Here is a 54432-nt window from a genome sequence, read left to right as displayed (position 1 = left end):
CGCAGAGCAGCAGCGGCCGGCGCTCGGCCAGGCCGGCCGCGACCCACGACAGCCCGTGGACGATGGACACCAGAGCGCGCGGCTCGTCGCCGAGATCGGTCCCGTCGAACAGCGGCCGCGCGAGCTTCGCGGCGCCCGCCAGCAGCCGCCGTCGCTCCCGCGCGGACGCCTCGCGCAGCGTCGCGCCGAACAGCTGCACGGCGACGCCGAAGGGCACGTCCGCGGCGCCCGCCTCGCCCCGCGCGCGCAGCACGAGCATCCCCGCCTCCGCGCCGCGATCGGCGGCCACGTCGACCAGCCGCGACTTCCCGATCCCCGCCGGCCCGGCGATGACGACCAGTCCGCCGTGGCCTCGGCGGACGCCGTCGACGAGCGTCGCGAGCGCGGCCGTCTCGGCGTCGCGCTCGCGCAAGGTGGGGGCGGCAAGATGGGCCTCGATCCGGGGCATCGGGCCCGCCGGAGGCTAGACCGATGGCCGGTCACCGCGCTCCGCGGACGACGCCCGCGAGACGGGAGGAGTAGGTTCCGCGCCCTCGTGACCGACGTCCCCGTTCGCTACGACGTCGCCGGCACCGGCGTCGCGACGATCGCGCTCGACGATCCCGACACGCGCAACTCGCTGTCGGATGCCATGCTCGACGGCCTGATCGACGCGTTCAGGCGCGCACGCGACGACGACGCGGTCCGTTGCGTCGTGCTGACCTCGACGCACGACAAGGTCTTCTCGAGCGGCGGCAACCTCGGCGGCTTCGCGGCCGAGGTCCCGATCGTCCACAAGTTCCAGGGCATCGAGCGCTTCCCGCAGCTCTTCGAGCTGATCGGCCTGCTCGGCAAGCCGACGATCTGCGCGGCGAACGGCCACGTGCTCGCGGGCGCGCTCGGCGTCGCGCTCGCGTGCGACCTCATCGTCGCCAAGGAGGGCGTCACGTTCGGGACGCCCGAGATCAACGTCGGCGTCTTCCCGTTCATGATCATGGCGCTCATCTACCGCAACGTCGGGCGCAAGAAGACGAACGAGCTGCTGCTGCTCGGCGACCGCATCTACGCCCACGAGGCCGAGCGGATCGGCATCGTCAACCGCGTCGTGCCGGCCGGCGAGTTCGACGCCGCGGTCGCCGACTGGGCCGAGCGGCTGGCGAAGAAGTCGCCGGTGCTGATGAAGATGGGCAAGGACGCGATGTTCCGTCAGCAGGACATGGCGTTCGACCAGGCGCTCGACTTCCTGCGCGGCCAGCTCGCGCTCGCGTTCAGCACCGAGGACATCCAGGAGGGCGTCAAGGCGTTCTTCGAGAAGCGGGAGCCGCAGTGGACCGGAAGGTGAGCGTCGTGGGGATGCTCTGCCGCACGTCCGACCGGACGCCGGGCGGAGCGCGTGGAGTGGAGGCGCTGGCGCCGCTGCTGGCCGAGCAGGCGGGCGTCGAGGCGCGCTTCATCGGCTCCCCCGGCGAGCCGCGGACGCAGCCGTGGTCGGAGGACCTCGAGGTCTCGCGCGGCTGCCTGCTCGAGGCGGGCGGGCAGGTCGACGACGCGCTCGTCGAGGGGCGCTTCCCGGTGCTCGTCGCGGGCGACTGCTCGATCTCGCTGACGACGCTCCCCACCGTCGCCCGCCACAACCCCGAGTCCTACGTGCTCTGGCTCGACGCGCACGGCGACTTCAACACGCCCGACACGACGGAGAGCGGGTTCCTCGGCGGCATGTGCCTGGCCGGCGCCTGCGGGCGCTGGGATGCCGGGCTCGCGGAGACGAAGGTCGATCCCACGCAGGTGCTCATGTGCGGCGCGCGCGACCTCGACGGGCAGGAGCAGGTGCTGCTCGAGACCGCGGGGATCCGCAACGTGCGCCCGAGCCAGCTCGCCGACATGCTCGACGGCGAGGACGTCTTCGTGCACCTCGACCTCGACGTGCTCGACCCGTCGATCCTGCCCGCGCAGTTCCCCGCCGAGGGCGGGCTGTCGGACGCCGGGCTGCGCACGCTGCTGCGCGAGGTGGCCGACGTGACGAAGCTGCTCGGCGTCGAGATCACCGCGTTCGAGGCGCCGGAGGACGAGGCCGAGCGGCGGACGCTCGCCGAGACGATCGCCACGATCGTCGATCCGCTGCTGACGAGCGCGGTCGGCGCGTGAGCCTGCTCCGGCCGCTCGTCGACGACCTCCACACGCGCCGCGAGAAGGCGAAGCTCGGCGGCGGACCCGAGAAGATCGAGCGCCAGCACGCCGACGGCAAGCTCACCGCGCGCGAGCGGATCGCGCTGCTCGTCGACGAGGGCACGTTCGTCGAGCTCGGCATCCACGCGCAGCCGCACTTCTCGCAGGCGGCGATGGCCGGCCGCGAGGCGCCCGCCGACGGCGTCATCACCGGCTACGGCCGCGTCGACGGGCGGTTGGCCGCCGTCGCCGCGTACGACTTCACGGTCATGGCCGGCTCGATGGGCATGACGGGCGAGCTGAAGGTCGCGCGGCTGCGCGAGCTCGCGCTGACGAAGCGGCTGCCCATGATCTGGCTGCTCGACTCCGCGGGCGCGCGGATCCAGGAGGCGGTCGGGTCGCTCTTCGCCGGGTCGGGCCACCTCTTCCGCGAGGAGGTCATCGCGTCGGGCGTCATCCCGCAGGTCGCCGCGCTCATGGGGCCGTGCGCCGCGGGCACCGCCTACATCCCGGGCCTCGCCGACTTCGTGCCGATGGTCAAGGGGCGCGGGTCGATGGCGCTCGCCGGGCCGCACCTCGTGCGCGCCGCGATCGGCGAGGACGTCACGCAGGAGGAGCTCGGCGGCTCGCGCGTCCACACGCGCAAGTCGGGCGTCGGCGACCTCGAGGTGCCCGACGACGAGGCGTGCATCGCCTCGATCAAGGAGTACCTGTCGTTCATGCCGCAGCACAACCGCGAGGCGCCGCCGCGCCTCGAGACGGCCGACCCGGTCGACCGCATGGACGACGAGCTGCTCGACGTGCTGCCGGAGTCGAACCGCAAGCCGTACGACATGCACGACGTCATCGGCCGCATCGTCGACGACGGCCGGTTCTTCGAGCTCAAGCCGAACTGGGCCAAGACCGTCATCACCGGCCTCGCGCGCTTCGGCGGCCGGCCCGCGGGGATCGTCGCGTCGCAGCCCAAGCAGCTCGGCGGGATCCTCGACAACGACTCCGCCGACAAGGCCGCGCGCTTCGTGAACCTCTGCAACGCGTTCGGCATCCCGCTCGTCTTCCTCATGGACGTGCCGGGGTTCATGGTCGGCACGAAGGTCGAGGCCGGCGGGATCATCCGCCACGGCGCGAAGATGCTGCACGCCGTCGCCAACGCGACCGTGCCGAAGGTGACGGTCGTGCTGCGCAAGGCGTACGGCGCGGGCTACTACGTCATGAACGGGCGCGCGTACGAGCCCGATCTCATCGTCGCCTGGCCGAGCGCGGAGATCAGCGTGATGGGCGCCGAGGGCGCGGTCGAGATCGTCTTCCGCAAGCAGGTCGAGGAGGCCGACGACCCGGCCGCCAAGCGCGCCGAGCTGATCGCGAACTACAAGCAGATCATCGACGTCTACCGCGCCGCGGCGAACGCGATGATCGACGACGTCATCGATCCGCGCGAGACGCGCCCGACGATCTGCCGCGCGCTCGAGATGGCCGAGGGCAAGACCGTCGAGCGCCCGTGGAAGCGCAACGCGGTCGTGCCCGTCTGACAAGCGCACCGGCTTCCGGTAGCGTCGGCCCATGCGGGTGGCGCTCGTCGCAGCCGTGGTGGTCCTGGCGTTCGCACCGCCCGCGTTCGCCGCGCCCGGGTACGGCGAGTGGACCGACCCGGTCCGCGACGGCGGCTACAACGCGCCCGACGTCACGGGCGTCGTCGGGAGCTGGGACGGGGACTGGCTGGCGTTCGGCGTCCAGGTGACGCAGAGCGTGCTCTACAGCGGCGACCGGATCGGCGTGCAGATCGACGCCAACCGCGATGGCGTCGCCGATTACATGCTGCAGATGGAGTGCTGCCAGATCGGGTGGTGGCTGGGCTCCTGGACCGGCAACGGGTGGTACATCTACGGCCCGCAGTCGACGTACCGCACGTCGTTCGCCAACGGCCAGCTGCAGGCCTACGTCCATCGCGGCGAGGTCGGCTGGCCATCGGACGTCCTGTGGTTCCGCGTGGTGACGCTGTTCGTCTCGAGCGGCGGCTCGGACGTCGCGCCGAACAGCGGCTGGTTCGTCCTTCCCGGCTCGACGGCGGTCGGCGGCGTGTCCGGCGGCCCGGCGGAGGAGCCGGCTCCGGCGCCCACCCCGGCTCCGACGCCGAGTCCGGCGACGTCGCCCGGGCCCGCGACGACCTCGACGCCCGCGGCGCCGCAGCTGGACGCCGCGCTCGCGCGCAAGGCGATCCGGTCGATGGTGCGCCGCCGCGCGGGGCGCAGCGCGCGGATCGTGATCATGAAGTGCTCCACACCGGCGCGCTGCCGGATCGTGATCTGGCGCGGCTCGATCCGGTGGTCCGGCGTGGCGAAGGTCCGGGTGCTCGACTCCGGCGCGCACCGCGCGTCGTTCACCGGCACGCGCGAGCGGCCCGCCTGCGGAGGTGGGTGCCGCAAGAAGGTCCGGTGGTGAGGGGGACCTAGCCGGCCGCCGAGGCCGGGACCTCCGCCGCGAGCGGCGCGCGCCCCGCGATCATGTCGGCCGCCTTCTCGGCGATCATGATCGTCGGCGCGTTCGTGTTCCCGCGCGAGATCGTCGGCATGATCGACGCGTCGGCGACGCGCAGGCCCTCGACGCCGCGGACGCGCAGCTCGGGGTCGACGACCGCCAGCTCGTCGACGCCCATCTTGCAGGTGCCGACGGGGTGGTAGTGCGTCTGCACCCGCGCGCGCAGGTACGCAGCGATGTCCTCGTCGGAGTCGGACGCGGGGGCGATCATGGCGTCGCCGACGCACGCCGCGAGCGGCTCGGTGGCGGCGATCTGCATCGCCAGCCGCGTGCCGGCGACCTGCGCCGCCATGTCCTCGGGCTCGGCGAGGTAGTTGTGCACGACGAGCGGCTTGGCGGTGGGGTCGGGCGAGACGAGCGCGACGTACCCGCGGCTGACCGGCTTCTGCAAGGAGGCGGCGACGGTGATGCCGGGGCGGTCGGCGGGGACGAGCCCCTCGTCGAGCATCGCGACCGGCAGGCCGTAGAGCTGCATGTCGGGCGCGGGCAGGCCGTCGCGCGTGCGCGTGAAGCCGCCGGCGTCGATGCCGGCGCACGCGATCGGGCCGTCGCCCTCGGTCATGAACCGCGCGAGGTTCTCGTCGTTGAACGCTCCGAACCAGGTCAGGTCCGTCGGCGACTCGTGGACGACGCCGCTGATCGGGTGGTCGTGGAGGTTCAGGCCGACCCCGGGAACCTCGGAGACGGGCTCGATCTGCAGCAGCTCGAGCTCCGCCGCCCGGCCGATGCCGGACAGCATCAGCAGCTGCGGCGACGCGTACGCGCCGGCCGCGAGGATGACCTCGCGCTCGGCGCGGAACTCGAGCAGCTCGCCCATCCGGGTGCCGGCGACGCCGCGCGCGCGGCCGTTCTCGACGATGACCTTGAGCACGGTCACCCACGGCTCGACGACGAGATTGGGGCGGTCGGCGACCGGATGGAGGAACGCGACGGCGGCGCTGCAGCGGCGGCCCTCGGCGGTCGTCGTGAACTGCAGCCAGCCGACGCCGTCCTGCTCGGCGCCGTTGAAGTCGTCGTTCGACGGCAGGCCGAGATCCATCGCGGCGTACAGCCAGCGCTGGTGCAGCTCGTTGTCGGAGCGCGTGTCCGAGACGTGCAGCGGGCCGCCGGCGCCGTGGAACGCGTCGGCGCCGCGCTCGTTGTCCTCCGAGCGCTTGAAGTAGGGCAGGACGCCGTCGTAGCCCCAGCCGGCGCAGCCGAGGTCGCGCCACTCGTCGTAGTCGGCCCGATTGCCGCGGATGTAGGCGAGCGCGTTCAGCGAGGAGGAGCCCCCGAGCATCTTGCCGCGCGGCAGGTAGATGCGGCGGTTGTTGCAGGCGGGCTCGTAGCCGCTCGAGAGGTCCCAGTCGCGCTCGGTGCGCAGCTGCGCGGGCCAGGCGCCGGGCATGTGCACGAAGTCGCTCGTGTCGGGGCCGCCGGCTTCGATCAGGAGGACCCTCACGTCCGGGTCCTCGCTCAGCCGGTTCGCGAGCACGCAGCCCGCCGAACCCGCACCCACGATCACGTAGTCGAACACCCGTGCCTCCTCAAGATCGCTCCGGTCAGCGATCCTCTCGGCGGCCCCGGAGAACGTCAAGTGCGGACGCGCACGAGCCTGATCGTGTACTTGACGTCGTAGGAGCTCGAGCCGTCGACGGCGCTGTCGCGGTCGGAGCCGTGGCCGCGGCCGTGGAGCACGAGCTTCCGGGCGTTGAGCAGGCGGGCCGCGGAGATCTTCGCGGTGCCCGCCTCCTCGGGGGTCATGGACGGGAAGCCGGTCTGGCCGAAGAGGAGCGGGCAGTCCTTGAACGGCGAGCGGCTTCCGGCGACGGGGAGCGCCTCGAAGTTGGGCGCGACGCCCTTGCGGCCGGGGCTCATGCCGAGCTCGAACCGCAGCGTCTTCGCTCCGCAGCCGGTGGGATCGGGCTCGCCCGCGCAGCTCGTCGTCTCGTCGCCGCTCGCGAGAGAGCTGGCGCGCTCGATCGACGCGGTCGCGACGATCGGCTTGCGCGTGTCGACGAGCGCAATCGCGGGATAGCTGTGGCCGAGCCGCTGGACGAAGATCGTCGCGGCGCGCGTCGTCCGGAACGTCGCCGTCTCCGTCGCCCCGCCCGTGACCGCGCGGCCGTCGTCGCACGTCTGCGTGATCGTGCTGCGGCTCGTGAACGTCCCCTCGATCGACGCCCGGTACTTCGGGACGTTCGCCGAGGCGAGCGCGGGGGTCAGCGCGGCGGCGACGCTCGCGAGGGCGATGAGGCGAGGGGCGGTCATGACGAGAACCCTCGCGCCCCCGCACCTCAAGCACATCGGGGAAGTCCCCCGCCTTGCCCCCGCTCGCCGCCCCGCCCCTCTCCGCGCGAAGGCGCGCGGTGGGGTGGTCAGGGGACGACGACGGTGCGGCCGCGGACCTTGCCTTGGAGGATCGCGTCGAGGGTCTCGTCGAGGTCGTCGAGGGCGATCTCGTTGGCGAGGACGTCGAGGTCCTTCGGGCGCATGTCGCCGGCGAGGCGGTCCCAGACGGCGCGGCGGCGTTCCATCGGGGTCTGGACGGTGTCGACGCCGAGCAGCTCGACGCCGCGGAGGATGAACGGCAGGACCGTCGTGTCGAGCTTCGTGCCGCCGGCGAGGCCGGTCGAGGCGACGGCGCCGCCGTACTTCAGCGTCCGGATGATGTACGCGAGCGTCGTGCCGCCGACGGCGTCGACCGCGCCGGCCCAGCGCTCGCGCTCCATCGGCTTGCGGCTCTCGGCGGACGTCTCCGCGCGGTCGATGACGTCGCTCGCGCCGAGCCCGAGCAGGAAGTCGCGCTCCTCTTCGACGCGCCCGGTGCTCGCGACGACTTCGAAGCCGAGGCGGGAGAGCATCGCCACGGCCGAGCTGCCGACGCCGCCGGCCGCGCCGGTGACCAGCACGGGGCCGTCGCCGGGCTCGAGGCCGCGCTCCTGCAGCGTGTGCACGCAATGCCCCGCCGCGAAGCCCGCGGTGCCGATGACCATCGCGTCGCGCGCGGTCAGATCGCCGGGCAGCGGCAGCGCCCACTTCGCCGGGACGCGCGCGTACTCGGCGAACCCGCCGTGCTGCGAGACGCCGATCCCGTAGCCGTGCGCGAGCACCTGCGTCCCGGTCGCGAACCCGTCGTCGGAGGACTCGACGACCTCGCCGGCGAGGTCGATGCCCGGCACGAGCGGCGACGTCATCGCGACCCGCCCGTCGTGGCGCGACGCGAGCGCGTCCTTGTAGTTGACGCTCGAGTGGGAGACGCGGACGAGCAGCTCGCCCTCGGGCAGGTCGGCGATCGTCAGCTCGCGCACGCCGCGGCGCGTCTCGTCCTCCGTCGGCTCGGACACGAAGGCACGGAACGTCGTCTCGGCGCCGGTCACGATGGTGATCCTCCCGCGTAGTCGAAGGTCGAGGCGTAGCCGCACACGTCGCTCACCTGCAGCACGAGCTCGCCGTCGGCGAGCTCGATGCGGTCGGCGACGAGCTCCTCGCCCTCGCGCTCGTACCCGGGGATCACGCACCCGACGCTCGCCTCCGTCGCGTACCGGTCGCGGATCGCCACGGAGACGTGGTCGCGGACGCGCAGCCGCTGACGCCGCCGGGCGTGGCTGACCTCGATGTCCACGGGCCGCACGGCGACCGGCGCGTTGCCCTTGCGCGCCCAGGGGAACTGCGCGAGCGGGTCGCCGCCGAAGGCGCCGGTGAAGATCCCCTCGAGCGCGGCGCGCTGGGCGCGGGAGGCCCGCGCATCGAGGTAAAGCACCCACGTCCACGGCGAGCCGGCCTCGTCGTCGCTGTAGCGGAACGCGAGCGCCACCGGGAGGCCGCCCAGGTCGATGCCGTCGGCGTCGCCCTCGTCGATCACCCACGACAGCGCGCCGGCGCAGACGCCGTGGGTCGACCGCCCGCCCGGCACGTCGTCGATCCGCCGGCATGGGCAGATCGCATCGCAGTTGCAGGCCTCGAAGTAGGTCCCGGCGATGTGCCACGTCATGGCTGCATCATCGCGCCGTGGCGAGGTCCGCGGCGAGCCGCGAGAGGTAGGGCGTGGGAACGAGCTCGCCGCCCGAGACCTCGACCTCGCGCACGTCGACCCCGTCGAAGACCTTCGCCTCGACCCCCTCGCCGTCGCGCCGCCCCGTCCTCTCCGGAGACCCTCCGGCGGCGGCGCACAACGCCCCGAAGGTCTCTCGGGGGACGGCGACGAGCTCGGTGATCTCGTGGCGGTCGAAGGAGGTGAAGTCGGTGAGCCTGCGGGTGTCGCGGACGACGAAGACGTGCTGGCGCTCGCGGTTGGCGAAGCCTTCGACGGTGAGGTCCTCGACGCGCTCGACGCCCCACGGCTCGAGGTCGTCGGCGGTGTAGACGACGCCCAGCTCCTCCTCGGCCTCGCGCAGCCCGTCGAGGACGCGCTCGCCGGCGGTCAGGTGGCCGGCTGCGCTGGCGTCCAAGCATCCCGGCCAGCTCTCCTTGTGCGGCGCGCGGCGCTGGAGGAGGATCGTCCCGTCGCCGAGGACCACCCAGAGGTGGAAGGCGTCGTGCCAGAGGCCCTCGCGATGGACGCGATCGCGCGGGACCGCGCCGAGGAAAGCGCCATCGGTGTCGTAGGCATCGAGCAGCTCGGACGCGGACATCGTCTCGAGCGTAGGAGCCATTAGAGTTCGAAGTGGCACGTCCCACTTCCCGCGGAGTCGCCCGTGAGCCTCGAAGATCCCGTCGTCATCACCTGCTCGATCTCCGGGTCGCTCGCCAACCGCGAGCAGTGCCCGGCGATCCCCTACACGCCCGAGGAGTACGGCGCCGAGGCGCGCCGGATCGTCGACGAGGGCGGCGTGATGATCCACATCCACGCGCGCAAGCCGGACGGGACGCCGTCGTACGAGGTCGAGGACTTCCGCGCGATCACCGACGCGATCCGCGCCGAGGTCGGCGACGACGTGATCATCAACTTCTCCACCGGCGCGATGGGCGTGAGCATGGAGAAGCGCATCGCGTACCTGCGCGAGGTGCGCCCCGAGGTCGCGGCGCTGAACATGGGCTCGATGAACTACGCGAAGTACTCGCGGCGCCGCAAGCAGTTCGTCTTCAACGCCGTCTTCGCCAACCCGTTCGACGAGATCATCGAGTTCCTGACGGTGATGAACGAGCTCGGCATCAAGCCCGAGCACGAGTGCTTCGACGTCGGGCACGTCGGCTCGCTCGCGCCGCTCATGGACATGGGCGTCCTCCGCGCGCCGCTGCACGTCGACTGCGTCATGGGCGTGACCGGCGGCATCCCGCCGACCGCGCGCAACCTCGCGGCGATGGTCGACAACATCCCGGGCGTTGGGGGTGGGTCGGCGGGATCCAATCACTGGGGCGTGATCGGCATCAGCCGCGAGCAGTGGATGCTCGTCGGCGCGGCGCTGACGCTCGGCGGGTCGATCCGCGTCGGCCTCGAGGACAACTTCTACCTGCCCGACGGCACGATGGCGCGCTCCAACGGCGACCTCATCGCGAAGGCCCGCGAGATGGTCGTCAACACCGGCCGGCGCCCGGCGACGGTGACCGAGGCGCGCGACATGCTGGGCGTTCCCCAGCGCGCGGCGGCGTGAGCGGGCTGCCGCTGGAGGGCCTGCGCGTCCTCGACCTCAGCCGGCTGCTGCCGGGCGGGTTCTGCTCGCTGCTGCTGGCCGACTTCGGCGCCGAGGTCATCAAGGTCGAGGACACCGGCATGGGCGACTACGTCCGCTGGTCGCCGCCGATGATCGAGGGCGCCGACCCGAGCGCCGCCAGCGCGCTCTTCCTGTCGCTCAACCGCGGCAAGCAGTCGATCCGCGTGAACCTCAAGACCGAGGAGGGCCGCGAGGTGCTGCTGCGCCTCGTGCGCGAGGCCGACGTGCTGCTCGAGTCGTTCCGGCCGGGCGTGCTCGACCGGCTCGGCGTCGGCTACGAGCGCCTGAAGGAGGAGAACCCCGGGCTCGTCTATTGCGCGATCTCCGGCTACGGCCAGGACGGCCCGTACCGCGACCGCTCCGGCCACGACATGAACTACCTCGGGCTCATCGGGCTGCTCGGCCTCACCGGCCAGCACGACGGGCCGCCCGTGCAGTCGGCGGGGCAGATCGCGGACCTCGGCGGCGGCGGGCTCATGGCCGCGTTCGGGATCATGGCCGCGCTGCACGAGCGCGACCGCTCCGGCGAGGGCCAGTTCGTCGACGTCTCGATGGCCGACGGCGCGCTGTCGTGGCTCGTCATGGTCGCCGCGCAGTTCCTCGCCGACAAGCAGGTGCCGCGGCGCGGCGAGGGCGTCCTGAACGGCGGCATCATCTGCTATCGCCCGTACCAGTGCGCCGACGGCTGGGTCACGCTCGGCGCCCTCGAGCCGAAGTTCTGGCAGGGCTGGTGCCGCGGCGTCGGGCGCGAGGACCTCATCGAGAAGCAGTTCGAGCGGCCGGGCAGCCACGCCCACACCGAGGTCCAGGCCGTGTTCATGGAGCGCACGCGCGAGCAGTGGCAGCAGTTCGCCACCGAGGTCGACTGCTGCCTCGAGCCGGTGCTCGACCTCGACGAGGCGCTCGACTCCGAGCTGGTGCGCGCCCGCGAGATGGTCGTCGGGCTCGACCAGCCGGGCGCCGCCGAGCCCGTCCAGCTGCTCGGCGTGCCGATCAAGCTGTCGCGCACGCCCGGGGATGCCAACCGCGCGCCCGGCCCGGCTCTGGGCGAGCAGACCGACGCGATCCTCCGCGCGGCCGGCTACGACGACGACGCGATCGCGCAGCTCAAGGAGGCCGGCGCCGTGGCCGGGCCGGCGTCCGGTGACGCGCCCGGCTCGTTCCTGGCATGAGCTCCCCCGAGGGCCTGCTGAAGATGTCGGAGCTGGCGGAGCGCTCCGGCGTCTCGCCCGCGACGATCAAGCACTACCTGCGCGAGGGGCTGCTCGGCGACGGCGGCGGCGTGGTGCGGACCTCGCGCAACATGGCCTGGTACCCGCCGGAGTACGTCGAGCGCCTGCGGCTCATCAAGCGCCTGCAGGAGGAGCGGTACATGCCCTTGCGGGTCATTCGCGAGGTGCTCGGCGCGGGCGAGCGCGTCCCGCGCGCCGAGCTGGAGGAGCGCGTGCCCGGCGAGGTGCTCGACCGCCTCGCCGAGATCGGCGTGCTGAACCCCGACGAGCGCGGCGGCTACGGCCCGGACGACGTGAGGATCGTCGACGCGATCGCCCGCTTCCGGGCGGGCGGCTACGACGAACGGCTCGGCTTCACCGTCTACGACACGCTGCGCTACGTGCGTGCGCTCGAGCCGCTCGTCGAGGAGGAGGTCCGCGTGCTGCTCGAGCGCCTCGCGGGGGAGCCGGCGGCGCCGGACATCGTCGCCGCCGGATCCGAGCCGCTGCGCGACCTCATCGGCGCCATCCACTCCAAGCTGCTGCTGCGGGAGTTCGAGGCGCGCCGCTGAGGCCGGGCTGCTAGCGGCCCTTGCGCTTCTTCTTCGCCTTGACCTCGCGGAAGACGGCCTCCCAGGTCCACGTGACCTCGGCCTCGCCGCCCTTCGAGTAGAGGTCGTCCGGGTCGGTCCGCGTGATCGGCGCGATCGAGCCCTTCCACGTCTTGCGCCCGCCGAAGCGGAACTGCTTCGTCTTGCCGAACTTCGACTCGCTGACGTTCGCGATCACGTCGCTGAACGACGGCCCATCGCCGGGGACCCAGTCGAAGCCCTCCTGCGGGCCGGTCGGGCAGTCGGTCGGCTCGTCGAGCAGCATGATCGGCTGGAGCTGGTTGCGGCCGGTCCAGCCGAGCGAGACGTCGGCCTTGATCGCCTTGGAACCGCAGCCGCTCGTCTCCGCGGCCCAGTCCGGGTTGGCGTCGTGCCAGAGCCCGCCGTGCACGTCGGTGAGCGATCCGGTGCGCTTGTACTCGCCCTTGAGCGGGATCCCCGAGTCGATCGCGTACTGGATCATCGGCTTCATGCGCCCGCCGCTCATGACGGTGACGCGCTTCGGCGTCGAGGTGCGCAGGAACACCCGCGCGCTGCCGTTGCCGACGACGTCGTTCGTGCAGCGCCCCTCCTGGTTGCGGACGAAGCACAGGTGGTCCCAGTGCGTGGCGGACTTCCACGCCTCGGTCATCGTGACCTCGAAGGTGACGTCGTACTTCGTCTCGCGGTAGGCCGCGCCGGCCGTTGACGGGAGCACGGCCGCCGCGAGCGCCGCGACGGCCAGGAAGCTGGTGGAGCGCATGGACCGAGTCTCGGCGTCACCGACCGGGAGTGCATCGGGGGTCCTCCCGGGATCCGACCCCGGTCCGGAGGGCGGGTCCGGGGCGCTGGCTATCTTCGGGCGCCTCATGGCCGCCGACACGACCGTTCTCGAACGCACCTTCAAGCTCCGCGAACGCGGCACGACGCCGCGCCTGGAAGCGCTCGGCGGCGTCACCACGTTCCTGACGATGGCGTACATCGTCTTCGTCAACCCGGCGATCCTCTCGGCCGCCGGGCTGCCGTTCGGGGCCGTCGCCGTGGCGACCGCGCTGGCGGCCGCCGTCGCCTCGATCGCGATGGGCGTCTACGCGAACGTCCCCTTCGCGCTGGCGTCGGGCCTCGGCATCAACGCGGTCGTGGCGTTCGACATCATCCTCGGCCAGAAGGTCCCGTGGCCCGTCGGCATGGCGTGCGTCGTGATCGAGGGCCTGCTGGCGCTCGTGCTGGTCATCGCCGGCCTGCGCGAGGCGGTCGTGCGGGCGGTCCCGCTGCCGCTGAAGCTGTCGATCGGCGTCGGCATCGGCCTGTTCATCACGCTCGTCGGCCTGCGCGACGGCGGCGTCGTGGTCAACAACGAGGCCACGGGCATCGCGCTCGGCGACCTCACTTCGGGGCCCGCTTTGATCACGCTCGCCGGCGTGCTCGTCGCCGCTGCGCTGTCGGCACGGAACGTGCGCGGGTCGATCCTCGCCGGGATCGCGACGGCGACCGTGCTGGGGCTCATCTTCGGCGTGCTCGACGGGCCGAGCGGCGTGGCCGAGCTTCCCGGCTCCGGCGACTTCTCGACGATCGGCGACGCGCTCGACCCGTCGAACCTCGGCGACGCGCTGACGTGGGCGCTCGTCCCGACGATCTTCGCGCTCTTCATGACCGACTTCTTCGACACGGTCGGCACCGCGGTGGCGGTCGGGTCGCAGGGCGGCCTGACGACGAAGGAGGGCGAGCTGCCCGGCATGCGCCGCGTGCTGCTCGTCGACAGCGCGGCGGCCGCGGGCGGCGGCGCGATGGGCGTCTCGAGCGTGACGACCTACGTCGAGAGCGGCGCGGGCGTCGGCGCCGGCGCGCGGACCGGCCTCGCGTCGGTCGTCACCGGCCTGCTCTTCGGCCTGACGATCTTCTTCGTGCCGCTCATCGAGCTCGTCGGCCAGGGCGTCGGGGAGGCCGGGCTGCATCCGGCGATCGCGCCCGCGCTGATCATGGTCGGCGCGCTGATGATCCGGCTCGTGCAGGGGATCGACTGGGAGGCGCCGGAGGACGCGATCCCTGCGTTCCTCATCATCGCCGGCGTCCCGCTGACGTTCTCGATCGCGGCCGGCATCGGCTTCGGGATCATCGGCTACGTCGTGGTCATGGCCGTCCTCGGCCGCGCCCGCGAGGTCCACCCGCTCATGTGGGTGCTCGTGCCGATGTTCCTCGCGTTCTACGCGGACGACTGGCTGTCGGCGAACGTCTTCTAGGACCGAGTCTCGCCGCCGCGCGGGTTCACCACCGCGCGGCGTGCCGCTCCATCACGCCGAACCCTTCCCTCAACGCGAGACCCTCTCCGAGCACGCCGGAGAACGTGCCGAAGGGCTGCTCGTAGTCGCTGGCGAAGAAACCGAGGTCGTCGCGGCGCGCGCGGGTGGCCTCGGCGGAGAACGCGAGGGAGAGCCCTCCGGCGGGCGCCTCCGGAGAGGTCTCCGGGGGCGACCCGGCCGCGGTCTCGACGCCCGAGAGGTCGTCGGCGAAGGTCACCGGCGGGACCTCTCGCGGCTCGCCCGCCACCCAGACGGTCCTCTCGCTGTTCGTCTCCGCGTCGTGGAGGCCGGTGACGAGGTTCCAGCCTGCGGGCCGGCCGTCGGCGAGGGTGCCGACGCCGGCGGACCACATCCACGCGGTCTCGCGGGCGTGGTACCCGGCGCTGTCGTCGACGCAGCCGAGCGCGTCGAGGTCGATGTGCTCGCCGCCGAGGACGACCGTGCCGTGCACGCGGACGGCGCCCTGCTTGCGCGTCCAGATCCACGACGGCCCGTGGGGGGAGAGCGTCTCCACGGCGGCGCCCGGCTCGACGACGAGATCGGCCTCGACCGCGCCGTCGCGGATCCGCACCCGCCCGCCCGCGAGCGAGACGAACCCGCGCGTGCGCAGCAGCCGCGTGCGCTCGCGCAGCGCCTCGCGCCGCCGGTCCCACACCGCCCAGAAGACCTGCGGCATCCCGCCGACGCGCACGACGCCGGCGCAGAGCATCAGCCGCTCCCCGTAGACCCCGACGTAGCGCCACTGCTTCAGCGGCCGCCCGTCGCGCCACAACGGCATCCGCTCCGGCGGCACGACGAAGCCGGCCGGGCGGTCGCTGCCGTCGCCGCGATAGGGGAGGGCCATGGTCGGCGCAAGCTATACGGTGCGTCCATGCGCGCAGCGGCCGTGCAGCTCAGCTCCTCCGGCGACGTCGACCGCAACCTCGAGGCGGCCGACCGGCTGACCCGTGCGGCCGCGCGCGACGGGGCGCAGCTCGTCGTCCTGCCGGAGAAGTGGCCGGCGCTCGGGCCGCCGGAGGTCGTCGAACAGGGCGCGCGGCGGGCCGACGAGGTCATCGCGTGGGCCACGCGGACGGCGAAGGAGCTCGGCATCGACCTCGTCGCCGGCTCGATCGCCCGCGCCGCCGACGACGGCCGGCTCAGGAACACCGCGCTGCACGCCGGCCCCGACGGCGAGCTGAAGGCGACGTACGTCAAGCAGCACCTCTTCGACGTCGAGGTCGACGGCCGCGTCTACCGCGAGTCCGACGCCGAGGACGCGGGCGACGAGACCGTCGTCACGACGGCCGCGGGCGTGCCGGTCGGGCTGGCCATCTGCTACGACCTGCGCTTCCCGGAGCTCTTCGAGGCGCTGCAACGTCGCGGCGCGCTCGTCCTCGCCGTGCCCAGCGCCTTCACCCTCGCCACCACCCGCGACCACTGGGACGTGCTCGTCCGTGCGCGGGCGATCGAGCAGCAGGCGTTCGTCGTCGCGGCGAACCAGACGGGGGAGCACCCCGGCGGCATGCGGTCCGGCGGACGCAGCATGATCGTCGACCCCTGGGGCGTCGTCCTCGCTCAGGCACCAGACACGGAGACCCTCGTGATCGCCGATCTCGACCTCGACCACCAGCAGCGCATCCGCGCCACGCTGCCCGCGCTGACGCACCGCAGGATCGGGACGCACGCCTGATGGCTCGCGGGTCAGCCACCTCCGACAAGCGGCGGATCATCCTCGACGCGGCCGTGAAGGTCTTCGCGCGGCAGGGGTTCCACAGCGCGCGCGTCTCGGACATCGCCACGGAGGCGGGCGTCGCGCATGGCCTCGTCTACCACTACTTCGACTCGAAGGACGAGCTGCTCGACACCGTCTTCCTCGAGCGCTGGAACGTCCTGCTCGAGGCGATCCGGGAGGTCGACGGCTCGGACGGCCCCGCGCGCGAGAAGCTGCGGACGGTCGCTTCGTTCATCGTCGACTCCTACCGCCACGACCCCGACCTGATGAAGGTGATCATCGTCGAGGTCACGCGCGCGGCGAACTCGTTCGGGGCCAAGCACCTCGACCGGATCCGCGAGGCGTACCAGGGGATCTCGGACATCGTCGCCGCCGGCCAGGAGGACGGCTCGTTCCGCTCCGACATCACGCCGGAGTTCGCGGCGATGGCGTTCTACGGCGCCATCGAGCAGGTGCTGACGGGCTGGATCTTCGACGTGCTGCCGCGCGGCGACACCGAGTTCGAGGACGCGAAGGCGTTCATCGTCGAGACGATCTGCGGCGGGCTCGAGACGCCTGCTGCGACCGCGATCTGATTGGATCCCGGCGGATGGACAACGACCTCGTGAAGCGTCTGGCCTGGTCCGGGCTGCTCGCCGGCTTCGGCGCGGTGGGAGCCATGGTGACCTCGCGGTTGGCCGCCGTGGTTTACCGACGGATCTTCAGGGAAGATCCGCCCGAGTGACCGCGGACAGCGACATCAGCGGCGGAGCCGTGTCGATGGGCGATGCCACGCCCGCCGAGCCGACCCCCACCGTCGGCCACGACCAGCAGACGAGCAACCTCCCGCCGGGCAGCGCCATGCCCGCGGGCGGCGTCCCGACCACGCAACGGCCGGAGGTCCTCGTGGGAGCAGCGTTCGCCGGTGGCTTCATCGCCGCCCTGATCCTCAAGCGCCTTGGCAGCTGACCCCGACCAGCACCGGTCCCAGCAGATCGGTCACACCGTCGCGGAGATCGCCGAGAAGGCGCAGGTCCTCGTCCGCGAGGAGATCGAGCTCGCCAAGGCGGAGGTCACGCAGAAGGCGACGAAGCTCGGCAAGGGCGCCGCGACGCTCGCCGTCGCCGGGACGTTCGGCGTCCTCGGCCTCATCTTCTTCCTGCACACGCTGAGCTGGTTCTTCTACTGGCTGCTGCCGTTCGACGACATCTTCTGGGGCTTCCTGCTCACGACGATCATCCTGTTCGTCGCCGCGGGGATCGCCGCGCTGATCGGCATCCGGTGGGTCAAGAAGGGCTCGCCTCCGACGCCGGACATGGCGATCGAGGAGGCACGACGCATCCAGGAGACGGTGAAGAGCTGATGGCCGCCGGACAACAGCGCACGCCCGAGCAGATCCGGGCCGACATCGAGGAGCACCGCCGCGAGCTCGGCGACGCCGTGCAGCGCCTGCGCGGCGAGGTGCAGCGCGCGACGGACTGGCGCGCCCAGATCGTCCGCAACCAGCAGCAGGTCCTCATCGGCGCCGCCGTCGCGGGCTTCGTCATCGGCGGCGGGATCGCCGGCGTGACCGGCCTCCTGCGCCGCCGCAAGAAGAAGAAGCGCTAGGCCGAGGCCGGCGGGACCATCGGGGGCGCGATCGTGCCCTCGATGTCGCGAGCCTCCTTGCGCGCGCGCCACCACTCGCGGATCAGGATCTGGATCGACGCGGCGATCGGGATCGCCACAAGCGCGCCGACGACGCCGAGCAGCGTGCTGCCGAAGAGCACCGCGGTCAGCACGATGAACGGCTGCACGTCGACCGTCCGCTTCTGGATCTGCGGCTGGATGAGGTTGTTCTCGAGCTGCTGGTAGAGGACCGCCCAGACCGCCCAGATGATCGTGTCGGTCGGGAAGTCGTGGAAGAGCGTGACGATCCCGATGATCACCGCGGCGATCGTCGCGCCGACCAGCGGGATGAGCGACATGACGCCCGCGAAGACCGCGAGCGGCCCGGCGAACTCGACGCCGAGGATCGTCAGCACCACGAACGTCGCCAACCCGGCCACGAACGCGACGAAGAGCGCGCCCGCCATGTAGCCGGCGACCGCCTTGGCGATGCGGTCGGCGATGTGCTCCACGCGCTCCGCCCGCGCCGTGGGCATCAGGCCGAGGGCCGCGGCGCGCCACCGCGGCGCCGCACCGAGGATGAACGCCGTCAGGACGAGGATCGTGACGAGCGTGAAGATCGAGTTGATCAGGCCGAAGCCGACGTCGCGCAGGATGCCCGCGGCGTCGCCGACCCGGCCGGGCAGCTTCGCCGCCTCCTCCTGGAGCTTCTCGGTCAGGTCGTAGTCCTGGTCGAGCTGGCGCAGGCGCTCGTTGTCGTTGACGAAGTCGCGCACGTCGGCCGCGTACTGCGGCGCGTTCTTCGCGAGGTTGTCGACCTGGTCGACGATCGGAGGGACGATGATCGCCGCCAGCGCGAGCGGCACGGCCAGCAGCCCGAGGTAGACGAGCGCGATCGCGAACCCGCGCTTCATGCGGCGGCTCAGGACGTTCACCGGGCCCGACAGCGCGACGGCGAGGAACGCGGCCGCGAAGATCCACCCGATCGGCTTGCGCAGGAGGTAGACGAGGTACAGCGCGATCGCGACCGCCACCACGACGGTGACGGCCTCGAACACCCGCCGGGCGAAGGAGCGCTGCTGCATCGAACCGTGCTCTTCGACCGCGACGGCGCGGTCCCTCCGCCCGGGCGGGATCTGGCGCTCGTCAGGCGATGAGCGACGTGGGAACGCCGCCGACGCCGAGCATGCCCGGGCCGGCGTGCGCGCCGATGACCGGACCGACCTCGGCGATGCACACCGGGTCGTTGCCGAAGACCTCGCGCCCTCGCTCCGCGAGCCGCTCGGCCTGCTCGGGCGCCTGGATGTGCTGAACGATCCACGCGTCGGCGCCGTCGGCCTGGCGGGCCTTCATGTAGTCGACCATCCGCTCGAACGCCTTGCCCGACGTGCGGACGCGCTCGATCGGCGTGATCTCGTGCTCCAGCGACAGGATCGGCTTGATCTTCAGCGCCCCGCCGAGCCACGCCTGCGCGGCCCCGACGCGGCCGCCGCGGCGCAGGTACTCCAGCGTGTCGAGGACGAACCAGATCTTCAGCGCCGCGCGTGTCGCGCGCATCTGCGCCGCGACCTCCGAGATGCCCGCGCCATGCCGCGCCTTCGCGGCGCCGGCCAGCGCCAGCAGGCCCAGGCCGCCGCACGCGGTCGCGGAGTCGACGACCTCGATCCGGCCGCGGGCCCCGTTCTCCTCCGCCTGCGCGCGTGCCTGCAGTGCGCTGTCGTACGTGCCGGAGATGCCGCTCGAGAGGTGGACCGACACGATGTCCCGGCCCTCGTCCAGCAGCGGCTGCCACACCTCGAGGAAGTCGCCGATGGACGGCTGCGAGGTCGTCGGCAGGTCGCTCGCGGAGCGGAGATCGTCGTAGAACGCGTCCTTGTCGGCGATGATCTCGGCTTCGCGCGTCAGCGCGTCGCCGCGCTTGACGTAGAGCGAGACCTCGTGGAGGTCGTACTCGGCGACGAGCTCGTCCGGCAAGTAGTGCGTTGTGTCGGTGACGATGGCGACGGGCATCGGGCGACCGCCCGCGAACATACACTTAGTCGGTGTCCAGGGTCCTCGTCACCGGGGCGACGGGCCTGATCGGCTCGCACGTCACCCGCCTCCTCGTCGAGCGCGGCGACGACGTCCGGGTCACCGTTCGCGACCGCTCGCGGCTCGACAACATCAGCGATCTCGAGGTCGAGCGGGTCATGTGCGACGTCCTCGACCGCCGCGCCGTCCGGCGCGCCATGCGCAACGTCGACCGCGTCTTCCACGTCGCCGGGCTCACGCGGCTGCGGGCCCCGCGCGAGCAGATGTTCCGCATCAACGTCCAGGGGACCCGCGTCGTCATGGAGGAGGCGCTGCGCGCCGGGGTCGAGCGCGTCGTGCACACCTCGTCGGTCGCCGCGATCGGCCCGGCGCCGTGGGGCTCGACCGCCGACGAGCGTCAGCCGTTCTCCGCCGGCGGGCTCGACATCCCGTACGTGCACGCCAAGCGGGAGGCGGAGCTCGAGGCCCTGCGCGTCGCCGCCGCGGGCCTGCCGGTCGTGATCGTCTGCCCGGCGCACGCGTTCGGTGCGGGGGACCTCTACCGCTCGTCGACCGAGCTCGTCCTGCGCTTCCTGCGCCGCCAGATCCCCGCCTACGTCGACGGCGCGCTGAACATCGTCGACGCCGAGGACGTCGCGCGCGGCCAGCTGCTCGCCGACGAGCGCGGGCGGCCCGGCGAGCGCTACGTGCTCGGCAACCGCAACTTCACGCTCGACCGGCTCTTCGCCGACCTCGGCCGGCTCTCGGGCGTCGCGCCGCCCGCGGTGAAGCTGCCGATGGCGGCGACGCTGGCGCTCGCGCGCACGAGCGGCTCGCTGCCCGGCGTGCCGCAGTTCGCGCCCGTGGAGATCCGTGCTCTCGGTCAGTGGTGGGCCTATCGGTCAACGAAAGCGAAGCGTGAACTAGGCTGGGCCCCGTCGCACCACGAGGACACGCTGGAGCGGACGATCGCCTGGTACCGCGAGCGCGGGACGACCGGGCTGGCCAAGCGGGGGACCGGACAGCCCGTCGCGTTGCGCCTGACGGGCTTCGCGACCCGGCGGGTTGCGGAGGCCGTCGACCGCCTGACACCCTGAACCGGAGCAAGGATGGCCACGCTGTACCGCTGCAAGACCCCGACCGACCGCCTCTGCCCGTGTGGACGCGTGGCGCGCGAACTACGGAAGCGCGACATCGCGGCCGATGAGGTGCGGGTGGCGTGGAGGGGACGGGATCGTGACGAGGTGCGGACGTTGAGCGGGCAGGAGCGCGTGCCGCTCCTCGTGCTGGATGGCGAGGCCATCTGCGACTCGCACCGGATCGTCGAGCACCTCCGCTGGCGGGACGCGCAGTGAGGCGCGTGCTTCGGGTCGTGGGCGCGGCGCTGCTCGTCGCGCTCGTTCCCGCCGCCGGGGCGAACGCCGAGGGGGAGCCGGTCATGCCGCTCTCCCAAGTGCGGGCCGGCATGCAGTGCGAGGTGCGCTCGGTGCTGCACGGCACGGACGTCTCGACGTTCGACGCCGAGGTGGTCGACGTGCTCGCCGGCGATCCCGGCGCCGACGCGCCGCGGATCCTCTTCCGCTTCTCCGGCCCGGCGATCGAGAGGACAGGCGTCGGCCCGGGCTTCTCGGGGTCGCCGATCGCGTGCCGCGGCGACGACGGCGTGCTGCGCGTGGCGGCCGCGATCTCCGAGTCCGTCGGCGAGTACGGCGGGCTGCTGGCGCTGGCGACGCCGATCGAGTCGATGCTGGCGCAGCCGGTCGAGCCGGCGGTGCGGTCCGGCGCGCCGTCGAGGCGCCGCGCGGCTTCCGGGCAGGAGCTGGCGACGCCCATCACCATCGCGGGGCTGTCGGCGCCGGTGCGGTCGCTCTTCACGCGGGCGGCGCGACGGCACGGGCGGCTGCTCCTCGCGTCGCCGGCGGCGCCGCGCGCGAGCTACCCGCCGCAGGAGCTGAAGCCCGGCAGCGCGGTCAGCGCCGGCCTGGCGAGCGGCGACCTCACCGCGGGCGCGATCGGCACCGTCACGTACGTCGACGACGGGAAGGTCTGGGCGTTCGGCCATCCGCTGGACGACGCCGGGCGCCGGTCGCTCTTCATGCAGGACGCCTACGTCTACGCGATCGTCAACAACCCGGTGGCGTCGGACGTCGCCACGACGTACAAGCTCGCGGCGCCGGGCAACGACGTCGGGATCATCAGCGGCGATGGGCCGAACGCGATCGCCGGGCGGCTCGGCGCGCTGCCCGACCGGTTCCCCATGAGGGTGTTCGCGAAGGACGTCGACACCGGGCGCACGCGGAACCTCAACGTGCAGATCGCCGACGAGAACGCGATCGGGCTGCCGACCGGGGCGTCGTCGCTGTCGCTCGTCGGGTCCGGTGCGGTGGCGCAGGCGGCCTCGAGCATCCTCGAGGGCGGCACGCCCGCGCGGCAGAGTGGCGACATGTGCGCCCAGATCACCGTCCGCGAGCGGGCGAAGCCGATGACGTTCTGCAACCGCTACGTCGTGCGCGGACTCGCGGCGGGCGAGGAGGGCGTCGGCGTCGGGGCGACGATGGTGTCGGACTTCGCGACGGCCGTCGGCGAGATCGACGAGTACAACTTCGGCACGCTGCACGTGACCGGCGTCGACGTGCAGTTGACGGTCGGCCGCGGGCTGCGCCAGGCGTTCCTGCTGAAGGCGACCGGGCCGAAGACGGTCCGGCGCGGCGGGACCGCGCGGGTTCGCGTGACGCTGCAGGAGGTGCGCGGGAAGGTCTCGAGCCGCGTGGTGCGGGTCAAGGTCCCGGAGGGCATCCCGACGGGGCGCCGCGCGCTCGTCTTGGAGGGCACGCCGAGCGACGAGTCCGGCGGTCTGGAGATCGACCTCGGCGACCTGCTGTTCGGCGAGGAGGACAGCGCGGCCGAGACGGGCCCGCGGTCGGTCGAGGCGCTCGCGAAGTCGATCTCGCGGCTGCGGCGCTACGACGGGGTCCGCGCGACCTTCCCGGCGCTCAGCAGCGATCAGGAGGGCAGCGAGGCGGCCGAGCGCCGCGCGAACAAGAAGCGCCGCGTCCTCCGCGACCCGGACCTCCGCCTCAGCGGGAAGGTCCGCGTCGTCGTGGACGTGCGCTGAGCGCGGCCGCGCCCCGAAGGTCTCCGCGGCCGCGCTGAAGGGCTCTCAGCCCAGGCGGTTCTCGATGCCGAGCGGCGCAGGGCCGGCCGGCTCGGGCTGCGGCGCCGCGGCGGTCTCCGCCGGCTTCTCCGCGCCGAGGACCTCGTGCAGCTCGCCGGTCTCGAACATCTCGACGACGATGTCGCTGCCGCCGACGAGCTCGCCGTCGACGATCAGCTGCGGCGTCGTCGGCCAGTTCGTGATGGCCGACAGCTCCTGGCGGATGCGCGGGTCGGGCAGGATGTCGACCGCGGCGAACGGGACGCCGACGGCCTGCAGCGCAGCGGACGCGCGGGCGCTGAACCCGCACATGGGCTGTTCGGGCGTCCCCTTCATGAAGAGGATGACCTTGTTGTCGCGGATCGCTTCCTGGATGGCGTCGCGGAGCGGGTTGTCGCTCATGGGACCTCCGTCTTGAGTTGCAGCGCGTGAACCGCCCCGCCGAGCTCGCCCGGCTCGAACGCGTCGTACACCAGCCGGTGCTGCTGCACCCGGTTCAGCCCCGCGAACGCGGACGCGCGAACATGGGCGGCGAAGTGCACGTTGTCGGCGGAGGTCACGTCGGCCTCCGCACCGGGGATGGCGGCCTCGATGCGCTGCTTGAGCTCGTCGGGCGTGGGCATCTCGAGCCAGGATAGCCACCGCTATACTTCGTGAAGCGATGCGCTACGCAGAGATCACCTTCACCGAGCTCGGCGCCACGAAGGTGCGCGAGTTCCTCGACGCGCAGGGCACCGACACGTCGTCGGCCGGCCTGCGACTTGGTGTCCGCGGCGGTGGGTGCTCCGGCTTCCAGTACCAGCTCGCGTTCGATCAGCAGCGCGACGGCGACCACGTCTTCGAGGACCACGGTCTGAAGATCCTCGTCGACGACGCCAGCCTCCCGTACGTCCACGGCTCGTCGATCGACTACATCGACCAGCTCACCGGGGCCGGCTTCCAGGTCAACAACCCGAACGTCGTCGCCGCCTGCGGCTGCGGCTCCTCGTTCCGCGTGCCGGACGAGGAAGAGGTCTCGGCGGTCTAGCCGCACGCGCGACCCTCCGCGCGCCGCGTGAGAGGTCGTCGCCGCCTCATCCTGCTTCTCCTTGCCGCCGCGGCGATCGTCGCGGCGGTCGTCGTCGTGGCGGGAGAAAGCCGCGACGACGGGTCCGGTCCGGCCCGCGTCGAGCCGCAGATCGAGCCTCCGGGGGCGGTGCCGGCCGATGCGCCGGAGCCCGCCGCGGGCGACCGGCTGCTCGCCACGGGGCTGAGCGAGCGGAACGCGAGCCTGCTTCGCGCGGCCGGCGCGCCCGAGGTCTCGCCGCAGCTCGAGCCGTGGCGCGCGCGGGTCGAGGCGCTGCGGCCGGCGTACTACCGGCTCGCCGTCGACTGGGCGCAGCTGCAGCCGTCGCCCGATGTCCCCGCGGATCTCCGCAAGCCCGACGACGGCTGCCTGCGCGGCGCCCCGCCGTGCGGCGCGTTCGCCGGGATCCGCGACGAGCTGCGCGCGGTCAAGTCGCAGCAGCAGGCGAACGGCGGCTGGGAGGTCGTCGTGTCGCTGTACGGCGTGCCCGACTGGGCGGCGCGGCCGGCGGGCGGCTGCGAGCGCCCCGACATCGCGCCGCGCTCGCGCCCGATCACGGCCGCCGGGCTGCGCGGGTACGCGGAGCTCATCACGCAGCTCCTCGAGCTCGGCCGCCTGGAGGGCGTCGCCCTGCGGTGGTGGAGCCCCTGGAACGAGCCGAACCAGCAGTTCTTCGTCAGCCCGCAGCGCGACGCATGCGACGCCTCGTCGCCGTCGCTGGCCCCGGCCGTCTACACGCGCCTCGTCCGCACCGTCCGCGATGCGCTGCGCGGAACCGGGGCGAGGCTCGTCCTCGGCGAGCTCGCCGGCGTGCGCGGGCCGTCGCCGCGGGTGACCGGGATCTCGGAGTTCGTCCGCGCGCTGCCCGACGACGTCGCCTGCGCCGGCGCGGTGTGGGCGCAGCACGCGTACGTCGAGCGTGTCACCGGCGCCGGACCGGTCGGCGAGCTTCGCGACGCGCTCGCCGAGCGGCCGTGCACCAAGGGCAAGCCGATCTGGGTCACGGAGACCGGCGTCGGCGGCGCCCACGCCGGCGAGCCGCGCCCGACCGACGACGCCACGCTCGCCGCCGGCTGCCGCGCGCTCTCCCGCCAGCTGCGCCGCTGGTCCGCGACCGACGACGTCCGCGCCGCCTTCCAGTACACGTTCCGCGAGGACCCCGCCTTCGCCGTCGGCCTCGCCGACACCGGCCTGACGCGCCTCTACCCGGCGTACGAGGTCTGGCGCGCGTGGGCGACCGCGAAGACCCCGCCAAGGACCGCGGACGTCTGCCCGCGGTGAGACACGGGGGCGGCCGGTGAGAAGCGTGAGGGCGAGGGGCGGTTGAGAGGGGAGAGGTCGAGAGGCGGTCGAGAGGGGAGAGGTAGAGAGGCGGTTGAGAGGGGAGAGGTCGAGAGGCGGTTGAGAGGGGAGAGGTCGAGAGGCGGTTGAGAGGGGACAGGTCGAGAGGCGGTTGAGAGGGGAGAGGTCGGGGGGCGGGTGAGACGGGAGAGATCGGGGGGCCGGTAGGGTCGCGGCCGTGCCGGCGACGCCGATCCAGCTGCCTCTGCCCGGTGGGTCCGAGGGGGCGGCCGTGAAGGTCCATCCGCTGCTCGTCGCTGAGGGGCCGGTTCCGCCGCAGTACTACGCCCGCGGCGACGGGCCGCTCTCGACCGTCCGCGGGTGGGCGGGTGGGCTGGCGACGCCGCGGTCGAAGTGGCCGACCCTGCCGGTGCCGGCGTTCCTCGTGGAGCACCCGACGGCGGGGCCGTTCATGGTCGACACCGGCCCGGCCGCGATCGTCGCGGAGAAGGGGATGCGGGCCGATCTCGGGAAGGTGGGCGGCACGCTGCTCAACCTCCGGATGAAGCCGGGCTGGGCGGCGGGCGACCGGGTGCGAGCGCTCGGGTTCGACCCGCTGGCGATCGGGCTCGTCGTCATGACGCACCTGCACTTCGATCACGCGGGCGGCACGGACCAGTTCAAGACGGCGACGTGCGTGGTCAGCGAGGAGGAGTGGGCCGACCCGCCGAGCATGCTCAAGGGGAGCTACGCGCATCATCGCGACGCGGTCGAGCGCTGGCGGACCGTCGCGCTGCCGCGCGAGCCGTGGGAGCAGTTCAGCCGCACCGCCGACCTGTTCGGCGACGGCTCGGTCCGGCTGCTCTTCACGCCGGGCCACACGAAGGGCCACGTCTCGCTCGCCCTGCGCCTGAACGGCGGCCGGATCGCGTTGCTCGTCGGGGACGCCGCCTACGCGCGGCGGTCGCTCGATGGGCGCGACGTTCCGCTCATCTGCCCCGACGTCGATGCGTACCTGCGGTCGCTCGACGAGCTGCGCGCGTTCGTCGCCGCGCACCCGGACTCGATCGTGGTCTGCGGCCATGACCCGTGGGAGTGGGACGCGCGCAGTGCTGAGTTGACCGCGGCGTCGTCGTAGGGCGCGTCCCGCCGCGGCGGCTTGTTGGTCGGCTCCTTCTTCCGCGTGCTCGCGGGGGCCGGCGAGGATGGAGGTTCTGCGGTTCGTGGTCGGTCGGTCCGTCGTCCGCGCGCCGGTGGGGTTAGCAACGTGCTTCACCGCCCACCCGCGTCCGCGCCTCGTTGTTGCGCGTCGCGCCCGGTGCGCTCCGTTGCCCGGGCCGTCCCGGGCCCGGGCCTGTGCTCCCGGGGATGGTTTCGCGGCGCCGGACGGAGAAGGACCGAAGGAAACGTGCACCGCGCCGGTCTGCGAGCGAGGCGGTGCACGAAACCTTCGCTCTGCGAACGGAACGTGCACCGCACCTCATCCGGGAGGCGGGTGGTGCACGAAACGTTCGCGCGCGTAAGGAACGTGCACCGCCGGCGCCGCGGGCGACGGCGGTGCACGAACCTTTCGCTATGCGAAAGGAACGTGCACCGCGCCTGCCGGAACGGACGGCGGTGCACGAACCTATCGGCGAAACCGGTGCCCAGCGGCCCACGCCCGGGCCCGGGACGGCCGGGGCGACGGAGCGTAAGAGGCGCGACACGGACAACGAGGCGCGGACGCGGGTGGGCGGTGAAGCACGTTGCTAACCCCACTGGCACGCCGACGACGGACCGACCGACCACGAACCGCAGAACCCCCATCCTCGCCGGCCCCCGCGAGCACGCGGAAGAAGGTCAAGCGGCGAGCCGGCGCGCCGGGACAGCCCGACCCACACCTACCCGTGCGACAGATGCACCCCGAGCCACACGATCACAAGCGACAGCAGGAACACCGCGCCCTCGAGCGCGTGCCACGTCGGCCGCCTCGTGTGGAGCACCGCCAGCACGACCGCCAACCCGACGAGCCCGAGCTTCACGTGCAAGGTCCCCTCGCCCCACACGTGGTAGTGGCCGGCCATGATCGACCCGGTCACCGCCAGCACGACGAGCGCGATCAGCGATCCCCAGCCGAAGCGCCGCGCGATGAGCCGCAGACCGTCGCGATCGCGGGACCGCAGCGCCGGGACCACGGCGGCGACGAGGACGAGCTGGCCCCCGACGAAGAAGGCCATGGCGAGCAGATGCAACCAGCGGGTGACGTCCATGAGGTCGGCGGGTGATGGTACGCGGCGTCCGGGTACGCAGCAGGTCATGAGCGATGACCACGGACCTCCCATCGGCTACCCCGTCCTCGCCGAGGGCACGCCGGTGCTCACGAGCGACGGCGCCGAGGCCGGCTGGGTCAAGCGCGTCCTCGCCGACGAGGGCTCCGACATCTTCCACTCGATCGTCGTGCGCACCCGCGACGGGAACCGGGCGGTGCCCGCGGCCGACGTCGATGCCCTCTACGAGAAGGCCGTCGTGCTGACGATCGATCTCGACCGCCTGGACGCGCTGCCGCACGAGGACCGAGTCGACGACTGAGGCTCCGTCGTTCCGGGCACGCCGACCGGCATGACCGAGAACGAGAACGTCCCCACCGAGGGCGGCATCACCGGCCCGCCCGACCCCACGAAGGACGCCACGACGCCGCCCGGCAACGGCGACGTCGACACCCCGGACGTCGAGAAGGGCGAAGACAAGCTCGGACAGGCCGGCGCCGGCCACTAGGCGGCGCCCGGCACCCCGGTGTCGGTGGAGTAGCCCGGCTGGAGCTGCTCGTCGGGGCGGAAGCTGCGGACGGCCTGGCCGATCGCGGTGGCCGCCTCGCCGTAGCCGGCGGCGATGAGCTTGAGCTTGCCGGCGTACGACGCGACGTCGCCGCAGGCCCAGACGCCCGGCACCGACGTCGCCATCGTCGCGGGGTCGACGCGGACGCCGCCGCGCTCGAGCTCGAGCCCCCAGCCCTCGAGCGGCCCGAGCGACGTCGTGAACCCGAGCTGAGGCAGCACGGCGTCGCAGTCGATCCGCGTCCCGTCGTCGAGCACGACCCCCGCGACGCGATCGTCGCCGACGACCTCGGCAAGCCGCGCGGGCACGTGCAGCGTCACGTCGCCCGCCTCGGCCGCCGCCCGCAGCCGCGTCACGGTCGCCTCCAACGCGCGGAAGCGCTCCCGCCGGTGGACCAGGTGCACCGACGCCGCGACGCCGACGAGATCGAGCGCCCAGTCGCACGCCGAGTCACCGCCCCCGACCACGACGACCCGCTGCCCCGCCAGCAGCACCTTCGCCGGCACGACGTAGCTCACGCCCCGGCCCAACCAGGGCGAGAGATCCAGCTCCGGCAGCGTTCGCGGCGCGACCGCTCCGTGGCCGCAGGCCAGCACGACCGCCCGCGTCGTCAAGGAGGATCCGGACGAGGTGGTCAGCACGAGCTCGCCGTCCGAGGACGACAGCCCCGTCACCGTGGTCCCGAGATGCAGCGGCACGGAGAACTGATCGAGCGTCTGGCGCCCGTGCAGCTCCACGAGCTCCCGCCCCAGCACCCGCGGATGACCGATCACGTCGTAGATCGGCTTCTCGGGGTAGAGCGCCGTGAGCTGGCCGCCGACCTCCGGCAGCGCATCGACGATCTGCACCGACGCCTCCCGCATCCCGGCCCAGAACGCCGCGGACAGGCCGACGGGCCCCGCGCCGATGACCGTGATGTCGGTCAAGCTAGGTCGCGGCGAGCGCGACCGGCTCCCCGTCGAGCGCGTTCAGCGCTCGCTCGACCGAGGCCGAGATGCAGGTGAAGGTCGGCGTGTCGCGCAGCGTGTACGCGGACGACTCGGTGGTGCGCAGGCGCTGGACGAGATCGAGGAAGTCGGCCGGCTCGTCCGTCTCGAACGCCACGACGAACTCCTGGTCGTCCAGCCCGAACGAGTAGGAGGTGTTCAGGTCGACGCTGGGGAACTCGCGGCCGACCTTGATGTGCTCCTGCATGATCCGCCAGCGCTCCTTGGCGTCCAGCCCGTACCACGCCCGCGTCTTCACGAACGGGTAGACGAACAGGTACTTCCCGTGGGCGGGGCGGACCTCGAGGCGCGACTCGTCGGAGTACTCGGACTCCTTCGTCATCGCCAGGAACGAGTAGGGGATCGACGTCCACTTCATGAGGCCGCTCTGGCCGAGCACGACGTGGAAGTCGTGGATGTGATCGAGGTTCACCGCCTGCGACAGGAGCATGAGGTCCGCGTCGCCGCGCGTGCCGATCAGCGAGAAGGCACGCAGCAGGTGGTCCTCGGCGAAGTCCTCGCAAGCGGCCATGAACTCGCGCTTGCCACGCTCGCGCTCCTCGGCCGGAAGCCGCCGCCAGGCAGGATCCAGCTGAAGGAAGGTGTACTTCACGAAGTGTCGTCGTGGCACTTCACCGAATATAGTCCAGGCCGTGCGGATCGCCCTCGTCTCGCCGTATTCGTGGACGTTCCCCGGGGGTGTCACGCGTCACATCGAGGCCCTTGCGCAGGAGCTGCTTGCGCAGGGCCACGACGTGCGCGTGCTGTCGCCGGTTGACCGGGACACGCGATTCACCGCGTGGGCCCATGCCGGCGCACGCCCTCAGGCGCGCGAGCTGCCGGACTACGTCATCCCGCTCGGCGGCACGATCGGCTGGCCCGCCAACGGTGCGGTGTCGAACGTCAACGGCACGCCCTCGGCGATCGCCCGCCTGCGCCACGAGCTGCGCACGGGCGGCTACGACGTCGTCCACATCCACTCGCCCGAGGCGCCGATCATCGCCTGGGACGCGGTCCTCAGCTCGCCCGCGCCCGTCGTCGCGACGTTCCACGCCTACTCGACGAGCCGCGTCTCGCAGGTCGGGTCGAACATCGCCGGCGCCGCCCGGCGCTTCAACCGCATCGCCGTGCGCCTCGCCGTCTCCGAGGCCGCCGCCTGGACGGGCAGGCGCTTCTGGGGCGGCCGCTACGCGATCATCCCGAACGGCGTCCACGTCCCGGCCGAGACGCCGGCGAAGCCCGACGACGACGTGCTCGAGATCGCGTTCATCGGCCAGGCGGTCGAGCGCAAGGGCTTGCCCGTGCTGCTGCGCGCCTTCGAGGCGCTGCGCGAGCACGTCCCCACCAAGCTGACGCTCGTCGGCCCGACCGCCGAGGAGGTGGCGCCGCTGCTGATGGACGACCGCGGCGTCACGGCGCTCGGCAAGGTGAGCGACGAGGAGAAGGCCGAGGTGCTCGGCCGCGCCGACGTCCTCTGCGCGCCTTCGCTGGGCGGCGAGAGCTTCGGGATGGTCCTGACGGAGGCCTTCGCCCACGGCACGCCCGTCGTGGCGAGCGACATCGCGGGCTACCGCGACGTCGTGCGCGACGGCGTCGACGGCCTGCTCGTCGAGCGCGGCGACGCCACCGCGGTCGCCGCCGCGCTGCGCGACCTCGCGCTCGACCCGGCCCGGCGCCGCGCGATGGGCGCGGCCGCCCGCGAGCACGCCGAGCGCTACGCCTGGCCGCGCGTCACCGCCGAGGTCCTCGACGCCTACGAGACCGCGATCGCCCAGCCGCAGCCGGAGACCGCAGCGGCCCGCGTGGCCGCCGCGCACGGCTTCCGCCCGGCCGACGGGGAGGGGTGGCTGCCGCCGCAGCGCCTCCCGACGCTCGAGCCCGCCCGGCCGCGCGCCTGGACGCCGCTGGCGATCGCCCGTCGGCTCGTGCTGCTCGTCGTCGCGATCGCCGCGCTGGCCGGGGTGTGGGTCGCGCTGCAGCGCATCGGCGTCGACAAGATCGTCGAGTCGCTGCTCGCCGCCACGCCGGTGTGGGTGATCGCCGCGCTCGGCGTGATGTGCTCCTCGATGGTCCTCCGCGCCCTGGCCTGGCACGCGATCCTGCGCGCCGCCCTGCCGCGGACGCTCGTCAGACGCCGCGACACGATGCAGGGCACGTCGATCGGCGTGCTCATGTCGGCGACGCTGCCGGCCCGTCTCGGCGAGCCGTCCCGCGCGCTCGTCGTCGCCCGCCGCCTCGGCCGCGCGCGCGAGCACTTCCCGGTCGTGCTCGGCACGATCGTCTCCCAGACGCTGCTGAACATCGTCGCGCTCGTGATCCTCGGCGTGACGATGCTCTCGACCGTCGACGTCTTCCGCGACAACCACGCGCTCGTCGGCGTCACCGTCGCCCCGCTGGCGGTGCTGCTCGCCGTCCTCGTCGCGCCCGCGATCGTCCGGGCCCGCGGCACCGGCGCGATCGGCGCCGCGCTGACCCGCGTCCGCGAGGGCCTCCGCGTGTTCCGCCGCCCGAAGCTGGGCGCGACGGCTGCCGCCGCGCAGCTCATGGCGTGGGCGCTGCAGTGGATGTCGTGCTACCTGCTGCTCGTGGCGCTCGGCCTGGATGACCGGGCCGGGTGGGGCGCCGCCGCGGCCGTGCTGTTCGCCGTCAACGTGACCGCCGTGATCCCCGCGACGCCCTCCAACCTCGGCGTCTTCCAGGCCGCCTGCGTCGTCGTGCTGGGCGCCTACGGGGTTGGCCAGGCGGATGCGCTGGCCTACGGGATCATCCTGCAGGCGGTGGAGATCGCGACCGCCGTGGCGATGGGCGCGCCCGCGCTCGTGAAGGAGGGCGTGTCCTGGCGCGAGGTGCGCCTGCGGGCGATGCACACAAGTCCGGTGCAACTCCCCCCCATTTCCCGGGAGTCGGGGGCCATCTCCGGGTAATGGCCCCGTGAGATGGCTTTGGAGTACGACCAGACCGACCCGATACTGGAACTGCAGACGACTGCGGAGCGCGTCGAGCGCTTCCGCATGATCCACGAGGACGCCGTCCGCGACCTGCGCGACCACATCGCTCGCGCACGGGCCGCCGGCTGCGATCACACCGAGATCGACGAGGCGATCCGGCGGGCCCGCCAGAGCGTGGGCCGCTTCTCCCGCCTCGCGGCGGTCGAAGACCTCGTGGAGTAGCGCGCCGAGCGCGCTAGCGTCCTGCGCCCATGGACCAAGTGAACCTGGGCGCCACCGGCCTGCGCGTCTCCCGGGTGTGCCTCGGGATGATGAGCTACGGCAACGACAGCGAGCGCCCGTGGGTGCTCGACGAGGACGCCGCCGAGCCGATCGTGCGCGCCGCATGGGACGGCGGCATCACGTTCTTCGACACCGCCGACACGTACTCGGCGGGCGCCAGCGAGGTCGCGACCGGCCGCCTGCTTCGCAAGATCGGCGTCCAGCGCGACGACGTCGTCGTCGCGACGAAGGTCTTCTTCGGCGTCGGCGAGGTCGGCGAGAACGGCCGCGGCCTGTCGCGCAAGCACATCCTGGCGGGCATCGACGCATCGCTCGAGCGGCTCGGGATGGACCACGTCGACCTCTACCAGATCCATCGCTGGGATCCGCGGACCCCGATCGAGGAGACGATGGAGGCGCTACACGACGTCGTCCGCGCTGGCAAGGCCCGCTACATCGGCGCGAGCTCGATGTTCTCGTGGCAGTTCGCGAAGGCGCAGCACGTCGCCGAGCGGCACGGCTGGACGCCGTTCGTCTCGATGCAGAACCACTACAACCTCCTCTACCGCGAGGAGGAGCGCGAGATGATCCCGCTCTGCCTCGACCAGGGCGTCGGCGTCATCCCGTGGAGCCCGCTGGCGCGCGGTGTGCTCGCCGGCAACCGCGGGCGCGGCGGCGAGAAGCGGACGACGCGGGCGCAGACCGACGGCTTCTCGGACTACCTGTACTCGGACGCCGACTTCGACGTCGTCGACCGCGTCGCCGAGGTGGCGGAGCAGCGGGGCCTGCCGCCGGCGCAGGTCGCGCTCGCGTGGCTGCTGCACAAGCCGGGCGTCACGGCGCCGATCGTGGGCGCCACGAAGCCCGGCCACCTCGAGGACGCGCTGGCGGCGGCGACGGTGGAGCTGAGCGACGAGGAGATCGCGCGGCTGGAGGAGCCGTACGTGCCGCACCCGGTGCTCGGCCACGCATGAGCGACGAGCCCGTCCGCATCGACCGCTGGCTGTGGGCGGCGCGGCTGCACAAGACGCGCGCCGTGGCGGCCGAGGCGGTCAAGGGCGGGCTCGTCCACCTCAACGGGCACGCGGTCAAGCCGAGCCGCGACGTCCGGCCCGGCGACCGCCTCGAGGTCACGCGCGGCGAGCTGCGCCTCGAGGTCGTCGTGCGCGCGACGTCGGCGCGGCGCGGGCCGGCGAAGGAGGCGCAGCTGCTCTACGACGAGACGCCCGAGAGCGTCGAGCGCCGCGAGCGGCGCGCGGAGGAGCGCCGCCTGGCGGCGCCGCCGGTGATCGAGCCCGGCGCGCGCCCGACGAAGCGCGACCGCCGCCGCCTCGAGGAGCTGCGGGGCCGCCGCCGGTGACCGCGTCCCAGATGCGCGACTGGCCGCCGATCGACGATCCCGAGGTGCTCGCCTGGGTGGGGCTCGACCACGACGCGTGGGTGGCCGAGCTGCTCCGGCGCGTCAGAGGGTTCGGTCGCCGCACCTTCACCGAGGAGGCGTACACGCATGCGCTCGCGTACCCGTGGGAGCGGCCGGGCGGCTCGTACGTCCTGCGCGACGGCGAGGTCACGGTGCTGGCCTCGCTGCCCCCGGAGGACCGCCGAGAAGTCGAGGCGTCGCTGATGGCCCGGCGGCATCCGCTCGTCGCGTTCGGGGCGAACGGCGCGCCGACTCGGCTCGCGACGCGCTTCGGCGACTTCCCGGATCCCGCGGACCGCGATGCGCTCGTCCTCACCGGCGACCTGCACGACGTGGACGTGGGCGCTCAGGCGCTGCCGAGCGCGTTCGCGACGGTGCCGGGCGCGCTCATCGTCAGCCCCGGCACGGCGGTGCGGGCGGCGGTCCTCTGGCTGACCACGCGGCAGCTCGCGACGATCGTGCACCACGAGCTCGGCTACCGCTTCGGGCGGCTCGAACGCGCGCACTTCGTGGCGGACGACGACGGCGTCGAGGTCGACCAGCTGTTCGCGTTCGTCTCCCGGACCGGTGCCCTGCGCCTCGACGGCGAGCCCGTTGCGCTTGCCGCCGTGCCCGCGTCGGGCCGCACGGCGCGAGCGATGACCCAGGAGGAGCTGCTCGAGGCGATCGGCCGGCTCGCGCTCGGCCCGGAGACGACCGCGCGCGAGGTCGCGCGCCGGTGCCTCGAGGACACGCCGGCGCTCTTCCGCGAGGTCGCGGCCGTGACGTGGCCCGCGGCCCTGCGGCTGCCCGCCGACCACTGGACCCCGTATCCCGTTGGCTGAGCTGCCCGAGCGTGTCCGCGGGCGCGTCGACGACGCGTTCGCCCCGGCGGCCGAGGCGTTCGGGAAGCTGGTCGCGCGCGGCCGGGGCGGCGGCGCGCTGGTCGTGCGGCTGCGCGGCGCCACGGTGCTCGACCTCTGCACCGGCTGGACCGACCGGGTGGGGACGCGGCCGTGGACGCCCGAGACGCTGGCCTTGAGCTTCTCGACGACGAAGGGCGTCGCCTCGACCGTGCTGCACCGCCTGGCCGAGCAGGGGCTGCTGGCGTACGACGAGCCGGTCGCCACCTGGTGGCCCGAGTTCGCGGCGGGCGGCAAGGGGCGCGTGACGGTGCGCGACCTGCTCACCCACCGGGCCGGCCTGTGGAGCGTGCGAGCGGTCGCCTCGTCGCCCACGGACCTGCTCGATCACGTCCTCATGGAGGAGCGGCTGGCCGCGCAGGCGGTCCACGCGCCCACGGCGCGGTCGGCGTACCACGCGATCACGTACGGGTGGCTCGTCGCCGGGCTGGCGCGGCGGGTGACCGGGGGGCGCGGGCTGGCCGAGCTGGTGAAGGCCGAGGTCGCCGAGCCGCTCGGCGTGACCGGGCTGCACATCGGCGTCGGCGAGACCGTGCGCGACGTCGTCGCGCAGCCGGTCGGGTCGGCGCTGCGGCACCTCGGCGCGTCGTCGCGCGTCATCACGCCCGTGCTCACGCGCGCGCGGGTCACGCGGGCGTTCCACGACGCGCTGATCGCGCCCGGGTTCCACGAGCTGTTCGAGGGCTCGGAGCCGTCGATCTGGGGGACGGAGATGCCGGCGGTCAACGGCGCGCTGAGCGCGGACGCGCTGGCGCGGCTGTACGGCGCGCTGGCGAACGGCGGCGCCGACGCGGGCGCGCGCCTGCTCTCGGAGGACACGGTCGACGCGCTCGGCCGGGTCCAGGTCCGCACGGCCGACGCGGTCCTCGGCCTGCGGATGCGCTGGCGCCTCGGCTACCACCATGCGTTCGGCGCTGGCCGCGAGGCGCCGCGGGCGTTCGGCCACTACGGCTACGGCGGCTCCGGCGGCTGGGCCGACCCCGACCTCGGGCTCTCGCTGGGCTTCGTCACCAACCGCATCGGATCGGTCACGACCCCGATGGCCGATCTGACGCTCTACCGGTTGAGCCGCGTCGTCCGCCAGTGCGCGGCGGGCGTGGCCGGCTAGCGGCCGCCGAGCCGCACGTCGCGCAGCCAGGCGATGGTGCCGGCGGACGCGACGAGGCTGACGAGCGCCATGACGAGGCTGCCGCGGTGCACCCACTGCGCGGCGGCGACGAACCAGCCGAAGGCCGCCGCGAGGGCGATGCACTGCAGGACGACTCGCGGGGACCACGACTTGGAGATCGAAGGCATCCCCCGCGCCCTGCCCGGGAGACGGGGGGTGCTAAGCGCGGTGCCCGTTCGCCATCCGCGTCATCACGTGGTCGTGCCACTCGACGACCTTCCGCGCGGCGGTCTCGGCGTCGCCCCGCAGCGTGATGTGCTCCTCGGCGTCGCGCAGCGCCTCCGCGACCCCGTCCTCGCGTGCTCCCTCGCGCAGCCGCTTGCCGACCGCCCCGACGTACGCGTCGTACTCGTCCCGGGCCTCCGGGACGCCGTAGACGCCGATCGGGTCCCACCACACCAGCAGCAGGTCGCGCAGCTCCCGGCTGCCGTTGTGCTTCCACCAGCGCTGCCAGTTCTCGAGGGGGAGAGGCTCCGTCACGGGGGCGGAGCATGTCATGACGGTCAGCGGGTCAGCTCGTAGACCCCGCGCCACTCGACGACGAGCCGCTCCTCCTGGACGCCGATGACCACGGCGACGTCGTGGCAGCTGGGGCAGCGCAGGACGACGCCGGCGGACTGGTGGGCGCGGTGCTCGCCGATCGGGCGGCGGTCGCCGCAGGACTGGCAGGTGCGCAGGACCGAGGTCATGTCCGCGCCGGCGATCTCGCCGAGCAGGCCGGCGATCCCGTTCCCGTCGATGTGCTCCATCATCGCCCTCCCGTGGGGCCGAAGCGTTCGGTGTGGATGTTCCGCGTGGCGTGGCCGGTGGCGACGAGCAGCTCCGCCGCCGCCTCCACGAACGGCGTCGGGCCGCACACGAAGCAGCGGGCGCCGGGGCCGGGGGAGACCTCGGCGACCATCTCCGCGTCGACCCGGCGGGCGTAGCCGGTCCAGCCGGGTGGCGGCTCGCGGGTGTAGGTCCGCCTGATCGTGAGACCGTCGGCCGGTTGGAGCGTCTCGAGCTCGTCCGGGTAGAGGACGTCGTGCGGCGTGCGCGCCGAGATGAGGACGCTCGCCTCGGTGGTGGCGGCGCGCGCCTCGCGGTGGCGGAGCATCGACATGAGCGGCACGAGCCCCGAGCCGCCGGCGAGGAGCAGGAGCGGGCCGGGTTCGTCCGCGGACCAGGTGAAGTGGCCGCCGATGGGGCCGCGGACCTCGAACTGGTCGCCGGCACGGAGGTCGTCGACGAGGTAGGGCGAGACCTCGCCGTCGTCGACGCGGTCGATCGTCAGCTCGAGGACGCCGGCCTCGGGGGCGGAGGCGATCGAGTAGGAGCGTTGCGCCTGGTAGCCGTCGTCCGCGGTCAGGCGGAGGTCGACGTGCTGGCCGGCCCGGTGCCGCGGCCAGTCGTCGACGTCGAGCACGAGCGTGCGGGCCCGCTCCGTCTCGCGGACGACCTCGCGGACCGTCGCGGTGCGCCAGAGCAGGCGGTTCAGTCGCCCCAGTACCGCTGCTCGCGCCACGGGTCGCCGTAGTTGCTGTAGCCGTACTGCTCCCAGAAGCCGGGCTCGTCGTCGATCGTGATCGTCAGCCCGCGCAGCCACTTCGCGCTCTTCCAGAAGTAGAGGTGCGGGACGAGCAGGCGGACGGGCCCGCCGTGCTCGGGCGCCAGCGGCTCGCCGTCGTACTCGTAGACGACCCATGCCTTGCCGTCCGTCAGGTCCTCGAGGGGCACGTTCGTCGTGTAGCCGCCGTCGCACCACGCCGTGACGTAGTCGCCCGACGTGTCGACGTCCTGCAGCAGCGTGTCGATCGCCACGCCCTTCCACGTCGTGTCGAGCTTCGTCCACTTGGTGACGCAGTGGATGTCGACGGTGACGTTCTCGGCGGGCAGCTGCAGCAGCTCGGTGAAGGTCCAGCCCTGCAACTCGTCAACGGCGCCGTCGACCGAGAGCGACCACTCGTCGAGCGGCGTGTGCGGCGTCGGGCCGGCGGAGAGCACCGGGAAGTCCCGGGTGAGGAACTGCCCCGGAGGGATCCGCGAAGGATCCGCCTCCGGCTCGCGCCGCCGGTGGAATCCCCGGCTGATGGGAGGCATGCACCGACCGTACGCCTGCCGCACCTCGCCGCGCAACCCCCGGGGTGCCTGGTACCTCGGTACCAGGCACCCCGGTGCCTGGCACCTAGCGGACCTGGGCGGTCACGGCGCCGGCGAAGCTCACGACGTCGCCGGGGTGGAGCGTCGCGACGGCGATCCGGCGGTCGTTGACGAAGAGGCCGTGGCGGCTGCCGAGGTCGCGGATGGTGCAGCGGCCTCCGCGGGTGCTGACGAGCGCGTGCGTCCTGGAGATCAGGGAGTCGGTGAGGACGACGTCGTTCTTGGATGAGCGGCCGATCGTCCACGTGTGCGGGCCGGCGGTGAGGTCGAGGAAGTCGAGCCCGGGGACGTCGAAGTAGAGGCGGGTGCAGGCGTGGTCGCGGGCTATCCGGGTGCGGAAGCGATCGACGAGCCCTCTGCGCAGGGCCGGGAGGTCCCAGGTCACCGCGGTAGCGTCCTCCGGGGCGTGGAGCGCGGTCTCGACGCGCAGCTCGTACGTCTCGGGCGTCAGGTTGCCGGCGGTGTACTGCTCGGCAAGCTGATCGAGCACGTCCTCATGCCGGCGCAGCGCGGCCATTCAGGGATCATCTCACCGCTTCGCCGGGCGACGCGGCGATCCATGCCTTGGCCTGCTTGAGCTCGGCCCGCGGGAAGACGCGCGCCTCGCCGGGGATGAGGCGACCTTCCCGGTGGCGTACCAGGCGCGCGCGGTGAGGGTGAACGGGCCGTCGCCGGGCAGAGCGGCGCGGCAGGCTTCGCGGGTGCGTTCCTGCTCGTCGTCCGGACGTGACGCCAGCCACGCGCCGGCCGGGCCGACGCCGTGGGTGAAGGGCTCCCAGAAGTCGTCGAAGCCGGTGTAGCCGACGCTCGCCTCGAGCTCGCCGTCGACGACGTCCCGCAGCCCCGCCCGGCGGAAGCGGTCGGCGATGTCGCCGGGGTCGACGCCGGCGCGGAGCTGCTCGCCCGCGACGCGCGGGTCGACGCTGCGCGCCGCCTGCCAGAACGTGCGGAGCATCGTCATCCCGCCGCGCGCGATGTCCCACATGCAGGCTGCGACGGTGCCGCCGGGCCGCGTCACGCGGGCCATCTCGCGCACGCCTTGGTCGGCGTCCTCCATGAACGCGATGACCAGGCAGGAGATCGTCGCGTCGAACGAGCCGTCGTCCCACGGCAGCGACTCCGCGAACCCCTCGCGGACGTCGGCGCCGGGAACGCGGTCGCGGCAGGCGGCCACGAAGTGCGGCGTGGGGTCGATCGCCGCGATGCTGTCGGCACCGGCCCGCCGCGCCAGCTCCTCCGTCAGCCCGCCCGGCCCGCAGCCGACGTCAAGCACGTCCTTCCCGCTCGCCACCCCGGCGGCGTCGGCGAGCAGCGGCGCGAGGCTCCGCGTGTACCGGCCCATGAAGCGGTCGTAGCGTTCCGCCGGCGCAGCGAAGTCCACGGCCGCGGACTCAACCGGCGCCCGGCGGAGGTGTCAAGCGGGCGGTCAGACGCGGGACGGCTTGGACGCCGTGGCGTCCATGACCCGGCGGGCCATGAGGTGGAGGGCTCCGAGCTGCTCCTCGGTCCACGTGCGGGGCTCGTGGCCGATGGCGCAGAGGGCACCGAAGGGCTGGCCGTCGGGCGTCGTGAGGGGGACGCCGGCGTAGGCGCGGATGCCGTCCTCGACCGTCGCCGGGTTGTCCTTGACGAGCGGGTGCTTGAAGGCGTCGTTGACGACGAACGGGGTGCCGGTGTTGATCGCGTGGCGGCTGACGAGCGGGCGATCGGGGTCTCGAGCGCGGCGCCGGGCCCGAGGCCGTGGTGGCTCGCGAAGACCTGCCGGGTGTCGTCCATCACCGTGACGAGCGCGACGGGGGCGCCGAGCATGCGGGCGGTCAGCTCGGTGAGCTCGTCGAGGCGGGCGTCGGCCGGAGCGTCGAGCAAGCCGGTCTCGGCGACCGCCGCCAGCCGGGCCGGGTCGGAGAGGCGGTCGCGGGCGGTCCGGGACTTGTCGGCGTAGAGGTCCTCGTCGGCGCGGCGCAGCAGCGCGGACGCGTCCTCGGCGTGGTCCCACACGGCGATGCCGACCCCGGCGCCGGCCGGGTGGGTGACCGCGTCGCGGAGACGCTGCGCGACCGCGGCCGCGGCGTCGACGGAGCAGTGGGGGAGGAGGACCGCGAACTCGTCGCCACCGATGCGCGCAAGCGTGTCGCTGTCGCGCAGGACGCTCGACCACTCGGCCGCGACGGCGCGCAGGACGCGGTCGCCCGCCTCGTGGCCGGCGCGGTCGTTGAGCAGCTTGAAGCCGTTGAGGTCCATCATCGCGACGGCGACCGCCTCGCCCGACCGCCGCGCTCGCGACAGCTCGCTGCGCAGCATCTCGTCCCAGGCACGGCGGTTCGCGACGCCGGTGAGCGGGTCGGTCAGCGACGCGTGCTGCAGCCGCTCGACGGTGTGGCGGCGCTGGAGGGCGATGGCGGCCTCGTCGGCGGCCTGCGCGAGCAGCGCGAGCTTGCGATCGTCGAGCGACGCGACTCGCGTCGTCCAGTGCGCGCACAGCACGCCGATGACCTCGCCCGCAGCGATGATCGGCTGCCAGGCTCCGGACCGGGCGCCGGTGGCGTCGCGCAGGCGGGCGCTGACGGCGTCGCTCGCCGCGAGATCCGACACGAAGAACGGACGGCGGGTGCGGACGGCCACCTCGGTGCCCGACGGCTCCGCCCCGAAGGCCATGCGCGCGCCGCGGACCGCGGGCATGCCCGACTCGCCCGTGATGACGGCGCCGTCGCCGGTGGGCGTCAGCTCGGCGAGCGAGACGAACGCCGCGCCGACCATCGAGCGGGTCTCCTCGACGATCGCCCGCCGCGGGTCGTCGTCGGCGGCGATGGCGTGGGAGAGGTCGCGGACTGCGCGGAGGTCGTCGAGCGCCCGGCGCTCGCGCTCCTGCGCGGCGCGCAGCTCGGTGACGTCGATGCCCGACCCGACCGAGGCGACCGGCGCGCCCGACCGCTTCGGCAGCGGAGCGCGCCGCCAGGCGATCCGGCGCGTGCTGCCGTCGGCGGCGACGACGTCGTACTCGACGGCCTGGTCGGCGAGCGAGCCGTCCCGCAGGAACGCGTCGAAGCTGCGACGCGCCTCCGCGCGCTCGTCCTCGCGCACCGCGAGCTCGAACCAGTCGCGGCCGACGACGGCGTCGCGGCGGCGCCCGAGCACCTCGCAGACGCGGCGGTTCGCGACCTCGATGCGCCCGTCGCGGTCGAGCACGACGATGAGCGCCTCGGCGGCCTCGAGGTACGTCTCGGCACGCCCGCGCTCGCGCATCTCGGCGCCGCGCAACGTCCGTCGAGCGAGCAGCGCGCCCTGCGCCAGCATCATGGCCGGCGACCACAAGCGCGCGCGGGGACGACGCGGGGACACGCTCGAGTGGTCGGCATCTCGGCTAACCGCTTGATGGTCTCTTCCCCGGGAACGCACTGGGAGCGCGTACCGTCCACGGCGCCATGTCCGATCTGCTCGACGCGTTGCTCGACAGCATCGGCGACGCGGTCTACGTCGTCGACGCCGGCGGCGCGGTGGTGTTCGCCAACCACGTCGCGCTCGACCTGCTCGGCTACGACGACGCGGAGCTGCTCGGCCGCCCGAGCCACGCGACGATCCACTACAAGCGCCCCGACGGATCCCCGTTCCCCGAGGACGAGTGCCCGCTGCTGCGGCCCCGCGCGACCGGCGAGGTGGTCCGCGTCGACGAGGACTGGTTCGTGCGGCGCGACGGCGGCATGGTGCCGGTCGCGTACTCGTCGGCGCCGGTGTCGACGCCGACCGGCCGCGGGGCGGTCGTGGTCTTCCGCGACATGCGCGCGCGGCTGGAGCTCGAGGAGCTGCACGCACGCGAGGCGCGCGAGGAGGAGATCCGCGCGTCGCGCGCGCGGATCGTGGCGGCGACCGATGCCGAGCGGCGCAGGCTCGGCCGCGACTTGCACGACGGCGCCCAGCAGCGGCTGACGAACGTCGTCGTGAGCCTGCAGCTCGCCGCGGGCGCGGATGGCGAGGAGCGGGAGCGGCTGCTGGCCGACGCGTTGGCCGAGACGCAGCGGGCGATCCGCGACCTGCGCGAGTTCGCCGCCGGGCTGCACCCGACGCTCCTCTCGTCGCGCGGGCTCGCGGCGGCGGTGACGAGCCTCACGGCGCGCGCCCCGCTGCCGGTCACGATCGCGATCCCCGAGATGCGGCTGCCCGTCGAGGTCGAGGCGACCGCGTACTTCGTGATCGCCGAGGCGCTGGCGAACGTCGCCAAGCACGCGCAGGCGACCTCGGCGACGGTGACCGTGGACGTCAAGGAGGACGCCATCGTGGTGGAGGTCGCCGACGACGGGCGCGGCGGCGCCACGCAGGGCAGCGGCACTGGCCTCCTCGGGCTGTCGGACCGCGTGGCCGCGCTCGACGGGACGTTGACGGTCGACAGCCCGCCGGGCGGCGGCACGCGCGTCCGGGCGACGCTCAGGCCGCCCCGAGCAGCTTGAGCACCGCCATCACGCGGCGGTGCTCGTTGGGCTCATGGCCGACGCCGAGCTTGCTGAAGATGCCCGTCACGTGCTTCTCGACCGCCGCCAGCGTGACGACCAGCTCGTCGGCGATCCCCTGGTTCGACTTGCCCTCGGCCATGAGCGCGAGCACCTCCCGCTCGCGCGGCGTCAGGAGGTCGAGCGGGTCGTCCTTGCGCCGCCGGCCGACCATGAGCGCGACGACCTCGGGATCCAGCGCCGACCCGCCGCGGGCGACGCGCCGGATCGCGTCCGCCAGCGCGGCGACGTCACCCACGCGGTCCTTGAGCAGGTAGCCGACGTGGCGCGAGTCGTCGCCGATCAGCTCCAGCGCGTAGCGCTCCTCGAGGAACTGCGAGAGCACGATGACGCCGACGTCGGGGTGCCGCGCGCGGATCTCGATCGCCGCGCGCAGCCCGTCGTCCTCGTTGCCCGGCGGCATCTGCACGTCGACGAGCGCGACGTCGGGGTGGTGGGCGCCGACCTTGCGCAGGAGGTCGACGGCGTCGCCGGCCTGCGCGACGACCTCGAAGCCCGCGTCGCCGAGCAGCCGGGCGAGGCCTTGGCGCAGCAGCGCCTGGTCCTCGGCGATGAGCACGCGCAGACCGCCCACGGCGCCGAACCGTACCCGCGAGAGGTAGGGCGCGCCCTACCTCCAAGCCCCTCGGCGCGCGCCACCATGGTGGGCATGACGCGCACCGCCCCGGCGAGCGCCGAGCTCAGCCGCCCCACCCTCGCCCTCTTCCGCTGGATCCTGCCCGCCGTCGTCTGCCTCGGCGGCCTGATCGCGTTCGCGCTGAACCCGTCGGTCCTCGCCGCCGAGGGCGCGGCGGGTGTGGTCGGCGCCGGGCTGTCGTGGATGCTGCTCGGCTGGTTCTTCCGCGTGGGCGCGCAGGGCGACGAGGAGCGCCACGTCGAGGACGCCGCCCGCGACTACCTCGACGAGCACGGCGAGTGGCCGACCGACGAGCAGTACGAGATCTACGCGCGCCACGGCCGCTGGACCGCCGAGCCGGTCTGATGGAGGCGCTCCTCATCCCGGCGGCCGTCGCCGGCCTGGCGGTCCTGACGGCGGTGATCGTCTTCGTGCTGCGGTTCCTCGCGCGGTGGCTGCTCGAGGACGAGCGCTGACGCCTAGGCGAGCACGCCGGCCGGCACCGACGCGCGCAGCGGCGCGAACCAGCGCGAGGCGAGCGCATCGGCCGGGCGCCCCTCGATCAGCGCGCGGGCGTCGCCGACGGTGTTCAGCAGCCGCAGCGACGGCGCGATCTGCAGATCCGCGGCGTTCGGCTGCTCGCCGCCGAGGACGCCCTCGGCGATCCAGCCGTCGATCCGGTCCAAGTGGCCGGGGAGCGCGGCGAGGTCCGCGGTCGCGGCCTCGGCAGTTGAGTCGTTGAGCCCGCGCTCGATCCGCGTGATGAGCGGCGCCGCGGCCTTGACGACCGGCCGCGGCAGCTTCGGCGACTTCTGGCCGTCCTGGAAGTCGTACATCGCGTCGGGGTGCCGCGTGAACGCCATCCACAGGATGCGCCGGACGAGCGGCTGGAGCACCTCGTCGCCCCACCGCTCGGCCTCCTCGATGCGCGCGTCGCCGTAGAGCGGCGGGTCGGGCACCCGCCGCTCGAGCTCGCGCAGGATCTTCGTCGACCCCTGGATCTTCGTCCCGTCCTCGAGCTTGATGCCCGGGACGGTGCGCCCGCCGAACAGCGGGCGCATGACGAGCGCGTGGCTCGGCGGCGGGATCTCGACCCGCTTGAAGGGGATGCCCTTCAGCTCAAGGGCCTTGGCGACGGTGTCGCAGGGATGGGAGCCGTGGACGACGTAGAGCTTCGCGGTCATCCCGGCATCGTCACACGGCGACGCGCACGGCGGCGCGCATGCGGTCCCGCAGCGACGGCGTGAGCGCCGCGGCGCGCTCCGCGCGGACCCGCGCGGCGACGCTCGCTCGCAGGTACCCGCGCAGCGGGTGATGCTCGAGGCGGGCCGGCTCCGTGGTCGGGCGGAGGAGGTGATGGGCGGGGTGGTACATGGTCGGCTCCAAGAGGTCGGTGATGACCTCGCGAAGCCAACCGCCGGGCGGTAGCGCTGCGGTAGACGCCCGGTAACAGCCGGCGGTAGGGTCGCCGCGAGGCCTATGGAGCTGCGCGTCCTCGGTCCGCTCGAGGTGCTTGCCGACGGGCGTGAGGTTCCGCTCGGCGGTCCGCAGCAGCGGGCGCTGCTTGCCCGCCTGCTCGTCGACCGGGGCCGCACGGTCCCCGCGGACCGGCTCGTCGACGACCTCTGGGGCGAGGACGTCCCGGCGAGCGCCGCGAAGATGGTGCAGGTCCGCGTCAGCCAGCTGCGCAAGGTGCTGCCGGCGGGCGTCCTGCGAACCTCCGCGCCCGGCTACGTCCTCGACGTCGAGGCGGGCGCAGTCGACGTCGTGCGCTTCGAGCGGCTGCGCGACGCCGGTCGGGCGGCGGTGCGCGCGGGCGATCCGGCAGCGGGAGCCGAACGCTTCACCGAGGCCCTCGAGCTGTGGCGCGGCCCGGCGCTCGCGGGGATCGGCGAGCCGTTCGCCCGCGCCGAGGCGGCGCGGCTCGAGGAAGCGCGCCTGGTCTGCGTCGAAGATCGCGTCGACGCCGCGCTCGCGTGCGGGCGCCATGCGGACGTCATCGGCGAGCTGGAGGCGCTTGTCGCGGCGCATCCCGAGCGGTCTCGGCTGTGCGCCCAGCTCATGATCGCGCTGTACCGGACCGGTCGGCATGGGGACGCGCTGGCGGCCTTCCGCGCGAACCGCGACCGGCTCGACGAGGAGCTCGGTCTCGCGCCTCCGGCCGATCTGCGCGAGCTCGAGCAGCGGATCCTCGTGCAGGACCCGGCGCTCGGCGCAGCTCCCGCCGCGCCGCCCGCCGAGCCCGCAGAGCCGGCGGCGGGCGGCGTCTTCGTCGGGCGGGAGCGAGAGCTGGCGCGGGTCGACGCCGCGCTGGCCGGCGTGGCGGCCGGCCGTGGCCACGTGCTCGCGCTCGGCGGCGAGCCGGGGATCGGCAAGACCCGCTTGGCCGTGGAGGCGCAGGCCGCGGCCCGGCGACGCGGAGCGCGGGTGGTCTGGGGCCGCTGCCACGAGCGCGAAGGAGCGCCGCCGTACTGGCCGTGGGCGCAGGCGCTGCGCGCGCTCGCGGCAGGCGAGCGGGCTGCCGTCCTCGCGCAGGAGCTGGGCGACGGCGCCGGCGACGTCGCGGCGCTCGTGCCCGCGTTCGCTCACGCCGGTGCGCCGGGCGAGCGTGGCGATCCGCATCAGGCGCGGTTCCGCCTCTTCGACGCCGTCGTCGCGCTGCTGGCGGCGGACGCGGCGCACGATCCGGTGGTCGTCGTCCTCGACGACGTGCAGTGGGCCGACGCCGACTCGCTCCTGCTGCTTGAGTTCGTCGCCCGCGAGGTCATGGACGCGCGCGTGCTGCTCCTCGTGGCGTACCGCGATGCCGAGGTCTCGCGCGGGCACCCGCTGACGCGCACCCTCGCGGAGCTGCGCCGATGCCCGGGGTTCGAGCAGATCGGCCTCGGCGGCCTGTCCGAGGAGGCCACCGCGGCGTTCATCGCGCGCGCTGGCGAGCCCGGCGCCGACGAGCGCCACGCCCGGGCGGTGCACGCGCGCACGCACGGCAACCCGCTCTTCATCGGCGAGGTCGTGCGGCTGCTCGGGGAGGACCCGCAGCTGACGCGCATCCCCGACGGCGTCCGCGAGGTCATCGGCCGCCGGCTGGAGCGCCTATCGCCGCGGGTCACCGAGCTCCTCGAGCCGGCGGCGGTGCTGGGACGGCGCTGGGACGTGCCCGAGCTCGTCGCGCTCGGCGGCGGCGACGATCCGGCCGCCGTGCTCGAAGCGCTGGAGGAAGCCGTCGAGGCGGGGGTCGTGACGGCGGCCGGCGACGATGGGAAGCACGACTTCGCGCACGCGCTGTTCGCCGAGGCGATCGTCGCCGGGCTCCCCGCCTCGCGCCGCGCGGCGCTGCACCTGCGGATCGCCCGGGCGCTCGAGGCGCGCGGAGACGCGATCGAGCGCGCCGCGGAGCTCGCGCACCACTACGCCGGGGCTCGCGCGCTGACGGGCACCGCGCCGCTCGTGCGCTGGTCGCGCGTCGCCGGTGAGCACGCCCTCGCCGCCCACGCGCACGAGGACGCCGCCGCGATCTTCGCCCGGGCCCTCGACGCGCGGCGCGGTGAGCCGCTCGACGACGCCGCCGCGGATCTGCACTTCGGGCTCGGCCGGGCGCAGCTCGCGATCCGCGAGCTGCGCGATCTCGGCGAGGCGTTCGGCAACCTCACCTGCGCGTTCGACCACTACGCCGCCGCGGGCGACGTCGACCGGGCGCTCGCCGTCGCGACCCATCCGCTCCCGCCGCACCTCCTCTACGAGCCGGCCGGCGTCGCCGATCTGATGCAGCGGGCGCTCGCCCTCGCACGTCCCGGATCGGTCGAGGCAGGGCAGCTCCTCGCGTTCCTCGGGTGGCTGCGCGGCATCGACGAGGGCGATCGCGCCGGCGCGCGGAGCGCGTTCGACGGAGCGCTCGAGATCGCCAGGCGGCGTGCCGACGCGACGCTGGAGACCAAGGCGCTGCTCAACGCGCAGTACGTCGAGATGTTCCATCTGCGCTGGGAGGACTGCCTCGCCGCCGGCCGGCGCGCGGCCGAGTTGTCCGTCCGCACCGGCGATGCACGGAGCGAGATGGCGGCGCGCGGATGGATGAGCCGGGCGCTCTGCGTCCTGGGCCGGCCGAACGACGCCGTCGCCCAGGCCGCGGTGACGCTCGAGACGGCCGACCGGCTCCGTGACCGCTACTGGAAGGCGACGAGCCGCCTGCACAACGCGGTGCCCGCCGCGCTGACGGGCGACTGGGAGACGGCATGCCGGCACACGGACCTCGCGTTCGCCGCCCGGCCGCAGGACGCGCGCACGATCGGAGTCCGCGCGTACGTCGAGCACCAGCGCGGCGACCTCGACGCGGGCCGCGCGATGCTCGAGCGCCTCCAGGCGCTGGTCGAGAGCGTCCCGCCGCCGGGGCCGGGCGCGGACTACCCGCTCGCCGCCGCGTTCCTGCCGCTGTGCGATCGCGTCGCGGGAACGGCGGAGCACCACGCCGCCGCGCGGGTCATCGCCGAGAAGCTGCTCGCCCTCGAGCGCCGCACGCCGTACCTGACGACGTGTGCGCAGATCGGGCTCGGGCTCATCGCCGCCGCCGAGGGTGACGCGGTCGAGGCGGGGCGGCTGCGCGAGGAGCTCCTGCGCAACCGGTCGCCGATGTTCCTGCTGCCGCCGCTCAGCGCCGACCGGCTCCTCGGCATCCTTGCCGCGGCGGCCGGCCTGCACGACGCGGCGGTCGGCCACCTCGAGGCGGCGGTCGCCTGGTGCTCGCGGGTGGGCTACCTGCCCGAGGCGAGGTGGGCGGCGAGCGATCTCGCCGCCGTTACTCCGCGCCTGCGCCCGCGAGCTCCGGCTGCTCGCCCGCGTCCGGCTCGTCCGTGTCGCTGAGCTCCGCCCGCTTGGTCGGGTCGCGGTCGCTGCCGCGGATGACCTCGTCGCCGGGAGCGATGTCGCGGATCCGGCCCGACTTCATGCCGAAGTACTCGGCCTGTGGGTGGTGCGCGACGATCGCGACGGTCGACTGCTCCGGCTCGACGGCGTAGCCGCCCGAGAGCCGCATGCCGATCCGGCCGAGGTCGAGCAGCCGCCAGAGCTTCTCGTGCTCGGACTGCTCGGGCACCGCGGGGTAGCCCCACGAGTACCGGCGGCCCTGCGTGGCGGGGATGCCGAGCTGCTCGCGGATGACCGAGTGCAGCCACTCCGCCATGCCCTCGGCGGTCTGCGTGCCGAGGCCGTGGACGAAGAGCTGCTCGGCGAACTCGCCGTCGCGCTCGAGCTGCGCCATCAGCTGCGTCACCTCGTCGCCGGCCGTGACGGCCTGGAACGCGACGACGTCCAGCTCGCCGCTGTCCTTCGGCCGGAAGAAGTCGGCCAGGCAGATGCGGTCGTGCTTCGGCTGGCGCGGCGCGACGAAGCGCTCGAGCACCGTCTCGCGGTCCTGCGGATCGAGGACGACGATCTCGTTGCCCTCCGAGTAGCACGGGAAGTAGCCGACGCGCGCCTTCGGATGCAGCCACGTCTGCTCGCGCCACATGCGCTCGAGCCGCGGCTGGAAGTCGTCGCGCAGAAGCTTGCGCCACGCCTCGCCCTTCACGCCGCGCCCGCCCCAGTGGAGCTTGAAGAGCACGTGCGTGTCGAGGTGCGGGTAGACGTCGTCGAGGTCGACGTCGACGTCGCGCACGCCCCAGAACGGCGGCTCCGGGATCTCCACGTCGGTGCGCGCGGCCGAGCGGACGGTGTCGTCGTCGGTCGGCAGCGCCTCGGGCTCGGGGCCCTTCTCGCGCAGCTTGAACGCGGCCTCGCGCGTCTTGGCGACGAGCGCCTCGCGCGCGGGACCCTCGACGATCTGGTCCATCTTGTTCAGCCCGTCGAAGGCGTCCTTGCAGTAGAAGACGCCCGGCGCGTAGACGTCGTCGGACTCGCGCCCGTGCGGGAACAGCGCCCGCAGGCCGAACGCGTTGTTGATGGCCGCGCCGCCGATCAGCACGGGGTAGCCCAAGTCGCGCTGGTGCAGCTCCTGGATGCAGGCGGGCATCTGCTTGGAGGTCGAGACGAGCAGCGCGCTGAGGCCGATCGCCGTCGCCTTGTGCTCCTCGGCCGCCTCGATGATCGTCGAGATCGGCACCTGCTTGCCGAGGTCGACGACGGTGTAGCCGTTGTTCGTGAGGATCGTGTTGACGAGCGACTTGCCGATGTCGTGCACGTCGCCGAAGACGGTCGCCAGGACGACGGTGCCCTTCGTGTAGTCGGCGGTGCGCTCGAGGTAGTTCTCGAGCTGCGCGACCGCGCGCTTCATGACCTCGGCGGACTGCAGGACGAAGGGGAGGATGAGCTCGCCGGCGCCGAACTTGTCGCCGACCTCCTTCATGGCCGGAAGCAGGACGTCGTTGAGCGTCGGGACCGCGCCGATCTTCTCGACGGACCGGTCGATCTGCGCCTCCACGCCGTCCTTCTTGCGGCGCAGGATGTGCCAGTGCAGCGCCTCCTCGGGCTCCATGCCCGCGGTGGGATCGGCCTTCTCGGCCTCCTCGTCCGCGCCCTGGCCCTCGAAGTGCTGGATGAACTTCTGGAGCGCGTCCTCGCTGCGGTTGTAGACGAGCGCGTCGGCGAGTTCGCGCTCCTCGGCCTCGATCTCGCCGTAGGGCGTGATGTGGTTCGGGTTGACCATCGCCAGGTCGAGGCCGGCCTCGACGCAGTGGTGCAGGAAGACCGAGTTCAGGACGGCGCGGGCGCGCGGCGAGACGCCGAACGAGACGTTTGAGACGCCGAGCGACGTCTTGACGCCGGGGATCTCCTCCTTGACGCGGCGGATGCCCTCGATCGTCTCGATCGCCGACGGCTTCCACTCGTCGTCGCCGGTGGTCAGCGTGAACGTCAGCACGTCGAAGATGAGCGCCTCGCGCTCGAGGCCGTGCTTCTCGGCGAGCTCGGTGATGCGCTGCGCGATCTCGACCTTGCGGTCGGCGGTCTTCGCCATGCCGACCTCGTCGATGGTCAGCGCGATGAGCGCGGCGCCGTGCTCGACGGCGAGCGGGATGACGACGTTCGCCTTGTCCTCGCCGGCCTCGAGGTTGATCGAGTTGACGATCGCGCGGCCGGGGATCTGCTCGAGCGCGAGCTTGATGACGTCCGGCTCCGTCGAGTCGACCTGGATCGGCGCGGGCTGCGTCAGCGAGACCTTCTCGACGACGCGCCGCATCTGCTCGTCCTCGTCGGTGCGCTCGGTCAGCGCAACGCAGACGTCGAGCACGTGCGCGCCGCCCTCGACCTGGTCCTCGGCGACCTGCACGAGGCCGTCGTAGTCGTCGGCGAGCAGCAGCTCCTTCGCCTTGCGCGAGCCCTGCGAGTTGACGCGCTCGCCGACCAGCGTCGGGCGCGGGTCCTGCACGAGCGGCGTGCTCGTGATCATCGAGCTGACATGGAGCTCCCGGCGCTCCGGACGCGGCGGCGCGGTCTTGCCCTTGACGCGCTCGGCGATGGCGCGGATGTGGTCGGGCGTCGTGCCGCAGCAGCCGCCGACGATGCCGACGCCGTAGCGCTCGACGAACTCGCCGAGGGCGTTCGCCAGCGGCTCGGGCTGCTCCGGGAAGATCGTCTCGCCATCCGGGCCCTGGATCGGGAGGCCGGCGTTCGGGATGCAGTGGACGGGGAGCGGGCTGGTCTCGCCGAGGAAGCGGATCGCGTCGCGCATGTCCTCGGGGCCGGTCGAGCAGTTGAGGCCGAGCACGTCGGCGCCGAGCGCGTCGATCGTCGTGAGCACCGCGCCGATGTCGGTGCCGAGCAGCATCTTGCCGCCGTTCGGCAGGAGGCTGACGGAGATCTGGATCGGGACCTTGCGCCCGGTCTCCTTGAACGCGTCGCGCGCGCCGAAGATCGCGGCCTTGACCTCGAGGATGTCCTGCGCCGTCTCGATGATCACCAGGTCGACGCCGCCCTTGAGCAGGCCGGTCGCCTGCTCGGCGAAGGTCTCGCGCAGCGTGCCGAACGAGATGTTCCCCAGCGTGGGGTCGTCGCTGGCGGGCAGGAAGCCGGTCGGCCCGATCGAGCCGGCGACGAAGCGGTCCTCGCCGACGGCCTTGCGCGCGATCCGCGCGGCCGTCTCGTTGATCTCGGCCGTCTGGTCGGCGAGCCCCCACTCCTCGAGCTTCAGCCGGCTCGCCTGGAAGGTGTTCGTCTCGACGACCTCGGCGCCGGCCTCGACCATCGACTCGTGGACGCCCTGGATGACGTCGGGGCGATTGAGGTTCAGCACCTCGTGGGCACGACCGGGGAGGCGGTAGTCGCGCTCGAGGTCGAGGTCGAAGGCCTCCAGCGTCGCGCCCATCCCGCCGTCGAAGACGACGACGTGGTCGCGCACGGCGGCGAGGAAATCACGAGCCATGGGCTCAGGCTAGCAACCTTGACACAACCCTGTCAGGGTTGGTCCCGTGCGCGCCTACTCGTAGGAGAGCGCGCTCACGGGGTCGAGCTTCGCCGCCCGCCGGGCCGGCAGGATCGCCGCCAGCGCGCCGAAGAGGATCGAGGCGATGACGGTGACCACGGCGATCGTGACCGGGAAGGCGAACGCCATGCCGGGCATCGTCACCGCCGCCTGACCGATCCAGACCCACGCGATGAAGCAGCCGATCGCGAGCCCGGACAGCGCCCCCGCCGAGGTGACGAGGATGCTCTCGTCGACCATCGTCCAGCGCACGAGCCACCGGGTCGACCCGAGCGCGCGCAGGACGCCGATCTCCCGCGTCCGCTCCATGACCGACATCGCGAGCGTGTTCACCACGCCGAGCAGCGAGACGATGATCGCGATGCCGACGATCGCGTTGAACAGGCCGAACTGCATCTCGATCTGGTCCTCGATCGGCTTGCGCATCTCGGCCGCCGACGCCGTCTCAAGCGCCGGGTAGCCGCGGTCGAGGATCGCGTCGATCCTGCGCTGGAGCACTGGAGCCTCGGCCTCGCTGCGCGCCTTGACGGCGACCTGGGCGTCCTGCGTCACCCCGTAGACGTCGCGCATCGTCGCGAGCGACATCTGGATGACCTGGCCGCCGAACTCGGTGGTGGACTCGATGATCGCGGCGATGCGCGCGTCGCGGGTGCCGTTCGGCCCGACCAGCGGCAGCGTGTCGCCGACGTCCAACCTCGCGGTCTCGGCGTAGTTGCGGCCGATGAGCACCTGGCCGGCGGCGACGCGCTCCAGCGCCTGCTCGCGCGACGCGCCGCTCACCGGCGACCGGTCGACCGCGCCGAACACGGCGGGATCGATGCCCTCGGCGAGCCCCTGCACCTCGGCCGCCCCGTTGCCCCTCGGCAGCTCGAAGAGGAGCGCCCGGACCGGCGTGACGACGCCGGCCTCCGGCAGCCTCGCGACTTCGTCGCTCACTGCGCGTGGCACGGTCTGGATCCCGCCCTCGTACAGGGTCGAGTCGGTGGGGCGGATGGTGGTGTCGCGCGCGAGCGACGCGGTCATCTGGTCGCGCAGCCCGTCGACGAAGCTCTGCGAGAACGAGCTGTTGACCACGATCACCGACAGCCCGATCGTGAGCGCGGCGGCGGTGGCGGCGGTCCGCACCGGGTTGGAGCGCGACGCGTCGGCGGCGAGCCGGCCGGCGGTCGGGAAGAGGCGGCGCATCGGCGCGGAGAGCACGCGGACGAGCGGGGTGACGGTCCACGGCGCGGTCACGACCATGCCGGCGAACATCGCCATCGTGATGACGATCCCGAGCAGGCTGTAGAGGCCGCCGCGGTTCGAGACGTCGCCGAACCAGAAGCTGCCGCCCAGCAGCGCGCCGGGGAGGAAGAGCGCCAGCCCGGCCACGAGCCGCCGCAGCGGCGGCCGGCGGCGCTGCTCGCCCTGGCCGAGGACGGCGCGGATCGGCGACAGCCGGGACGCCCGGATCGCCGGGTAGGCCGCTCCCGCGGTGGTCGCCAGCAGGCCGGCGACGACCGCGACGACCGGCGCCATGGCGCTGAACTGCAGCGAGCCCACGGGCATGCCCATGCCCTTCACCGCTTCGAGCAGCAGCAGCGCGAGGCCGGCGCCGAGCGCGAGGCCGAGGACGCTGCCCACGACGCCGAGCGCGAGCGCCTCGACGAGCACCGTGCGCACGATCGTCCCGCGGTTCGCGCCGAGCGTCCGCAGCGTGCCGATCTCGCGCATGCGCTGCGTGACCGTCATGTGGAACGCGTTGAGGATGAGGAAGACCCCGACGAACAGCGCGATGCCGGAGAAGAAGTAGAGGACGACGTTGAGCTGCCCGAGCTGCTTCTCGACGTCGTCGAGGACGCCGCTCGGCGTCTTGACCTCGATGCCCCTGCCGAGCGCGTGCTCGAGGTCGCTCTTCATCGCGCTGACCTGCGAGCGGTCCTCGGCCGCGACGCTCACCTGCATCCAGCCGCGCGGCAGGTCCATGATCTGCCGCGCCCGGTCGAGCGGCATCGCCGACAGCGCCTGCTGGCCGAACGACGCGCCGCCCTCCAGCTCGAAGATGCCGACGACGCGCAGCGTGTGGTCGCCGGTGGCGGTCGCCACGGTCAGCGGCTGGCCGGCGCGGACGCCGGCGTCCTCCGCCCACGTCCGGTCGACCATGATCTCGTCGCCCGACCCGAACTTGCGCCCGGCGACCATGCGGAAGTCGTATGGCTGGTAGCCGTCCGGCTCGTAGCCGGCGACCATCATCTTGCCCTTCATGCCTTCGACCGGCTTGCCGTCGCGGCCGAGCCGGACGAACTGCGCGCCGACCATGCCGGCGGCGGCGCGCACGCCGTCGGTGCCCTCGACGCGGGCGAGCGTGTCCTGCGGCATCGTGCCGCCCGCGGCGCCGTTGACGACCACGTCGGTCTCGCCCCAGGCGGAGTCGATGAGGTCGCTGAACGTGCTGTGGATCGTCCCGACGAGCAGCAGCACGCCGCACACCATCCCGACGCCGAGGACGATGCCGAACGTCGTCAGCAGCGCCCGCAGCCGGCGGGTGCCCAGCTGGCGCAGGGCCAGGCCGTCGAGCGACCGGATCATGCCGTCATCAGCTCCGTCGCTGCCTCGTCGGGGGTGAGCGACGCGAGCCGCTCCGCGATGCGGCGGACCGAACCGCCCGGCTCCTCCGCCACGAGCAGCCCGTCCTGGACGTAGACGACGCGATCGGCGACCGCGGCGGCGGCGGGGTCGTGGGTGACCATCACGATCGTGCGGTGCTCGTCGTCGGCGAGGCTGCGCAGCAGCGCCAGCACCTCGCGGCCGGCGCGCGTGTCGAGGTTCCCCGTCGGCTCGTCGGCGAGCAGGATCTCGGGGGAGAGCAGGAGGGCGCGCGCGATGGAGACGCGCTGCTGCTCGCCGCCGGACAGCTCGGCCGGCGTGTGGCCCGAGCGGCCGCCGAGCCCCACGCGCGCGAGGAGCCCCTCGGCGCGCCGGACCAGCTCGGGCGAGCGCTTGTGCGCGATGAGCGCGGGCAGGAGGACGTTCTCCAGCGCCGTCAGCGACGGCAGCAGGTTGA

60 protein-coding genes and 1 pseudogene (2 of these 61 cut by a window edge) are annotated in these 54432 nt (G+C 73.2%); 31 read left to right on the top strand and 30 right to left on the bottom strand.

What is annotated here, in order from left to right; translation table 11 throughout:
- Positions 1-448, bottom strand: the beginning of a protein-coding gene (locus AC1UE4_RS12160) for a helix-turn-helix transcriptional regulator (RefSeq protein WP_482917492.1). The gene continues 2435 nt to the left of window position 1, outside the view; the window shows 448 of its 2883 coding nt (coding positions 1-448); the start codon lies at positions 446-448; its stop codon lies beyond the left edge, outside the window.
- An 87-nt stretch (positions 449-535) separates the two neighbouring features.
- Here AC1UE4_RS12160 and AC1UE4_RS12155 point away from each other — a divergent pair, with 87 nt between their 5' ends.
- From AC1UE4_RS12155 to AC1UE4_RS12140, 4 genes are read left to right on the top strand one after another with little or no spacing between them, the layout of a single operon-like run.
- Positions 536-1321: an enoyl-CoA hydratase/isomerase family protein gene (locus AC1UE4_RS12155; protein WP_482917491.1), complete on the top strand. Its 786-nt coding sequence runs from the start codon at positions 536-538 to the stop codon at positions 1319-1321.
- Complete coding sequence (locus tag AC1UE4_RS12150) at positions 1306-2124, top strand: arginase family protein (protein WP_482917490.1); 819 nt, start codon at positions 1306-1308, stop codon at positions 2122-2124. Before AC1UE4_RS12155 ends, AC1UE4_RS12150 begins: the two co-directional genes overlap by 16 nt.
- Complete coding sequence (locus AC1UE4_RS12145; protein ID WP_482917489.1) at positions 2121-3674, top strand: acyl-CoA carboxylase subunit beta; 1554 nt, start codon at positions 2121-2123, stop codon at positions 3672-3674. The genes AC1UE4_RS12150 and AC1UE4_RS12145 overlap by 4 nt, the downstream gene beginning before the upstream one ends.
- Before the next feature lie 31 nt (positions 3675-3705).
- Positions 3706-4584: a hypothetical protein gene (locus AC1UE4_RS12140; protein WP_482917488.1), complete on the top strand. Its 879-nt coding sequence runs from the start codon at positions 3706-3708 to the stop codon at positions 4582-4584.
- Between the two features lie 7 nt (positions 4585-4591).
- Here the strand turns inward: AC1UE4_RS12140 and AC1UE4_RS12135 are convergent, their stop codons facing one another.
- The 5 genes from AC1UE4_RS12135 to AC1UE4_RS12115 form a co-directional block, all read right to left on the bottom strand.
- Positions 4592-6196, bottom strand: a complete 1605-nt coding sequence (locus AC1UE4_RS12135) for a GMC family oxidoreductase (RefSeq protein ID WP_482917487.1) — start codon at positions 6194-6196, stop codon at positions 4592-4594.
- 56 nt (positions 6197-6252) lie between these two features.
- Positions 6253-6930 (bottom strand): hypothetical protein, encoded by a 678-nt coding sequence (locus AC1UE4_RS12130; RefSeq protein WP_482917486.1) that lies wholly within the window; start codon positions 6928-6930, stop codon positions 6253-6255.
- Positions 6931-7037: 107 nt separating this feature from the next.
- Positions 7038-8039 carry an acrylyl-CoA reductase family protein gene (locus AC1UE4_RS12125; RefSeq protein WP_482917485.1) on the bottom strand — a complete coding sequence of 334 codons (1002 nt, stop codon included), beginning with the start codon at positions 8037-8039 and terminating at the stop codon, positions 7038-7040.
- Positions 8036-8653: a DUF1326 domain-containing protein gene (locus tag AC1UE4_RS12120; RefSeq protein WP_482917484.1), complete on the bottom strand. Its 618-nt coding sequence runs from the start codon at positions 8651-8653 to the stop codon at positions 8036-8038. The genes AC1UE4_RS12125 and AC1UE4_RS12120 overlap by 4 nt, the downstream gene beginning before the upstream one ends.
- A gap of 7 nt (positions 8654-8660) precedes the next feature.
- Complete coding sequence (locus AC1UE4_RS12115; protein WP_482917483.1) at positions 8661-9293, bottom strand: NUDIX hydrolase; 633 nt, start codon at positions 9291-9293, stop codon at positions 8661-8663.
- Between the two features lie 63 nt (positions 9294-9356).
- Here AC1UE4_RS12115 and AC1UE4_RS12110 point away from each other — a divergent pair, with 63 nt between their 5' ends.
- From AC1UE4_RS12110 to AC1UE4_RS12100, 3 genes are read left to right on the top strand one after another with little or no spacing between them, the layout of a single operon-like run.
- Positions 9357-10253 carry a beta-keto acid cleavage family enzyme gene (locus tag AC1UE4_RS12110; RefSeq protein ID WP_482917482.1) on the top strand — a complete coding sequence of 299 codons (897 nt, stop codon included), beginning with the start codon at positions 9357-9359 and terminating at the stop codon, positions 10251-10253.
- Entirely contained in the window at positions 10250-11485 is a 1236-nt protein-coding gene (locus AC1UE4_RS12105; protein WP_482917481.1) for a CaiB/BaiF CoA transferase family protein, read from the top strand. The genes AC1UE4_RS12110 and AC1UE4_RS12105 overlap by 4 nt, the downstream gene beginning before the upstream one ends.
- On the top strand, positions 11482-12096 hold the full coding sequence (locus tag AC1UE4_RS12100; protein WP_482917480.1) for a MerR family transcriptional regulator: 615 nt from the start codon (positions 11482-11484) through the stop codon (positions 12094-12096). Before AC1UE4_RS12105 ends, AC1UE4_RS12100 begins: the two co-directional genes overlap by 4 nt.
- A 10-nt stretch (positions 12097-12106) precedes the next feature.
- Here the strand turns inward: AC1UE4_RS12100 and AC1UE4_RS12095 are convergent, their stop codons facing one another.
- Positions 12107-12877, bottom strand: coding sequence for a hypothetical protein (locus tag AC1UE4_RS12095; RefSeq protein WP_482917479.1), 771 nt, complete (start codon positions 12875-12877; stop codon positions 12107-12109).
- 106 nt (positions 12878-12983) lie between these two features.
- Between AC1UE4_RS12095 and AC1UE4_RS12090 the strand changes: the two genes are divergently transcribed.
- Positions 12984-14354, top strand: coding sequence for an NCS2 family permease (locus tag AC1UE4_RS12090; protein ID WP_482917478.1), 1371 nt, complete (start codon positions 12984-12986; stop codon positions 14352-14354).
- 25 nt (positions 14355-14379) lie between these two features.
- On the opposite strand, the gene AC1UE4_RS12085 is transcribed toward AC1UE4_RS12090, so the two are convergent.
- A complete protein-coding gene (locus AC1UE4_RS12085; protein ID WP_482917477.1) occupies positions 14380-15258 on the bottom strand; it encodes a DUF2804 family protein in 879 nt (292 codons plus the stop codon).
- Positions 15259-15285: 27 nt separating this feature from the next.
- On the opposite strand from AC1UE4_RS12085, the gene AC1UE4_RS12080 reads away from it, so the two are divergent.
- The 6 genes from AC1UE4_RS12080 to AC1UE4_RS12055 are packed head-to-tail and all read left to right on the top strand — an operon-like array spanning position 15286 to position 17715.
- Positions 15286-16086 (top strand): carbon-nitrogen hydrolase family protein, encoded by an 801-nt coding sequence (locus AC1UE4_RS12080; protein WP_482917476.1) that lies wholly within the window; start codon positions 15286-15288, stop codon positions 16084-16086.
- Positions 16086-16703 carry a TetR/AcrR family transcriptional regulator gene (locus tag AC1UE4_RS12075; RefSeq protein WP_482917475.1) on the top strand — a complete coding sequence of 206 codons (618 nt, stop codon included), beginning with the start codon at positions 16086-16088 and terminating at the stop codon, positions 16701-16703. Before AC1UE4_RS12080 ends, AC1UE4_RS12075 begins: the two co-directional genes overlap by 1 nt.
- A 14-nt stretch (positions 16704-16717) precedes the next feature.
- Positions 16718-16852, top strand: coding sequence for a hypothetical protein (locus AC1UE4_RS12070; protein WP_482917474.1), 135 nt, complete (start codon positions 16718-16720; stop codon positions 16850-16852).
- Positions 16849-17076 carry a hypothetical protein gene (locus AC1UE4_RS12065; RefSeq protein WP_482917473.1) on the top strand — a complete coding sequence of 76 codons (228 nt, stop codon included), beginning with the start codon at positions 16849-16851 and terminating at the stop codon, positions 17074-17076. The genes AC1UE4_RS12070 and AC1UE4_RS12065 overlap by 4 nt, the downstream gene beginning before the upstream one ends.
- Positions 17066-17470, top strand: coding sequence for a phage holin family protein (locus tag AC1UE4_RS12060; protein ID WP_482917472.1), 405 nt, complete (start codon positions 17066-17068; stop codon positions 17468-17470). The genes AC1UE4_RS12065 and AC1UE4_RS12060 overlap by 11 nt, the downstream gene beginning before the upstream one ends.
- Entirely contained in the window at positions 17470-17715 is a 246-nt protein-coding gene (locus tag AC1UE4_RS12055) for a DUF3618 domain-containing protein (protein ID WP_482917471.1), read from the top strand. Before AC1UE4_RS12060 ends, AC1UE4_RS12055 begins: the two co-directional genes overlap by 1 nt.
- On the opposite strand, the gene AC1UE4_RS12050 is transcribed toward AC1UE4_RS12055, so the two are convergent.
- Positions 17712-18800 (bottom strand): AI-2E family transporter, encoded by a 1089-nt coding sequence (locus AC1UE4_RS12050; RefSeq protein WP_482917470.1) that lies wholly within the window; start codon positions 18798-18800, stop codon positions 17712-17714. The genes AC1UE4_RS12055 and AC1UE4_RS12050 overlap by 4 nt on opposite strands.
- Positions 18801-18861: 61 nt before the next feature.
- Positions 18862-19725, bottom strand: coding sequence for a DegV family protein (locus AC1UE4_RS12045; protein ID WP_482917469.1), 864 nt, complete (start codon positions 19723-19725; stop codon positions 18862-18864).
- Between the two features lie 32 nt (positions 19726-19757).
- Here AC1UE4_RS12045 and AC1UE4_RS12040 point away from each other — a divergent pair, with 32 nt between their 5' ends.
- From AC1UE4_RS12040 to AC1UE4_RS12030, 3 genes are read left to right on the top strand one after another with little or no spacing between them, the layout of a single operon-like run.
- Positions 19758-20822, top strand: a complete 1065-nt coding sequence (locus tag AC1UE4_RS12040) for an SDR family NAD(P)-dependent oxidoreductase (protein WP_482917468.1) — start codon at positions 19758-19760, stop codon at positions 20820-20822.
- Positions 20823-20834: 12 nt separating this feature from the next.
- Entirely contained in the window at positions 20835-21080 is a 246-nt protein-coding gene (locus tag AC1UE4_RS12035; RefSeq protein ID WP_482917467.1) for a glutathione S-transferase N-terminal domain-containing protein, read from the top strand.
- Positions 21081-21085: 5 nt separating this feature from the next.
- Complete coding sequence (locus AC1UE4_RS12030) at positions 21086-22840, top strand: hypothetical protein (RefSeq protein WP_482917466.1); 1755 nt, start codon at positions 21086-21088, stop codon at positions 22838-22840.
- Positions 22841-22885: 45 nt separating this feature from the next.
- Here the strand turns inward: AC1UE4_RS12030 and grxD are convergent, their stop codons facing one another.
- Positions 22886-23281 carry a Grx4 family monothiol glutaredoxin gene (grxD, locus tag AC1UE4_RS12025; protein ID WP_482917465.1) on the bottom strand — a complete coding sequence of 132 codons (396 nt, stop codon included), beginning with the start codon at positions 23279-23281 and terminating at the stop codon, positions 22886-22888.
- Positions 23278-23502 carry a BolA/IbaG family iron-sulfur metabolism protein gene (locus AC1UE4_RS12020; RefSeq protein WP_482917464.1) on the bottom strand — a complete coding sequence of 75 codons (225 nt, stop codon included), beginning with the start codon at positions 23500-23502 and terminating at the stop codon, positions 23278-23280. The genes grxD and AC1UE4_RS12020 overlap by 4 nt, the downstream gene beginning before the upstream one ends.
- Positions 23503-23540: 38 nt before the next feature.
- Between AC1UE4_RS12020 and AC1UE4_RS12015 the strand changes: the two genes are divergently transcribed.
- The 3 genes from AC1UE4_RS12015 (at position 23541) to AC1UE4_RS12005 (ending at position 26364) form a co-directional block, all read left to right on the top strand.
- On the top strand, positions 23541-23906 hold the full coding sequence (locus tag AC1UE4_RS12015) for a HesB/IscA family protein (RefSeq protein WP_482917463.1): 366 nt from the start codon (positions 23541-23543) through the stop codon (positions 23904-23906).
- A gap of 27 nt (positions 23907-23933) precedes the next feature.
- Positions 23934-25226 carry a hypothetical protein gene (locus AC1UE4_RS12010; protein ID WP_482917462.1) on the top strand — a complete coding sequence of 431 codons (1293 nt, stop codon included), beginning with the start codon at positions 23934-23936 and terminating at the stop codon, positions 25224-25226.
- 238 nt (positions 25227-25464) lie between these two features.
- Positions 25465-26364, top strand: coding sequence for an N-acyl homoserine lactonase family protein (locus AC1UE4_RS12005; RefSeq protein ID WP_482917461.1), 900 nt, complete (start codon positions 25465-25467; stop codon positions 26362-26364).
- Positions 26365-27106: 742 nt separating this feature from the next.
- On the opposite strand, the gene AC1UE4_RS12000 is transcribed toward AC1UE4_RS12005, so the two are convergent.
- Positions 27107-27475: a hypothetical protein gene (locus tag AC1UE4_RS12000; protein WP_482917460.1), complete on the bottom strand. Its 369-nt coding sequence runs from the start codon at positions 27473-27475 to the stop codon at positions 27107-27109.
- 46 nt (positions 27476-27521) lie between these two features.
- Here AC1UE4_RS12000 and AC1UE4_RS11995 point away from each other — a divergent pair, with 46 nt between their 5' ends.
- On the top strand, positions 27522-27794 hold the full coding sequence (locus AC1UE4_RS11995) for a PRC-barrel domain-containing protein (protein WP_482917459.1): 273 nt from the start codon (positions 27522-27524) through the stop codon (positions 27792-27794).
- A gap of 30 nt (positions 27795-27824) precedes the next feature.
- A complete protein-coding gene (locus AC1UE4_RS11990) occupies positions 27825-27980 on the top strand; it encodes a hypothetical protein (RefSeq protein WP_482917458.1) in 156 nt (51 codons plus the stop codon).
- On the opposite strand, the gene AC1UE4_RS11985 is transcribed toward AC1UE4_RS11990, so the two are convergent.
- A complete protein-coding gene (locus AC1UE4_RS11985; protein WP_482917457.1) occupies positions 27977-28966 on the bottom strand; it encodes an NAD(P)/FAD-dependent oxidoreductase in 990 nt (329 codons plus the stop codon). The genes AC1UE4_RS11990 and AC1UE4_RS11985 overlap by 4 nt on opposite strands.
- A 1-nt stretch (position 28967) precedes the next feature.
- A complete protein-coding gene (locus AC1UE4_RS11980) occupies positions 28968-29657 on the bottom strand; it encodes a chlorite dismutase family protein (RefSeq protein WP_482917456.1) in 690 nt (229 codons plus the stop codon).
- A 22-nt stretch (positions 29658-29679) separates the two neighbouring features.
- Here AC1UE4_RS11980 and AC1UE4_RS11975 point away from each other — a divergent pair, with 22 nt between their 5' ends.
- Genes AC1UE4_RS11975 through AC1UE4_RS11950 form a run of 6 tightly spaced genes read left to right on the top strand, consistent with a single transcriptional unit; the run spans position 29680 to position 35665 of the window.
- Positions 29680-31950 (top strand): glycosyltransferase, encoded by a 2271-nt coding sequence (locus AC1UE4_RS11975; protein WP_482917455.1) that lies wholly within the window; start codon positions 29680-29682, stop codon positions 31948-31950.
- A gap of 12 nt (positions 31951-31962) precedes the next feature.
- Positions 31963-32196, top strand: a complete 234-nt coding sequence (locus AC1UE4_RS11970) for a hypothetical protein (RefSeq protein WP_482917454.1) — start codon at positions 31963-31965, stop codon at positions 32194-32196.
- A 29-nt stretch (positions 32197-32225) separates the two neighbouring features.
- Positions 32226-33209, top strand: a complete 984-nt coding sequence (locus AC1UE4_RS11965; RefSeq protein ID WP_482917453.1) for an aldo/keto reductase — start codon at positions 32226-32228, stop codon at positions 33207-33209.
- Entirely contained in the window at positions 33206-33595 is a 390-nt protein-coding gene (locus AC1UE4_RS11960; RefSeq protein ID WP_482917452.1) for an RNA-binding S4 domain-containing protein, read from the top strand. The genes AC1UE4_RS11965 and AC1UE4_RS11960 overlap by 4 nt, the downstream gene beginning before the upstream one ends.
- Positions 33592-34479, top strand: a complete 888-nt coding sequence (locus AC1UE4_RS11955) for a hypothetical protein (protein ID WP_482917451.1) — start codon at positions 33592-33594, stop codon at positions 34477-34479. The genes AC1UE4_RS11960 and AC1UE4_RS11955 overlap by 4 nt, the downstream gene beginning before the upstream one ends.
- On the top strand, positions 34472-35665 hold the full coding sequence (locus tag AC1UE4_RS11950; RefSeq protein WP_482917450.1) for a serine hydrolase domain-containing protein: 1194 nt from the start codon (positions 34472-34474) through the stop codon (positions 35663-35665). Before AC1UE4_RS11955 ends, AC1UE4_RS11950 begins: the two co-directional genes overlap by 8 nt.
- On the opposite strand, the gene AC1UE4_RS11945 is transcribed toward AC1UE4_RS11950, so the two are convergent.
- The 9 genes and pseudogenes from AC1UE4_RS11945 to AC1UE4_RS11905 all read right to left on the bottom strand — a co-directional run.
- On the bottom strand, positions 35662-35853 hold the full coding sequence (locus AC1UE4_RS11945) for a hypothetical protein (protein WP_482917449.1): 192 nt from the start codon (positions 35851-35853) through the stop codon (positions 35662-35664). The two genes, AC1UE4_RS11950 and AC1UE4_RS11945, sit on opposite strands and share 4 nt — an antisense overlap.
- A 31-nt stretch (positions 35854-35884) precedes the next feature.
- Positions 35885-36205 (bottom strand): hypothetical protein, encoded by a 321-nt coding sequence (locus AC1UE4_RS11940; protein WP_482917448.1) that lies wholly within the window; start codon positions 36203-36205, stop codon positions 35885-35887.
- Between the two features lie 23 nt (positions 36206-36228).
- The gene (locus tag AC1UE4_RS11935; RefSeq protein ID WP_482917447.1) at positions 36229-36474 is read right to left on the bottom strand and encodes a DUF6510 family protein; all 246 of its coding nucleotides are present in this window, start codon (positions 36472-36474) and stop codon (positions 36229-36231) included.
- Positions 36474-37229, bottom strand: a complete 756-nt coding sequence (locus tag AC1UE4_RS11930) for a ferredoxin reductase (protein WP_482917446.1) — start codon at positions 37227-37229, stop codon at positions 36474-36476. The genes AC1UE4_RS11935 and AC1UE4_RS11930 overlap by 1 nt, the downstream gene beginning before the upstream one ends.
- Entirely contained in the window at positions 37199-37804 is a 606-nt protein-coding gene (locus AC1UE4_RS11925) for a sulfite oxidase-like oxidoreductase (protein ID WP_482917445.1), read from the bottom strand. Before AC1UE4_RS11925 ends, AC1UE4_RS11930 begins: the two co-directional genes overlap by 31 nt.
- 85 nt (positions 37805-37889) lie before the next feature.
- The gene (locus AC1UE4_RS11920) at positions 37890-38381 is read right to left on the bottom strand and encodes an FHA domain-containing protein (RefSeq protein ID WP_482917444.1); all 492 of its coding nucleotides are present in this window, start codon (positions 38379-38381) and stop codon (positions 37890-37892) included.
- A 12-nt stretch (positions 38382-38393) separates the two neighbouring features.
- Positions 38394-39206, bottom strand: coding sequence for a class I SAM-dependent methyltransferase (locus tag AC1UE4_RS11915; RefSeq protein WP_482917443.1), 813 nt, complete (start codon positions 39204-39206; stop codon positions 38394-38396).
- Between the two features lie 84 nt (positions 39207-39290).
- Complete coding sequence (locus AC1UE4_RS11910) at positions 39291-39860, bottom strand: GAF domain-containing protein (protein ID WP_482918236.1); 570 nt, start codon at positions 39858-39860, stop codon at positions 39291-39293.
- Positions 39800-41107: pseudogene (locus tag AC1UE4_RS11905) on the bottom strand (sensor domain-containing diguanylate cyclase); the annotation flags it as partial. The gene AC1UE4_RS11910 and the pseudogene AC1UE4_RS11905, both read right to left, overlap by 61 nt.
- A 179-nt stretch (positions 41108-41286) precedes the next feature.
- Between AC1UE4_RS11905 and AC1UE4_RS11900 the strand changes: the two are divergent.
- Positions 41287-42306 (top strand): PAS domain-containing sensor histidine kinase, encoded by a 1020-nt coding sequence (locus AC1UE4_RS11900; protein ID WP_482917442.1) that lies wholly within the window; start codon positions 41287-41289, stop codon positions 42304-42306.
- On the opposite strand, the gene AC1UE4_RS11895 is transcribed toward AC1UE4_RS11900, so the two are convergent.
- On the bottom strand, positions 42284-42940 hold the full coding sequence (locus AC1UE4_RS11895; protein WP_482917441.1) for a response regulator transcription factor: 657 nt from the start codon (positions 42938-42940) through the stop codon (positions 42284-42286). The genes AC1UE4_RS11900 and AC1UE4_RS11895 overlap by 23 nt on opposite strands.
- A gap of 75 nt (positions 42941-43015) precedes the next feature.
- Here AC1UE4_RS11895 and AC1UE4_RS11890 point away from each other — a divergent pair, with 75 nt between their 5' ends.
- Positions 43016-43348, top strand: a complete 333-nt coding sequence (locus AC1UE4_RS11890; RefSeq protein WP_482917440.1) for a hypothetical protein — start codon at positions 43016-43018, stop codon at positions 43346-43348.
- A gap of 113 nt (positions 43349-43461) precedes the next feature.
- Here AC1UE4_RS11890 and AC1UE4_RS11885 read toward each other — a convergent pair whose 3' ends face one another.
- Entirely contained in the window at positions 43462-44166 is a 705-nt protein-coding gene (locus AC1UE4_RS11885) for a glutathione S-transferase family protein (RefSeq protein WP_482917439.1), read from the bottom strand.
- A gap of 10 nt (positions 44167-44176) precedes the next feature.
- Positions 44177-44368: a hypothetical protein gene (locus tag AC1UE4_RS11880; protein WP_482917438.1), complete on the bottom strand. Its 192-nt coding sequence runs from the start codon at positions 44366-44368 to the stop codon at positions 44177-44179.
- A 93-nt stretch (positions 44369-44461) separates the two neighbouring features.
- On the opposite strand from AC1UE4_RS11880, the gene AC1UE4_RS11875 reads away from it, so the two are divergent.
- Positions 44462-47836, top strand: coding sequence for an ATP-binding protein (locus AC1UE4_RS11875; RefSeq protein WP_482917437.1), 3375 nt, complete (start codon positions 44462-44464; stop codon positions 47834-47836).
- On the opposite strand, the gene AC1UE4_RS11870 is transcribed toward AC1UE4_RS11875, so the two are convergent.
- The 3 genes in view from AC1UE4_RS11870 to AC1UE4_RS11860 are tightly spaced (at most 54 nt apart) and all read right to left on the bottom strand, a layout consistent with a single transcriptional unit that may run on beyond the window.
- On the bottom strand, positions 47772-51329 hold the full coding sequence (locus AC1UE4_RS11870) for a methionine synthase (RefSeq protein WP_482917436.1): 3558 nt from the start codon (positions 51327-51329) through the stop codon (positions 47772-47774). The genes AC1UE4_RS11875 and AC1UE4_RS11870 overlap by 65 nt on opposite strands.
- A 54-nt stretch (positions 51330-51383) precedes the next feature.
- Entirely contained in the window at positions 51384-53957 is a 2574-nt protein-coding gene (locus AC1UE4_RS11865) for an ABC transporter permease (RefSeq protein ID WP_482917435.1), read from the bottom strand.
- Positions 53954-54432, bottom strand: the 3' portion of a protein-coding gene (locus tag AC1UE4_RS11860; protein WP_482917434.1) for an ABC transporter ATP-binding protein. Its footprint extends 286 nt past the window's final position; only the last 479 of its 765 coding nucleotides appear in the window; the start codon falls outside the window, past its right edge — the gene reads right to left on this strand; it ends in the stop codon at positions 53954-53956. Before AC1UE4_RS11860 ends, AC1UE4_RS11865 begins: the two co-directional genes overlap by 4 nt.

The sequence above is a fragment of the Parviterribacter kavangonensis genome (genome assembly GCF_056863335.1).
This window is presented reverse-complemented; position numbering and strand designations above follow the sequence as displayed.

Coding starts and splice junctions, on each gene's coding strand:
- AC1UE4_RS12095 (WP_482917479.1), bottom strand. CDS start 12,877: ATGCGCTCCACCAGCTTCCTGGCCGTCGCGGCGCTCGCGGCGGCCGTG.
- AC1UE4_RS11960 (WP_482917452.1), top strand. CDS start 33,206: ATGAGCGACGAGCCCGTCCGCATCGACCGCTGGCTGTGGGCGGCGCGG.
- AC1UE4_RS11875 (WP_482917437.1), top strand. CDS start 44,462: ATGGAGCTGCGCGTCCTCGGTCCGCTCGAGGTGCTTGCCGACGGGCGT.
- AC1UE4_RS11885 (WP_482917439.1), bottom strand. CDS start 44,166: ATGACCGCGAAGCTCTACGTCGTCCACGGCTCCCATCCCTGCGACACC.
- AC1UE4_RS12020 (WP_482917464.1), bottom strand. CDS start 23,502: ATGCCCACGCCCGACGAGCTCAAGCAGCGCATCGAGGCCGCCATCCCC.
- AC1UE4_RS12115 (WP_482917483.1), bottom strand. CDS start 9,293: ATGTCCGCGTCCGAGCTGCTCGATGCCTACGACACCGATGGCGCTTTC.
- AC1UE4_RS12055 (WP_482917471.1), top strand. CDS start 17,470: ATGGCCGCCGGACAACAGCGCACGCCCGAGCAGATCCGGGCCGACATC.
- AC1UE4_RS12120 (WP_482917484.1), bottom strand. CDS start 8,653: ATGACGTGGCACATCGCCGGGACCTACTTCGAGGCCTGCAACTGCGAT.
- AC1UE4_RS11920 (WP_482917444.1), bottom strand. CDS start 38,381: ATGGCCGCGCTGCGCCGGCATGAGGACGTGCTCGATCAGCTTGCCGAG.
- AC1UE4_RS12085 (WP_482917477.1), bottom strand. CDS start 15,258: ATGGCCCTCCCCTATCGCGGCGACGGCAGCGACCGCCCGGCCGGCTTC.
- AC1UE4_RS12130 (WP_482917486.1), bottom strand. CDS start 6,930: ATGACCGCCCCTCGCCTCATCGCCCTCGCGAGCGTCGCCGCCGCGCTG.
- AC1UE4_RS11990 (WP_482917458.1), top strand. CDS start 27,825: ATGACCGAGAACGAGAACGTCCCCACCGAGGGCGGCATCACCGGCCCG.
- AC1UE4_RS11900 (WP_482917442.1), top strand. CDS start 41,287: ATGTCCGATCTGCTCGACGCGTTGCTCGACAGCATCGGCGACGCGGTC.
- AC1UE4_RS12000 (WP_482917460.1), bottom strand. CDS start 27,475: ATGGACGTCACCCGCTGGTTGCATCTGCTCGCCATGGCCTTCTTCGTC.
- grxD (WP_482917465.1), bottom strand. CDS start 23,281: ATGAGCGACAACCCGCTCCGCGACGCCATCCAGGAAGCGATCCGCGAC.
- AC1UE4_RS12015 (WP_482917463.1), top strand. CDS start 23,541: ATGCGCTACGCAGAGATCACCTTCACCGAGCTCGGCGCCACGAAGGTG.
- AC1UE4_RS11970 (WP_482917454.1), top strand. CDS start 31,963: ATGGCTTTGGAGTACGACCAGACCGACCCGATACTGGAACTGCAGACG.
- AC1UE4_RS11865 (WP_482917435.1), bottom strand. CDS start 53,957: ATGATCCGGTCGCTCGACGGCCTGGCCCTGCGCCAGCTGGGCACCCGC.
- AC1UE4_RS12080 (WP_482917476.1), top strand. CDS start 15,286: ATGCGCGCAGCGGCCGTGCAGCTCAGCTCCTCCGGCGACGTCGACCGC.
- AC1UE4_RS11870 (WP_482917436.1), bottom strand. CDS start 51,329: ATGGCTCGTGATTTCCTCGCCGCCGTGCGCGACCACGTCGTCGTCTTC.
- AC1UE4_RS12070 (WP_482917474.1), top strand. CDS start 16,718: ATGGACAACGACCTCGTGAAGCGTCTGGCCTGGTCCGGGCTGCTCGCC.
- AC1UE4_RS12075 (WP_482917475.1), top strand. CDS start 16,086: ATGGCTCGCGGGTCAGCCACCTCCGACAAGCGGCGGATCATCCTCGAC.
- AC1UE4_RS11935 (WP_482917447.1), bottom strand. CDS start 36,474: ATGGAGCACATCGACGGGAACGGGATCGCCGGCCTGCTCGGCGAGATC.
- AC1UE4_RS12090 (WP_482917478.1), top strand. CDS start 12,984: ATGGCCGCCGACACGACCGTTCTCGAACGCACCTTCAAGCTCCGCGAA.
- AC1UE4_RS12140 (WP_482917488.1), top strand. CDS start 3,706: ATGCGGGTGGCGCTCGTCGCAGCCGTGGTGGTCCTGGCGTTCGCACCG.
- AC1UE4_RS11925 (WP_482917445.1), bottom strand. CDS start 37,804: ATGCCTCCCATCAGCCGGGGATTCCACCGGCGGCGCGAGCCGGAGGCG.
- AC1UE4_RS12045 (WP_482917469.1), bottom strand. CDS start 19,725: ATGCCCGTCGCCATCGTCACCGACACAACGCACTACTTGCCGGACGAG.
- AC1UE4_RS12035 (WP_482917467.1), top strand. CDS start 20,835: ATGGCCACGCTGTACCGCTGCAAGACCCCGACCGACCGCCTCTGCCCG.
- AC1UE4_RS12100 (WP_482917480.1), top strand. CDS start 11,482: ATGAGCTCCCCCGAGGGCCTGCTGAAGATGTCGGAGCTGGCGGAGCGC.
- AC1UE4_RS11995 (WP_482917459.1), top strand. CDS start 27,522: ATGAGCGATGACCACGGACCTCCCATCGGCTACCCCGTCCTCGCCGAG.
- AC1UE4_RS11965 (WP_482917453.1), top strand. CDS start 32,226: ATGGACCAAGTGAACCTGGGCGCCACCGGCCTGCGCGTCTCCCGGGTG.
- AC1UE4_RS11890 (WP_482917440.1), top strand. CDS start 43,016: ATGACGCGCACCGCCCCGGCGAGCGCCGAGCTCAGCCGCCCCACCCTC.
- AC1UE4_RS12050 (WP_482917470.1), bottom strand. CDS start 18,800: ATGCAGCAGCGCTCCTTCGCCCGGCGGGTGTTCGAGGCCGTCACCGTC.
- AC1UE4_RS11915 (WP_482917443.1), bottom strand. CDS start 39,206: ATGGGCCGGTACACGCGGAGCCTCGCGCCGCTGCTCGCCGACGCCGCC.
- AC1UE4_RS11945 (WP_482917449.1), bottom strand. CDS start 35,853: ATGCCTTCGATCTCCAAGTCGTGGTCCCCGCGAGTCGTCCTGCAGTGC.